The 56,071-nt window shown below is 67.5% G+C and carries 50 protein-coding genes (2 of these 50 only partly in view); 25 read left to right on the top strand and 25 right to left on the bottom strand.

Features of this window, described 5'->3' with window-relative positions; genetic code table 11:
- On the top strand, positions 1–750 hold the 3' portion of the coding sequence (locus FSV73_RS06510; protein WP_145005582.1) for a lactonase family protein. The gene continues 411 nt to the left of window position 1, outside the view; the window shows 750 of its 1,161 coding nt (coding positions 412–1,161); its start codon lies off the left edge, out of view; its stop codon occupies positions 748–750.
- Between the two features lie 80 nt (positions 751–830).
- Here the strand turns inward: FSV73_RS06510 and FSV73_RS06515 are convergent, their stop codons facing one another.
- The 4 genes from FSV73_RS06515 to FSV73_RS06530 are packed head-to-tail and all read right to left on the bottom strand — an operon-like array spanning position 831 to position 4,639.
- Entirely contained in the window at positions 831–1,862 is a 1,032-nt protein-coding gene (locus tag FSV73_RS06515) for an amidohydrolase family protein (RefSeq protein WP_145005586.1), read from the bottom strand.
- Positions 1,863–1,904: 42 nt separating this feature from the next.
- Positions 1,905–2,783: an ABC transporter permease gene (locus FSV73_RS06520; RefSeq protein WP_145005589.1), complete on the bottom strand. Its 879-nt coding sequence runs from the start codon at positions 2,781–2,783 to the stop codon at positions 1,905–1,907.
- The gene (locus FSV73_RS06525) at positions 2,776–3,594 is read right to left on the bottom strand and encodes an ABC transporter ATP-binding protein (protein ID WP_145005592.1); all 819 of its coding nucleotides are present in this window, start codon (positions 3,592–3,594) and stop codon (positions 2,776–2,778) included. The genes FSV73_RS06520 and FSV73_RS06525 overlap by 8 nt, the downstream gene beginning before the upstream one ends.
- A gap of 1 nt (position 3,595) precedes the next feature.
- Positions 3,596–4,639, bottom strand: a complete 1,044-nt coding sequence (locus FSV73_RS06530; protein ID WP_145005595.1) for an ABC transporter substrate-binding protein — start codon at positions 4,637–4,639, stop codon at positions 3,596–3,598.
- A 201-nt stretch (positions 4,640–4,840) separates the two neighbouring features.
- Here FSV73_RS06530 and FSV73_RS06535 point away from each other — a divergent pair, with 201 nt between their 5' ends.
- Both FSV73_RS06535 and FSV73_RS06540 read left to right on the top strand, forming a co-directional pair.
- A complete protein-coding gene (locus FSV73_RS06535) occupies positions 4,841–5,761 on the top strand; it encodes an SMP-30/gluconolactonase/LRE family protein (protein WP_145005598.1) in 921 nt (306 codons plus the stop codon).
- A gap of 53 nt (positions 5,762–5,814) precedes the next feature.
- Positions 5,815–7,158 (top strand): MFS transporter, encoded by a 1,344-nt coding sequence (locus FSV73_RS06540; RefSeq protein ID WP_145005601.1) that lies wholly within the window; start codon positions 5,815–5,817, stop codon positions 7,156–7,158.
- A gap of 340 nt (positions 7,159–7,498) precedes the next feature.
- On the opposite strand, the gene FSV73_RS06545 is transcribed toward FSV73_RS06540, so the two are convergent.
- Positions 7,499–8,173 (bottom strand): RraA family protein, encoded by a 675-nt coding sequence (locus FSV73_RS06545; RefSeq protein ID WP_145005603.1) that lies wholly within the window; start codon positions 8,171–8,173, stop codon positions 7,499–7,501.
- A 216-nt stretch (positions 8,174–8,389) separates the two neighbouring features.
- On the opposite strand from FSV73_RS06545, the gene FSV73_RS06550 reads away from it, so the two are divergent.
- The 3 genes from FSV73_RS06550 to FSV73_RS06560 all read left to right on the top strand — a co-directional run bounded on the left by FSV73_RS06550 (position 8,390) and on the right by FSV73_RS06560 (position 11,762).
- Entirely contained in the window at positions 8,390–9,367 is a 978-nt protein-coding gene (locus FSV73_RS06550) for a hydroxyacid dehydrogenase (RefSeq protein ID WP_145005606.1), read from the top strand.
- Between the two features lie 79 nt (positions 9,368–9,446).
- Complete coding sequence (locus FSV73_RS06555) at positions 9,447–10,778, top strand: MFS transporter (RefSeq protein WP_145005609.1); 1,332 nt, start codon at positions 9,447–9,449, stop codon at positions 10,776–10,778.
- 51 nt (positions 10,779–10,829) lie between these two features.
- A complete protein-coding gene (locus tag FSV73_RS06560) occupies positions 10,830–11,762 on the top strand; it encodes an amidohydrolase family protein (RefSeq protein ID WP_145005612.1) in 933 nt (310 codons plus the stop codon).
- Positions 11,763–12,175: 413 nt separating this feature from the next.
- On the opposite strand, the gene FSV73_RS06565 is transcribed toward FSV73_RS06560, so the two are convergent.
- The gene (locus FSV73_RS06565; RefSeq protein ID WP_145005615.1) at positions 12,176–12,640 is read right to left on the bottom strand and encodes a MarR family winged helix-turn-helix transcriptional regulator; all 465 of its coding nucleotides are present in this window, start codon (positions 12,638–12,640) and stop codon (positions 12,176–12,178) included.
- Positions 12,641–12,694: 54 nt separating this feature from the next.
- Positions 12,695–14,416, bottom strand: a complete 1,722-nt coding sequence (locus FSV73_RS06570) for a sigma-54-dependent Fis family transcriptional regulator (RefSeq protein ID WP_145005618.1) — start codon at positions 14,414–14,416, stop codon at positions 12,695–12,697.
- A gap of 225 nt (positions 14,417–14,641) precedes the next feature.
- On the opposite strand from FSV73_RS06570, the gene FSV73_RS06575 reads away from it, so the two are divergent.
- From FSV73_RS06575 to FSV73_RS06585, 3 genes are all read left to right on the top strand, one after another.
- Positions 14,642–16,114, top strand: coding sequence for a benzaldehyde dehydrogenase (locus FSV73_RS06575; protein WP_145005621.1), 1,473 nt, complete (start codon positions 14,642–14,644; stop codon positions 16,112–16,114).
- 38 nt (positions 16,115–16,152) lie between these two features.
- A complete protein-coding gene (locus tag FSV73_RS06580) occupies positions 16,153–16,920 on the top strand; it encodes a coniferyl-alcohol dehydrogenase (protein WP_145005624.1) in 768 nt (255 codons plus the stop codon).
- A 72-nt stretch (positions 16,921–16,992) separates the two neighbouring features.
- Positions 16,993–17,937: a SphA family protein gene (locus FSV73_RS06585; RefSeq protein WP_145005627.1), complete on the top strand. Its 945-nt coding sequence runs from the start codon at positions 16,993–16,995 to the stop codon at positions 17,935–17,937.
- A 159-nt stretch (positions 17,938–18,096) separates the two neighbouring features.
- Here the strand turns inward: FSV73_RS06585 and FSV73_RS06590 are convergent, their stop codons facing one another.
- Entirely contained in the window at positions 18,097–18,582 is a 486-nt protein-coding gene (locus FSV73_RS06590; RefSeq protein ID WP_145005629.1) for a DUF4124 domain-containing protein, read from the bottom strand.
- Between the two features lie 180 nt (positions 18,583–18,762).
- On the opposite strand from FSV73_RS06590, the gene lpxO reads away from it, so the two are divergent.
- The 4 genes from lpxO to FSV73_RS06610 all read left to right on the top strand — a co-directional run bounded on the left by lpxO (position 18,763) and on the right by FSV73_RS06610 (position 24,888).
- Positions 18,763–19,662, top strand: a complete 900-nt coding sequence (lpxO, locus tag FSV73_RS06595; RefSeq protein ID WP_145005631.1) for a lipid A hydroxylase LpxO — start codon at positions 18,763–18,765, stop codon at positions 19,660–19,662.
- A gap of 123 nt (positions 19,663–19,785) precedes the next feature.
- Complete coding sequence (gene imuA / locus FSV73_RS06600; RefSeq protein WP_145005634.1) at positions 19,786–20,400, top strand: translesion DNA synthesis-associated protein ImuA; 615 nt, start codon at positions 19,786–19,788, stop codon at positions 20,398–20,400.
- Between the two features lie 7 nt (positions 20,401–20,407).
- On the top strand, positions 20,408–21,817 hold the full coding sequence (locus FSV73_RS06605) for a Y-family DNA polymerase (RefSeq protein WP_145005636.1): 1,410 nt from the start codon (positions 20,408–20,410) through the stop codon (positions 21,815–21,817).
- Entirely contained in the window at positions 21,814–24,888 is a 3,075-nt protein-coding gene (locus FSV73_RS06610; protein ID WP_145006208.1) for an error-prone DNA polymerase, read from the top strand. The genes FSV73_RS06605 and FSV73_RS06610 overlap by 4 nt, the downstream gene beginning before the upstream one ends.
- 107 nt (positions 24,889–24,995) lie before the next feature.
- Here FSV73_RS06610 and FSV73_RS06615 read toward each other — a convergent pair whose 3' ends face one another.
- The 3 genes from FSV73_RS06615 to FSV73_RS06625 all read right to left on the bottom strand — a co-directional run bounded on the left by FSV73_RS06615 (position 24,996) and on the right by FSV73_RS06625 (position 26,908).
- On the bottom strand, positions 24,996–25,268 hold the full coding sequence (locus tag FSV73_RS06615) for an HU family DNA-binding protein (protein ID WP_007159052.1): 273 nt from the start codon (positions 25,266–25,268) through the stop codon (positions 24,996–24,998).
- 254 nt (positions 25,269–25,522) lie between these two features.
- Positions 25,523–25,894, bottom strand: a complete 372-nt coding sequence (locus tag FSV73_RS06620; RefSeq protein ID WP_145005639.1) for a YkgJ family cysteine cluster protein — start codon at positions 25,892–25,894, stop codon at positions 25,523–25,525.
- A 105-nt stretch (positions 25,895–25,999) separates the two neighbouring features.
- The gene (locus tag FSV73_RS06625) at positions 26,000–26,908 is read right to left on the bottom strand and encodes a LysR family transcriptional regulator (RefSeq protein ID WP_145005642.1); all 909 of its coding nucleotides are present in this window, start codon (positions 26,906–26,908) and stop codon (positions 26,000–26,002) included.
- Between the two features lie 99 nt (positions 26,909–27,007).
- Here FSV73_RS06625 and FSV73_RS06630 point away from each other — a divergent pair, with 99 nt between their 5' ends.
- Both FSV73_RS06630 and FSV73_RS06635 read left to right on the top strand, forming a co-directional pair.
- Positions 27,008–27,406: a DoxX family protein gene (locus FSV73_RS06630; protein WP_145005645.1), complete on the top strand. Its 399-nt coding sequence runs from the start codon at positions 27,008–27,010 to the stop codon at positions 27,404–27,406.
- A gap of 25 nt (positions 27,407–27,431) precedes the next feature.
- Complete coding sequence (locus tag FSV73_RS06635; RefSeq protein ID WP_145005648.1) at positions 27,432–28,208, top strand: DODA-type extradiol aromatic ring-opening family dioxygenase; 777 nt, start codon at positions 27,432–27,434, stop codon at positions 28,206–28,208.
- A gap of 90 nt (positions 28,209–28,298) precedes the next feature.
- Here FSV73_RS06635 and FSV73_RS06640 read toward each other — a convergent pair whose 3' ends face one another.
- Positions 28,299–28,892, bottom strand: a complete 594-nt coding sequence (locus tag FSV73_RS06640; protein WP_145005651.1) for a Yip1 family protein — start codon at positions 28,890–28,892, stop codon at positions 28,299–28,301.
- A gap of 291 nt (positions 28,893–29,183) precedes the next feature.
- Here FSV73_RS06640 and hpxO point away from each other — a divergent pair, with 291 nt between their 5' ends.
- The 3 genes from hpxO to FSV73_RS06655 all read left to right on the top strand — a co-directional run bounded on the left by hpxO (position 29,184) and on the right by FSV73_RS06655 (position 32,503).
- Positions 29,184–30,341 carry an FAD-dependent urate hydroxylase HpxO gene (gene hpxO, locus FSV73_RS06645; RefSeq protein ID WP_145005654.1) on the top strand — a complete coding sequence of 386 codons (1,158 nt, stop codon included), beginning with the start codon at positions 29,184–29,186 and terminating at the stop codon, positions 30,339–30,341.
- A 103-nt stretch (positions 30,342–30,444) separates the two neighbouring features.
- Complete coding sequence (locus FSV73_RS06650; protein WP_145005657.1) at positions 30,445–31,461, top strand: ABC transporter substrate-binding protein; 1,017 nt, start codon at positions 30,445–30,447, stop codon at positions 31,459–31,461.
- Between the two features lie 259 nt (positions 31,462–31,720).
- Entirely contained in the window at positions 31,721–32,503 is a 783-nt protein-coding gene (locus FSV73_RS06655) for a phosphate/phosphite/phosphonate ABC transporter substrate-binding protein (RefSeq protein WP_145005660.1), read from the top strand.
- Between the two features lie 722 nt (positions 32,504–33,225).
- Here FSV73_RS06655 and FSV73_RS06660 read toward each other — a convergent pair.
- Positions 33,226–34,080 carry an MBL fold metallo-hydrolase gene (locus FSV73_RS06660; RefSeq protein WP_145005663.1) on the bottom strand — a complete coding sequence of 285 codons (855 nt, stop codon included), beginning with the start codon at positions 34,078–34,080 and terminating at the stop codon, positions 33,226–33,228.
- A gap of 321 nt (positions 34,081–34,401) precedes the next feature.
- Between FSV73_RS06660 and FSV73_RS06665 the strand changes: the two genes are divergently transcribed.
- From FSV73_RS06665 to FSV73_RS06685, 5 genes are all read left to right on the top strand, one after another.
- Positions 34,402–35,361, top strand: a complete 960-nt coding sequence (locus tag FSV73_RS06665) for an ABC transporter substrate-binding protein (protein WP_145005666.1) — start codon at positions 34,402–34,404, stop codon at positions 35,359–35,361.
- Position 35,362: 1 nt separating this feature from the next.
- Positions 35,363–36,214 carry an ABC transporter permease gene (locus tag FSV73_RS06670; RefSeq protein ID WP_145005669.1) on the top strand — a complete coding sequence of 284 codons (852 nt, stop codon included), beginning with the start codon at positions 35,363–35,365 and terminating at the stop codon, positions 36,212–36,214.
- Positions 36,211–37,026 carry a quaternary amine ABC transporter ATP-binding protein gene (locus FSV73_RS06675; protein WP_145005672.1) on the top strand — a complete coding sequence of 272 codons (816 nt, stop codon included), beginning with the start codon at positions 36,211–36,213 and terminating at the stop codon, positions 37,024–37,026. Before FSV73_RS06670 ends, FSV73_RS06675 begins: the two co-directional genes overlap by 4 nt.
- A 113-nt stretch (positions 37,027–37,139) precedes the next feature.
- Positions 37,140–37,892 carry a TerC family protein gene (locus FSV73_RS06680; protein ID WP_145005675.1) on the top strand — a complete coding sequence of 251 codons (753 nt, stop codon included), beginning with the start codon at positions 37,140–37,142 and terminating at the stop codon, positions 37,890–37,892.
- A 119-nt stretch (positions 37,893–38,011) separates the two neighbouring features.
- Positions 38,012–38,236: a hypothetical protein gene (locus FSV73_RS06685; RefSeq protein ID WP_058761044.1), complete on the top strand. Its 225-nt coding sequence runs from the start codon at positions 38,012–38,014 to the stop codon at positions 38,234–38,236.
- Between the two features lie 56 nt (positions 38,237–38,292).
- On the opposite strand, the gene FSV73_RS06690 is transcribed toward FSV73_RS06685, so the two are convergent.
- The 8 genes from FSV73_RS06690 to FSV73_RS06725 form a co-directional block, all read right to left on the bottom strand.
- Complete coding sequence (locus FSV73_RS06690; protein ID WP_145005678.1) at positions 38,293–39,714, bottom strand: short-chain fatty acid transporter; 1,422 nt, start codon at positions 39,712–39,714, stop codon at positions 38,293–38,295.
- A 194-nt stretch (positions 39,715–39,908) separates the two neighbouring features.
- Positions 39,909–41,090 carry an acetyl-CoA C-acetyltransferase gene (locus FSV73_RS06695; protein ID WP_145005681.1) on the bottom strand — a complete coding sequence of 394 codons (1,182 nt, stop codon included), beginning with the start codon at positions 41,088–41,090 and terminating at the stop codon, positions 39,909–39,911.
- Between the two features lie 14 nt (positions 41,091–41,104).
- A complete protein-coding gene (locus FSV73_RS06700; RefSeq protein ID WP_145005684.1) occupies positions 41,105–41,731 on the bottom strand; it encodes a CoA transferase subunit B in 627 nt (208 codons plus the stop codon).
- 1 nt (position 41,732) lies between these two features.
- Entirely contained in the window at positions 41,733–42,434 is a 702-nt protein-coding gene (locus FSV73_RS06705) for a CoA transferase subunit A (protein WP_145005688.1), read from the bottom strand.
- A 19-nt stretch (positions 42,435–42,453) separates the two neighbouring features.
- Positions 42,454–43,206 (bottom strand): 3-hydroxybutyrate dehydrogenase, encoded by a 753-nt coding sequence (locus tag FSV73_RS06710; protein ID WP_145005691.1) that lies wholly within the window; start codon positions 43,204–43,206, stop codon positions 42,454–42,456.
- A gap of 11 nt (positions 43,207–43,217) precedes the next feature.
- Complete coding sequence (locus FSV73_RS06715) at positions 43,218–44,612, bottom strand: GntP family permease (RefSeq protein WP_145005695.1); 1,395 nt, start codon at positions 44,610–44,612, stop codon at positions 43,218–43,220.
- A gap of 359 nt (positions 44,613–44,971) precedes the next feature.
- Entirely contained in the window at positions 44,972–46,414 is a 1,443-nt protein-coding gene (locus FSV73_RS06720; protein WP_145005698.1) for a sigma-54 interaction domain-containing protein, read from the bottom strand.
- Positions 46,411–47,328 (bottom strand): 3-hydroxyacyl-CoA dehydrogenase family protein, encoded by a 918-nt coding sequence (locus tag FSV73_RS06725; RefSeq protein ID WP_145005700.1) that lies wholly within the window; start codon positions 47,326–47,328, stop codon positions 46,411–46,413. The genes FSV73_RS06720 and FSV73_RS06725 overlap by 4 nt, the downstream gene beginning before the upstream one ends.
- Positions 47,329–47,527: 199 nt before the next feature.
- Here FSV73_RS06725 and codB point away from each other — a divergent pair, with 199 nt between their 5' ends.
- Together codB and codA are read left to right on the top strand one after the other, a co-directional pair.
- Positions 47,528–48,790 carry a cytosine permease gene (gene codB / locus FSV73_RS06730; protein ID WP_145005703.1) on the top strand — a complete coding sequence of 421 codons (1,263 nt, stop codon included), beginning with the start codon at positions 47,528–47,530 and terminating at the stop codon, positions 48,788–48,790.
- 10 nt (positions 48,791–48,800) lie between these two features.
- A complete protein-coding gene (gene codA / locus FSV73_RS06735) occupies positions 48,801–50,042 on the top strand; it encodes a cytosine deaminase (protein ID WP_145005706.1) in 1,242 nt (413 codons plus the stop codon).
- A 613-nt stretch (positions 50,043–50,655) separates the two neighbouring features.
- Here the strand turns inward: codA and FSV73_RS06740 are convergent.
- The 4 genes from FSV73_RS06740 to FSV73_RS06755 all read right to left on the bottom strand — a co-directional run.
- A complete protein-coding gene (locus tag FSV73_RS06740) occupies positions 50,656–51,141 on the bottom strand; it encodes a GNAT family N-acetyltransferase (RefSeq protein ID WP_145005709.1) in 486 nt (161 codons plus the stop codon).
- A 35-nt stretch (positions 51,142–51,176) separates the two neighbouring features.
- On the bottom strand, positions 51,177–53,279 hold the full coding sequence (locus tag FSV73_RS06745) for an ATP-binding protein (RefSeq protein WP_145005712.1): 2,103 nt from the start codon (positions 53,277–53,279) through the stop codon (positions 51,177–51,179).
- Entirely contained in the window at positions 53,276–54,769 is a 1,494-nt protein-coding gene (locus tag FSV73_RS06750) for an ATPase domain-containing protein (RefSeq protein WP_145005715.1), read from the bottom strand. The genes FSV73_RS06745 and FSV73_RS06750 overlap by 4 nt, the downstream gene beginning before the upstream one ends.
- A 228-nt stretch (positions 54,770–54,997) precedes the next feature.
- A protein-coding gene (locus tag FSV73_RS06755) for a histidine kinase famiy protein (RefSeq protein WP_145006211.1) crosses the window boundary here: on the bottom strand, positions 54,998–56,071 show its 3' portion. Its footprint extends 531 nt past the window's final position; 1,074 of the gene's 1,605 nt are visible here — the last part of the coding sequence; its start codon lies beyond the right edge, outside the window; its stop codon occupies positions 54,998–55,000.

A 56,071-nucleotide genomic window follows, 5' to 3' on the forward strand; every position in this document is an offset into this window, starting at 1 on the left:
ATCGACGCCGACTGCAAGGTGACCCGGCCAGCGAGCCAGATCCTGCCGACGGGAAGGAATGCCCACGCTATCCAGACCGACCGCAGCAATCGCTTCGTCTTCGTTCCCAATCTGGGCGACGACCAGATCCTGCAATTCCGCTTCGATGCGGCGAGCGGACAGTTGACGCCGAACGATCCTCCGCTGATCAAAACCGCGGCAGGCGAGGGCCCGCGCCACTTCGTATTCTCGCCGGACAACCACTTCGTCTACGTGCTGCACGAATTGTCCGGGATGGTCACTCAGTATGAGCTCGACGCCAACAATGGCCGGCTGCAGCCCGTGATCTCGGTGGCCTCGGTGCCGGCGGATGCGGGACTGGTCCGTGGTGTCGTCCAGCCGCCCATCACCGCGGATAGGCTGGCCGCTCGCACGCAGGAGAAGCCCAGGAACGCGATTTCCGCAGCCGATATCAAGCTGACGCCCGATGGCCGCTATCTGTTCACCACCGAGCGCACGAGCAGCAAGCTCGCCCTGTTCCAGGTGGACGCACCCACTGGACGGCCCCGCTTCATCGAGAGTATCCCGACGGTCAACCAGCCACGCGGCATCGCTATCGATCCGCAAGGTCGCTTCCTGGTGGCATCCGGGGAGAAGTCCACAGAGGTAGCCGTCTACCGGATAGAGAGCAGCACGGGAAGGCTGACCGAGGTAAGTCGCGCTCCCGCTGGCAAGGGCGCCAACTGGGTGGAGATCGTGGAACTGCCCTGACCGCTTCCCAATGGGGCATGGAACCCGATCCTGCTACGCCAGATGCCTGCCGGCCTCGTGCCCGGCAGGCATCTGGCGGCTCAGGAAAGGCGGTAGGTGTCCATCGCCGTGCCACTGAACAGGGCTCCACGGTCGCTCTGACGCCAGCCCTGGGTCAGGCGCTTGAAGGCGTTCCAGAGCACCCCGTAGGAGAACATGCCCTTGTCCACGGGGAAGTTGCTTTCGAACAGGCAGCGTTCGGCGCCAAAGGCTTCCACGCAGGTCAGCACATAGGGTCGCCACAGTTCTGCCAACTCGGCCGAGGTGGGCGGCGTGGCCCTTTCATCGAAGGCGAAACCGCCGACCTTCATGCCCAGGCCGCCCAGCTTCAGGCGCAGGTTGCTGCAGCGGGACAGCGCCTGGATGGCCAGGGACCAGGTCTGGAACACCTCTTGGCGTTGGTGGGCATAGGGGCCGGCACCGAGAGGACCGCCGAGATGATCGAGCACCATGGGCTGGTCGGGGAATTTCCGGGCGAGGGCAAGCACCTCGTCGAGCTGGGTGTGGTACGCCCAGATATCCAGCACGAGATCATGCCGGGCGAGACAGGCCACGCCTTGGTGGAAGGCGTCGGCCCTAAGGATTCCCGCCGGCGGTGGTCGTGGATTGGACACCAGGCGTGGATCGGCATGCCAGGCGGTGGCGTTGCGGATGCCGCGCAGGCGCCCGCCGCTGCGTGCCTGCATCTCTTCCAGGACCGGCAGGATGCGCTCACCCTGGCAAAGATCGGCGCCGGCGACGATGGCGGCGCACAGCCGGCTCTCGCCATAGAGGCCACTGGCGCTCTGGGCCGCGATGCCGGCGGCGAATTCCACTTCGCCCACGGCATCGAAGGGCGCGGCCCTGTCCGCGCTGTACATCGACCGGCACTGCACATAGACCGAGGCCAGGATGCGATGACCACCGCTGGTATCCGCCAGGTACTCGGGCAGCAGGTAGCGCTGGCCCGGACGATCCCAGAGGTGGTGGTGGGCGTCGACGATGGGCAGCTCGGGTTCCAGGATCGGTTCCTGGACCTGGGCCAGCCAGGCCTCGCGGACCGGGGCATGGGGGGACGCCGTCGCCTCAGCCATGACGACGGCTCCGGGAGCTTCCCCTGGGCGCTGAGCGGCGGCTCAATTCTGCATGCCCCAGCGACGGACCGTGAGCACCTCGATGCTGCGGAACACCAGGCCTTCCACCACCAGGCCGATGATGATGACCATCAGCAGGCCGGCGAAGACGTTGGAGGTCTCCAGGGCGTTGCGGTGCTGGAAGACGTACCAGCCCAGGCCGCCCGAGTTGCCGGAGACGCCGAACACCAGCTCGGCGGCGATCAGGGTACGCCAGGCGAAGGCCCAGCCGATCTTCAGGCCGGCGAGGATCGAAGGCACCGCGGCCGGGATCAGCACCTTGGCCACCAGGCGGATGCCGCGCAGGCCGTAGTTGCGCCCGGCCATGCGCTGGGTCTGGCTGACCGAGAGGAAGCCCGAGTAGGTGTTGAGCGCCACCGCCCAGAGCACCGAGTGGACGATGACCAGCATCAGGCTCTGCACGCCGAGGCCGAACCAGAGCATGGCCAGCGGCAGGATGGCGATGGCCGGCAGCGGGTTGAACATGGCGGTGAGGGTGGCGAGGATGTCGGTGCCCACCCGGGTGGACACCGCCAGGGTGGTGAGCAGCATGGCCAGGGCGATGGCCAGGCCATAGCTCACCATCAGTACCTTGAGCGAGCTGAGCACCGCCAGCGGCAGGGCGCCATTGATCAGGTCGGTCCACAGCGCCACGACGGTGTCGCTGAAGGTCGGGAACATCAGGGGGTTGTCCAGGTAGCGGGCATAGACTTCCCAGATGACGGCCAGGGCGATCAGCACCAGGGTGCGGCGTACCCCTGCCTGGGCGAACAGCCGCTCGGCCAGGCCCAGGCGCCGGGCGATATCGCCGACCTGGCCGGGGGCGACCGGGGTGTACTCGTAGTCGGGGCGCGGCTGCAGAACGACGGCGGGCTTATTCATGGGCGGTCTCGCTGTGGCCGAACAGCATCTGGCTGATGCGGTGGTGGAAGGCGGTGAAGCCGGCCGCGCCCTGCTGGCGGAAGCCGTACTGGCTGGCATCGAGTTCGGCGCGGACCTGGCCGGGATGGGGGCTGAGCACCAGGATGCGCGAGCCGAGCAGGATGGCCTCCTCGATGGAGTGGGTGACGAACATCAGGGTGAAGGGCGACTGCTCCCAGAGCCCGAGCAACTCCTCCTGCATGCGCCGCCGGGTGAGGGCGTCGAGGGCGGCGAAGGGTTCGTCCATCAGCAGGATGGCCGGCTCCATGGCCAGGGCGCGGGCGATGGCCACGCGCTGCTTCATGCCGCCGGAGAGCTGGTGCGGGTAGGCGTCGACGAACTTCTCCAGGCCCACCTTGACCGCGGCGGCCCGGGCGCGGTCGCGCAATTCGGCCGCGGGGAAGCGCCGGGTTTCCTGGAGCGGAAAGAGAATGTTGCCCAGCACGGTCTTCCAGGGCATCAACTGGTCGAATTCCTGGAACACCATCATCCGATCCGGGCCGGGCTCGCGTACGTCCTGGCCATTGAGGCGGATATGGCCCGCCGCCGGTTCGAGAAAGCCGGCGACGCTCTTGAGCAGGCTGGATTTGCCGCAGCCCGAGGGGCCGAGCAGGATGAACCTGTCGTGCTCGCGAACCGCGAAGGAGACCTGGTGGGTCGCGGTGATCAGCTGCTCGCGGGTCTTGTATTGCAGGGTCACGTTGTCGACCTGCAGCAGGCAGGCAGCGGTGTCCGGTACGGCGGTGGGTGCGGAAGTCGGTACGGCATTCATCTCAGTTGCCCTCGCCGGTGGCCACGGGATCGAAGAAGACCTGCTGCCAGCGCTGCGGTGCTTCCTTGAGCGCACCGCTGCGGACCATGAAATTGGCCAGGGCCATGACGCCGATGGGCTGCACCGACCATTCGCCACTGACGCCGCGCAGCATTTCTTCCACCTGGTCGAGGCTCAGGCTGGAGGGCTCGGACTGCAGGAAGAGTTCGGCGGCCTTGCGCGGCTCGGCCTTGATGAAGTCCTGGGCCTGGCCGATGGCGGCGACCACCGCGGCGCTGAGCCCCGGGTTGCGCTTGACGAACTTGCCGGTGGTGGTCAGCACCCCGCTGGTCATGCGCATGTCGAGCTCCTTGGCGAAGTCGAACAGCTTGGTGACCTTGGCGTCCCGGGCCAGCAGGTAGCTGTAGGGGTTGGGGCCGATGTAGCCGGTGATCCCGGCCTTGTTGAGCAGGCTGGCGGTGGCATCGGGATGGGGCAGGGCCACCATCAGGTTGTCCAGCCGGTGGGCCTGGCCTGGACCGAAGGTGCGCTCCGCGGCCATCTGCAGTAGCAGGGCCTGCTGGCCGGTGGGGGAACTCACGGCGATCTTCTGGTCGGGTTTGAAGTCCTTGAGCGACTTGATCGAGGGGTCGTTGACGAACAGGGCGTTGTCACCGGCGACCAGGGCGCAGAGGGCGCGGATGTCGAGGGACTTCTGGGTCTTCTGCCAGGCCACCAGGGTGCCCGGCAGGGCGTAGCCGCCGATGTCGATATTGCCGCTGATCAAGGCGTCGTTGATGGCGGGCGAGCCGCTGATGCGCTTGATCTCGAACTGGGTGTCGGGCTGGCCGGCAGCCTTGGCCTGCTCACGGAAGAAGCCCAGCTTGTCGGCCAGGGTCACCGGCAGATAGGCATAGCCGTATTGGATGGCCAGGGTGACCTGGGTCTGTTCGGTCTGGGCCTGGGCGGGCAGGGCGGTCGCCAGACCGAGGCTGGCAGCCAAGCCCAGGGCGCGGGCGAATTGGCGCAGGGCGGGACGGGACGAGCGGCCGGACGGCTGCAACATGGCGTTCTCCTTGTTATTTTTGAAATGCCATTTCTTTTAGGAGTATTCAGAAAAGACAGGGCTGTCAAGCCACGCTTTCGATCGGCGAAACTTTCGCTTGCAATTGGCAGCGGCTGTTTTATTTTTGGAACGTCATTTCGTTAAAAATAATATTTCGGAGCCCTTCTTGCCGGGGGACTTCGCCTTCTCAGGTGCCTGTTCATGAGTTTTTTCGCTGCGCCGCCGACGATCCACACTACTGTCTTCACCCGCCTGCCTGACCGCTATCGCCAGCCGAAGCGCACGGCCTGGGCGGATGCCAATCGCCAGGGCAGGGCGATCGATTCCTTTCTGGAAGGCCCTTCCTTTGATCGCCAGGGCAATCTCTACGTCACCGACATTCCCAACGGACGCATCTTCCGCATCGATCCCCAGGGTGAGTGGGAGCTGGTCTGCGAATACGATGGCTGGCCCAATGGGCTGAAGATCCATCGTGATGGCCGGATCTTCATCGCCGACTACAAGCGCGGCATCCTGCTGCTCGATCCGCGGCGTGGCGAGGTGGAAACGCTGCTGGGCAGCGCCGGCTCGGAAGGCTTCAAGGGGGTAAACGACCTGGTGTTCTCACCGGCCGGTGACCTCTACTTCACCGACCAGGGCCAGACCGGTCTGCAGGATGCCAGCGGCCGGATCTATCGCCTGGGCGCCGACGGCCAGCTCAACTGTCTGTTGAACACGGTGCCCAGCCCCAACGGCATCGTCTTCGATCCGCGACTCAACCACCTGCTGATCGCGGTGACCCGGGCGCAGCAGATCTGGCGCATTCCGCTGGGCAACGGCTCGCTGATCGGCAAGGTCGGGGTCTTCGCCCAGCTGCATGGCGGGCTCGGTGGCCCGGATGGCCTGGCGCTGGACGAGGAGAGCAACCTCTATATCGCCCACACCGGCTTCGGCTCGGTCTGGCAGCTGTCGTCGGTGGCCGAGCCCCTGGCGCGGTTGCGTTCCTGCGCCGGTATCAGCAACACCAACCTGGCCTTCGGCGGTCCTGACGGCCGCAGCCTCTTCATCACCGAATCCGAGACCGGCAGCATCCTGCGGGTGGAGACCAGCGTACGGGGCTTACCCCTGTTCTCTCATCTATAAACGGCGCTTCGGCGCCCCTGTCAGCTCCACAATAATTACAACAGAGGTTATCCATGAGTCAGACCCCGCTGGGCGCCCAGGCGCCCTTGACCGACGCCGAAGGCGAACAGGTATTGCATCGCGCCCTGTGGCGCATCCTGCCATTCATCTTCGCCTGCTATGTGATCAGCTACCTGGATCGCACCAACGTCGGCTTCGCCGCCATCAGCATGAACAAGGACCTGGGCCTGACGGCGACCATGTTCGGCTGGGCGGCAGGGCTGTTCTTCTTTGGTTACTTCATCTTCGAGATTCCCAGCAACCTGCTCATGCAGCGCTTCGGCGCGCGGATCTGGATCGCCCGGATCATGATCACCTGGGGTCTGATCTCCATGGCCACGGCCTTCGCCACCGGTCCGGTCAGCTTCAGCATCCTGCGCTTCCTGCTGGGGGTGGCCGAGGCCGGCTTCACCCCGGGGGTCTATCTCTACTTCACCTACTGGTTCCCCGGGAAATGGCGGGCCAAGGCCACCGCCGCCTTCTTGCTGGGCATCCCGACCGCCAACATCATCGGTTCGCCGCTGTCGGGTTTCCTGCTGGACGTCCATGACTTCATGGGCCTGAAGAACTGGCAATTCCTGCTGGTGGTGGAAGCCCTGCCGGCGGTGCTGCTGGGTATCGTCTGCCTCTTCGTGCTGGTGGATTCGCCGGCCAAGGCCCGCTGGCTGTCGAGCCGCGAGCGCACCTGGCTGACCGAGCGACTGGCCCGCGAGCAACGGGAGATAGGCGCGGCCCACGGCTCCACGCTGCGTGATGCCCTGACCAATCCCAAGGTGTTCGTGCTGGCCGCCATCAACTTCTGCGGCATCGTCGGCTCCGTGGGTATCGGTATCTGGATGCCGCAGATCATCAAGAGCCTGGGTATGCAGAACAGCACCGTGGGCTTGGTGGCCACCATTCCCTATGTGGTCGGCGCCATCGCCATGACGCTTTGGGCGCGCCAGGCTAACAAGAGCAGTCACCGTTTACCCTATGTGGCGGGCGCCCTGGGATTGGCCGCCTGTGGTCTGGTGGGCGCCGCCCTCTCGGCCGACCCGCTGCTGCGCATGAGCTGCCTGAGCGTGACGGTGGCCAGCATCCTGTCCTTCCAGGCGACCTTCTGGGCGATTCCGTCCAGCTTCCTGACCGGTCGGGCCGCGGCCGGTGGCCTGGCGCTGATCGTCTCCATCGGCAACCTCGGCGGCTTCGTCGGGCCCTTCGCCATTGGCCTCGTCAAGGATGCGACCCAGAGCTACTCCGGCCCCTTCTACGTGGTGGCCTCGGTGATGGTGCTGGGTGTCGTGCTGATGCTCTGGCTGGGCGATCCGAGTCGGCGGGTATCGCTCAAGACTGGCGGCGAGGTACCGCTGCGCACCTGAGTCTGCTCGCGTAAAGCAGAAGGCGGCCAAGGGCCGCCTTCTGCTTTTGCGGGCCCCTCAGGGTGCTGGAGGGGACTTGGCCGGCGCCAGGCGCGACGGGAGGCGGACGTCACGGCAGCCGCCACGCAGAAGGGGGCGCCTTCGGTCGCTGAAGACGGCTGGCACGCGTCCCTGAACGCCCCGGCCAGGCGATCCAGGCAGTCGCTGATAGCCAAGGGCAGGGGGCTCGGAGTCGGGGCGCAGCGCCCGCACCTCCGGGCATTACCGGATCCTGAATGCAAAACGCCCGCTGCAGGCAGCGGGCGTTGCGGGGTCCAATGCGGATTGGACGGGAAGACGACTAGGGCAGGGCGCAGCCCTTCTTCTTCAGCGCGTCCAGCACCCAGCTACGATCGTTGGTGCCTTCGGCGATCTGCCGCATCTGCTTCTCTTCGGCCGCGTGCTTGGCGCTGGCGCGGTCGTAGACTTCGGCGACCTGGTCATAGGGCACGCAGAGCAGGCCGTCGTCGTCACCGATGATCAGGTCGCCCGGCTCGATGACCATGCCGTCGATGGCGATGGGGACATTGATCTCGCCCGGGCCATCCTTGTAGGGGCCGCGGTGGGAGATGCCGGCAGCGAACATCGGGAAGTCGCCTGCGCCAATGTTGGCGGCATCGCGGATGGCGCCGTTGATGACGATGCCAGCCACGCCGCGCTTGACCGCATAGGCGACCATCATCTCGCCGATCAGGGCATTGGTAAGGTCGCCGCCAGCGTCGACCACGACGACGTCGCCCGGCTCGGCGATGTCCAGGGCGTAGTGCAGCATCAGGTTGTCGCCTGGGCGCGCCTTCACGGTCAGCGCCGCGCCAGCCAGTACGCCCTGGCGGTGCATGGGGCGCAGGCGCGAGCCGCCGGCGGTCATGCGGTTCATGGAGTCGCTGACGTTGGCGACCGGAACCTCACGGTAACGCGCGACCCATTCGGCTGCGACCTTGCGTTGGGCATTGAGAACTCTGAATCCGATGGTCATGGGCATTTCTCTTGTGGGCTTTGTTGGATGCCGCTGAAGCGGGTGATGAATTTTCAGAATGGCATTTCTTTTTTAAACATTCAATGCCCGGATTGCCGGTGGGAAATTCCTCGTTACGTCTAGTATTGCAACGCTGTTCCATTATGCTAAGGTCAAAGCCTGCCTTCTTGGCTGTCCGCTCGCCGGACCTCGTCATAACAACAAGGGATTACCCACATGACCCGCACCCTGCTTCTCACCGGCCCCGAACTCGCACCCGACGCCATGGCCCTGGCCGCCGCCCATGGCATCCGCGTCGTGCCGACCCAGCCCTATATGCCCGCAGACGAACTGGTCGCGCTGATCCGCCAGGAGCAGCCCGACGCCATCATCGTCCGCCAGGGCAAGCTGACCCGCGAGATGATCGAGGCGTCGGCCAAGCTCCAAATCATCGCCAAGCACGGCGTCGGCTACGACACCATCGACCTGCAGGCCGCCGCCGACCGGGGGATTCCGGTCACCATCGCCCTGGGCGCCAACGCCCAGTCGGTGGCCGAGCACGCCTTCGCCCTGATGTTCAGCGTGGCCCGCCAGACGCCCTGGTTGAATGCGCGGATGCACGCCGGGCACTGGGACAAGGCCCAGTCCAATGGCACCGAGCTATTCGGCAAGACCCTCGGCCTGGTGGGCCTGGGTTCCATCGGCAGCGTGCTGATGGACCTGGTCGCACCACTGCGGATGCAGGTGCGGGTCTATGACCCTTATCTCCAGAACCTGCCGGTGCGTGACCACGTGCAGCGCGAGGAGAGCTTCGATAATCTGCTGGCCGAGTGCGACGTCATCAGCCTGCATTGCCCGCTGACGGAGGCCAACCGCCACCTGTTCGGCGCCGCCCAGTTCGCCCGGATGCGTCCCGGCAGCCTGCTGATCAACACCGCCCGTGGCGAGCTGATCGATGCCCAGGCGCTGGTGGCGGCGCTGCGCGACGGCCAGATCGCCGGTGCCGGTCTGGATACCTTCCACCCCGAGCCGCCGCCGGCCGATAGCCCCCTCTGGGGCCTGACCAACCTGGTGGCGACCCCGCACGTGGGCGCCAACACCACCGAGGCCCGTGACCGGGTCGGGCTGGTGGCGGTGCAGCAGGTGCTCGATCATTGGAACGGCAAGGCGGTGGAAACCCGTGCCGTGGTCAATCGGCACCTGATCGCCGCCTGATCGCGCTCCAAGGCGGGCGGCGCTGATTTCAGCGCCGCCCGCTGCGTTTATCTCCACAACAATAAGACGGAGAGCCTGAATGACCTCTTCCACGCCCGAGATCAGCGAACTGGAACGCAGCACCATGCGCCGCGTTGCCTGGCGCATCCTGCCGTTCCTGATCGTCTGCTACCTCATCGCCATCATCGACCGCGGCAACATCGGCATGGCCTCGCTGCAGATGAACCAGGATCTCGGCCTCACGCCGGCGATCTTCGGCTTCGCCAGCAGCCTGTTCTTCTTTTCCTATTTCCTGGTGGAGGTGCCGAGCAACCTGGCGCTGCAACGTTTTGGCGCGCGCATCTGGATCGCCCGGATCATGATCACCTGGGGCCTGATCTCGGCCGGCACCGCCTTCGTCCAGGGGGCCAACTCGCTGTACGTGATGCGCTTCCTGCTGGGCGCCGCGGAAGCCGGCTTCTTCCCCGGCGTGCTGCTGTACCTCACTTATTGGCTGCCCTCCAACTATAGAGCGCGCATGGTCGCGATCTTCATGGTGGCGATCCCGGGCGCCAACTTCCTCGGTTCACCGCTTTCGGGCCTGCTGCTGAGCCTGGACGGCTGGATGGGGATGCGTGGCTGGCATTGGCTGTTCATCCTGGAGGGCATCCCGGCGGTGCTGCTGGGCATCGCCTGCCTGTTCGTCCTCACCGACCGCCCGGAGCAGGCCAAGTGGCTGAGCGACGAGCAGCGCAGCTGGCTGACCCTCAAGCTGACCGAGGAGCGCGGGCGCAAGACCAGCATCGGCCATATTTCCCTGTGGCAACTGCTCAAGCACAAGGACATCTGGCTCATGGCGCTGATCTATTCGGGCGCCTCGGCGGCCGGTACGACCATGAGCGTCTGGGCGCCGCAATTGCTCAAAGGCTTCGGCCTGTCCAACCTGGAAGTCGGCCTGACCAATGCCATTCCCTATGGCCTGGCGTCCGTGGCGATGGTCCTCTGGGGCCGCAGCTCGGACCGGACTGGCGAGCGTCGCTGGCACACCTCGCTCACCATGCTGTTGATCGCCGTGGGCCTGTTGGCTGGCATGTTCACCTCGTCCCTGGCCTCCACGGTGATCCTGCTGAGCCTGGTGCTGATCGGGGCCTACTCGATGAAGGGGCCGTTCTGGGCACTGGCCTCCGGCTGGCTGTCGTCGTCCACCGCCGCCGCCGGCCTGGCCGCCATCGGCGCCCTGGCCAACCTCATCGGCGGCGGGGTGATGGTCAACGTCTATGGCGCCATCCACGGCGCGACCCACAGCCACGCCCTGGCGGTACTGCCGCTGGCCACCCTCTGCGCCATCAGTGGCCTGCTGGTGCTGGTCATGGGCCGCAAGGCCGCGCGGGCCAAGGCCGACGCCCAGACCGCAGCGACCAACGCCGGTTGATACCGATCGCTGCCGGCCCGTCCGGGCCGGCAGCCTTTCAAGGAATTCATCATGACCTTCAATCGTCGGCGCTTCCTGAAAGCGAGCGCCCAGGCAAGTGCCGCCCTGTGCCTGTTCGATGCCCTCGGCGTCCAGGCCGCCACCCCGTTCTCCAGTATCCAGATGGCACCGAAACTCAAGGCTCCAGCCGGCAGCGTCGACTGCCATATGCATCTCTACGATGACCGCTACCCGGCCGCCCCGGGGGCCAAGCTGCTCCCGCCCAATGCCTCCCTGGACGACTATCACCAGCTGCAGGCCCTGCTCGGGCTGCACCGAATGGTCATCGTCACGCCGTCCACCTACGGTACCGACAATCGCTGCATGCTCGACGGCCTGGCGCGCAGCCAGGGCCAGGCCCGTGGTGTAGCCGTCCTCGACCGGAGCATCACCGATGCCGAGTTGCAGGAGCTGCACAAGACCGGGGTGCGCGGGATCCGCTTCAACCTCAGCTTCGGCGGCGCCGACCTGGCCGACCTCGAACCCCTGGCCGCACGGGTCAATGAGCTGGGCTGGAATGTCCAGGTGGTCGCCACGGGTAATCAGCTGACGGAGCTGGAGAGCCGGCTGCAACGGCTGCCGGCGCGGTTGGTGATCGACCACATGGGCCATGTGCCTCAGCCGGAGGGGGTGAATTCAGCGACCTTCGCCGTCGTGGCCCGCCTGCTGGACGCCGAGCGTACTTGGGTGAAGCTGTCGGGCCCCTATATCAAATCGCGCAGCGGTGCGCCGGACTATGCGGACGTCGGCGCCGTGGCCAAGGAACTGGTGCGTCGCCACCCGGAACGGCTGCTGTGGGGCAGCGACTGGCCGCATCCCACGGTTGCGGTCGGCAACAAGCCGGACGACGGCCACATCTTCGACCTGCTGGCCGACTGGGCGCCCGATGAAAAAGTGCGCACCGCCATCCTGAGGGACAACCCGGTCAGTCTGTACGGGTTCTGAGGGTCGTAGCTCCGCGGCCGCCGCCGACCCTCACCCCAGCCCTCTCCCAGAAGGAGAGGGGACGTTTAGGCGGGACATTGAGTGGTAGCTGGCTGCGTAGGTTGGCGCTAAGCACAGCGAAGCCCAACGAGGGATGCTTCAGTGGCCGCCGGTTTCCCTCACCCCAACCCTCTCCCAGGGGGAGAGGGGGCGTTCAGGCAGGGCTGTGGGCTATGGTCACACTGTAGGTTGGCGCTGAGCGCAGCGAAGCCCAACGAGGGATGTTTCAGTGACTGCCGGTTTCCCTCACCCCAGCCCTCTCCCAGAGGGAGAGGGAGCGTTCAGGCAGGGCGTTGGATTGTGGTCACACCGTAGGTTGGCGCTGAGCGCAGCGAAGCCCAACGAAGCTGCAGCTCCCGTCTGACCAAACCGCGCTACCCCAACTCCCCGTTGAGCTTGCGCAGCAGACGCAGCAACTCGGCGCGTTCGGCCTCGTCCAGCAGGGCGGTGGCGGCGCGGTCGCTGGCGGCGGCGCGGGCCTTGAGTTCGCCGACCTGGGCGCGACCCTGAGCGGTGAGGTGCAGGGTGTAGGCGCGGCGATCCTGGGTATCCCGCACGCGTTCGGCCAGGCCCTGGCGTTCCAGCTTGTTCAGCAGCAGCACCAGTTGCGGTGGCTCGATGGCCAGGCGGCGCGCCAGGTCAGCCTGCATCAGGCCCGGCTCCTGTTCGAGGATCACCAGGGCGGTGAACTGGGCGGGGCGCAGGTCGTAGTCGGCCAGGCTGTCCACCAGGTGCTGGAACATCTTCATCTGGGCGCGGCGCAGGGCATAGCCTACGGCGGTGTCGAGCCAGGGGGTGGCGGCAGTGTCCAGGGGCGCGGCGTCGTTGGGCGAACTCATCGGCGGGAAGGGCTTCCGTCGGATAGGGCGGGAGGAGGGCGGTGAGCGCTCATTCTAGTCCAGATCCCGCTGCGCGCGCTGGTGGCGATAGGCGAACTGGGCGCGACTCAGGCCCAGTAACCGCGCGGCGGCGGCAACGTTACCCCGGCTGAGGGCTAGGGCTTCGTCGAGCAGCTCGGCTTCGAAGGCGCCCAGGTGCAGAGGGCGCTCGGCCGCCACGCCCAGGCGCTCCAGCCAGCCGGTCGCCTCCGGCGCGGGTTCGAGCAGGTCGGGCGGCAGCGGCTCGCCGCGGAACAGGTGGGAGAGGTCGATGAGTTCCCCCGGGTCGCTGGCGATCACCCCGCGCTCAACCAGATTCTGCAATTCCCGCACGTTGCCGGGAAAGTCGTAGCGCAGCAGCGCCTTGAGGGCGCGCATGGTCAGGCCTACCGGCGGGCGTTCGTAGGCCGCGCAGAAGCGGCGCAGGAAGAGGTCCACCAGCAGGGGCACGTCGTCACGGCGGTCGCGCAGCGGCGGGATGCCGATGGGATAGACGTTGAGGCGATAGAAGAGGTCTTCGCGGAAATCGCCGCGGCGCACGGCGTCACGCAGGTCCAGGTTGGTGGCGGCGATCACCCGCACGTCCACCCTGAGAGTGCGGCTGCCGCCGACCCGCTCGATCTCGCGCTCCTGCAGGGCGCGCAGCAGCTTGCCCTGGCCGGGCAGGCTCAGGCAGGCGATCTCGTCGAGGAACAGGGTACCGCCCTGGGCGCGTTCGAAGCGCCCGGCGCGGGACTGGTTGGCGCCGGTGAAGGCACCGCGCTCCACGCCGAACAATTCGGCCTCGATGAGATTTTCCGGAATGGCGGCGCAGTTCAGTGCGACGAAGGGACCATCGGCGCGCTTGCTCAGGCGGTGCAGGTGACTGGCGAACAATTCCTTGCCCACCCCGGATTCACCGGTGAGCAGCACCGTGGCCGGGGTCGGGGCGACCCTTTGCAGCGCCTGGAAGGCGCTGTTGAAGGCGGCCGAGGCGCCCACCAGCGGGCGCTGGCCGTCGACGGCATGGGGCAGGGGCGCGGGCAGGCGTTCCGCGGCGCCGGACTCGGCGGTGCCGTCGCTGGCGGTATTGAGGTAGCGCAGGTCTTCCGCCACATCGGGCCAGCGTTCGGCGTTGCGACCCTCGACCCGGCAGACGCCATGACCCATGGCGCGGCATTCCACCTCGCGGAAGATCACCAGCCGCCCGAACAGGCTGCTGACGTAGCCGATGGCATAGCCGATCTCCATCCAGCAGGCGGGATCGCTACCCTGGCCATGGGCGATCTGGTGCTCGTCGCATTCGGCCGAATGGTGCCAGAGGAATTCGCCGCCATAGCGCCCCTGGTCGACATCGAATTCGAAATGCAGCGGCTCGACCCGTACCAGGCCTTCCAGGCCGTGCAGGCGGGTGCCGGCGGCGAAGATGGCGGCGGCATCGGCCTGCGGCCAGCGCTTGCGTACCAGCTCGGCATCGCGCACCCCGGAGAGGTAGCCGACCCGCGTCAACAGGCCGCGGGCGCGTTCCTGGCCCAGGGCGCCGATCAGTTCGCGACGCAGGGCGCCAAAGGAGGAGGCATGCATCAGCAACATGCGCTGGTCGTTGAGCCAGATACGGCCGTCGCCGGGGGAGAAGAACAGGCACTCGGCCAGTTCCGCCTGGGTCGGGCTGGCACTGCCATCCCAGGCTCTGCTGTCGCCACTGTGCAAGCCAGGCGCGACCCGCTGCAGGTCATTGAGGGACAGGCGTTCGGCCATGGCAGGAGCTCCGGGAGAACTGCGCAAATGCGCAATTGGGAGGATGGTTATACCTCATAACTTTATCTGTTGAGCAAGGCTTTCGCCCGGCAGCCTTGCGGCCCTCTCCAGGCCGGTTCGCTAAGTCCATGACCAGGCTGGTCTTTCTCCCTCTCCACAGGATCGGGCACAGGCCTTGCTCCGCTCCAGTCGCCCTTGCGGCCCTACAACAACAAGGAGAAGGCTATGAGCGAACACCCGACGCCGTTCCTGGACGCTGCGCCCTGGCGCGAGCGACTCTTCGATGGCGACTGGATCGCCGCCGAGGGCGGCATCCTGGATATCACCGAACCCGCCACCGGACGGCTGCTGCATCGCACCGGGCTGGCCAACGCCGCCGACGTCGACCGGGCCTGCAACAAGGCGGCCCAGGCACAGCTGGCCTGGGCCGGCTGGACGGCGCGGCGGCGGGCGGCGCTGTTTCTCGCGGCCGCCGACCAGCTCGAACGGCATCGCGCCGAGCTGGCCCCTCTGATCGCCCGCGAGACCGGCGGCATCCTGCCCAAGGCCGAGCTGGAACTGCGCGAGGCCGGGGTCATCCTGCAGCAGGTCGCCGGCCAGCTGTTGCAGCCCCACGGCGTGGTGCTGCCCAGCGAGACGGGCGCCCTGTCCTATGCCCGCCGCCTGCCCCATGGCGTGGTGGGGGTGATCTCGCCCTTCAACTTTCCGCTGATCCTCTCGCTGCGTGCCGTGGCACCGGCCCTGGCCTGTGGCAACGCCGTGGTGCTCAAGCCGGATCACCAGACGCCGGTGAGCGGCGGGGTGCTCATCGCCCGGCTGTTCGAGGCGGTCGGCCTGCCCCGCGGGGTCTTGCAGCTGGTGCCGGGGCAAGCCGAGGCGGGCGCGGCGCTCTGCGCCCATCCCTGGGTACGGATGATCGCCTTCACCGGCTCGACCCAGACCGGGCGCCAGGTGGCCGAAACCGCGGGTCGGCATTTGAAGAAGGTGGCCCTGGAACTGGGCGGCAAGAATCCGCTGATCGTGCTCGACGACGCCGATCTCGACCGCGCCGTCGGCTGCGCCGCCTGGGGCAGCTTCCTGCACCAGGGCCAGATCTGCATGGCCACCGGCCTGATCCTGGTACAGCAGGAGATCGCCGCGGCCTTCATCGAGCGCCTGGCGATCCGCGCCGCGGGCCTGCGGCTGGGCGATCCGCTCAGCCCCACCACCCAGCTCGGCCCGCTGATCAATGCCCGGCAGTTGCAGCGGGTCACGGCCATCGTCGCGGACAGCCTGGCCGCCGGGGCGCGGCTGGAGCAGGGCGGCAGCCACGAGGGCCTGTTCTATGCCCCGACCGTGCTGAGCGGCGTGCGCCCCGGCATGCGCGCCTTCGACGAAGAGATCTTCGGGCCGGTGGCCAGCGTGGTGACCTTCGCCGACGAGGCCGAGGCCATCGCGCTGGCCAATCGCACGCCCTATGGCCTGGCCGCGGGCGTGCTGTCCGGCTCCCTGGCCCGCGCCCGGGCCCTGGGCGAGCGGCTGAACTGCGGAATGCTGCACCTCAACGACCAGACGGTGAACGACGAGGTGGTCAACCCCTTCGGCGGCCGCGGCCAGTCCGGCAACGGCGGCAGCGTCGGCGGCCTGTGCAACTGGGACGACTACAGCCAGTGGCAGTGGGTGACGGAGCACCAGGAGCCGCCGCGCTATCCCTTCTAGCCCGCTTCACCCCCCAATAACAACAAGAGGAAAATCCCATGACCCTGAATGGCAAGACCCTGGTGATCACCGGCGTGGCCTCCGGCATCGGCGCCGAACTGGCGCGCCTGGCGCGCTTCCAGGGCGCCACCGTGATCGGTGTCGACCGCAACCAACCCCAGCTCAGCCTGGATGAATTCCACCAGGCCGACCTGGGCGACCCGGACAGCATCGCCACCCTGGTGAGTCGGCTACCGGAACGCCTGGCTGGCCTCTGCAACATCGCCGGGGTACCGGGCACGGCACCGGCGGAGGTGGTGGCGCGGGTCAACTACCTCGGCCTGCGCCTGCTCAGCCAGCACCTGGTCGGACGGCTGGGGCAGGGCGGCGCCATCGTCAATGTCGCTTCCATCCTCGGCGCCGAATGGCCGCAGCGCCTGGAACAGCACCGCGAGCTGGCGCGGATCGCCGATTTCGCCGAGGCCCAGGCCTGGCTGGAGCGTCATCCGGTCACCCAGGCCAGCTGCTACCAGTACTTCAAGGAGGCGCTCATCGTCTGGAGCTTCGTGCAGTCCCAGACCTGGCTCCGTGAATTCGGCGTGCGCCTCAACTGCGTGGCGCCCGGGCCGGTGTTCACCCCCATCCTCGGCGACTTCGTCAGCATGCTCGGCGAGGAGCGGGTCGCCCGCGACAGCCAGCGCATGCTGCGCCCGGCCTTGGCCGACGAGGTGGCCGCGGTGATCGCCTTCCTCTGCAGCGATGCCTCGCGCTGGATCAACGGCGCCAACCTGCCGGTGGATGGTGGGCTGGCCGCCAGTTACGTCTGACCCTGTTCGCCGCGCCTGCCCGGCGCGGCGATCACGTTTTCCCACAACAAGAACAATTCCCAGGATGACGTCATGCGCAAGATCGCGAGTCTCGCTCTGCTGGCTGCGGCCAGCGGCTGTTCCAGCCTGGCCCAGGCCTACGACCTGCCCGGCCTGAACCTCGGCTCCACCAGTTTCTACGACGGCGCGCCTGCGCCGGACGGCCCCGGCTGGTACTGGGAGGAATATCTCCTCTACGGCAAGACCAGTCGCTTCAACGACCAGGATGGGCGCAAGCTGCCACTGCCCAAGCAGGACCTGACCACCTTCGCGCCGGTCAGTCAGCTGATTTATGTCGGCCAGCCGCTGGCCAACGGCGCCATGCCCGGCTTCACCGCCATCCTGCCCTGGCTGGCCCATGCCGAGGTCGACGACGGCCTCGGCGGCCAGGCCCTGAGTGCCCGCGAAGGGCTGGGGGACCTCACCCTGGGCGCCTTCCTGCAGCTGCCCACCACCACCAGGCCCGATGGCGGCCCGCGCTGGGCACAGCGCATCGAGGCCGAGATCGTCGCGCCCACCGGTCGCTACGACCGCGACCGGGCGATCAACCCGGGCAGCAACTTCTGGTCCTTCAACCCCTACTACGCCACCACCTATTGGCTGACCCCCCAGTGGTCGGTCACCGGACGCTTCTGGTACCTGTGGAACGGCAAGAACGACCAGCCGCTGCGCAGCTTCGGCGCCGTGTCCGACACCCAGGCCGGCCAGGCGGTGCATGCCAACTTCGCCACCCAATACGCGCTGAACGACCGGCTCAGCATCGGCCTGAGCGGCTACTGGCTCAAGCAGATCACCGATACCCAGGCGGATGGGCATGACGTCAGCGGACGCCGCGAGAAGGTCTGGGCCTGGGGGCCGGGTTTCACCTATGCCTTCTCCAGGCGGAACCTGATCACCTTCAACAGCTACTTCGAGCAGGATGCCGAGAACCGCACCGAGGGGCGCAAGTTCGTCGTCAACTTCCTGCACAAACTCTAGTGGGGTGGTGCAGACGTTCGCACAGGCATTGGCGAGTGGTCTCTTGGTCCTGAGTGAGCGCCACGCCGGGTCGTGGCAGGGCCATGGCGAGGAGTGGCGACGCCGCGAGGCGCGAAGAATTGCCGCCAGGATCGTCTGGATGACGTCTGAAACACCGCGCTAGCGATCGATCGGGATGCCCCGGTTCGGCGGCGGCGGAGGTGCCGGCGGCTGGGGCTGCGCGGCCTGGGGATGGGGCACCATGTGCCAGGTCTCGTCGCGTGGACGGCGCTCGATGTAGATCGGCACCGGCTGGTAGAGGATGCCGGAGCCGCGCACCTCGGTCTGCTGGCGCGAGCTGGAGGAGGACGACGAACCGCCGACTACGGTGATGTCGTCGACCGGACGCTGGCGGCTGGAGGCGGGCGCCGGCATCACGGTGACCTCGCGCGGCGCCGTGGCCGGAGCCGGCGTGGCGGGCCTGGGGGGCGGCGTGAAGCCGTTGCTGTCGGGCAGGCTCTGCAGCGGGATGGTGGTGATCTGGCTGGCGGAGGGGCAGGCACCCTGGGTATAGGTCGTCCGGCCTTGGTCGTCCACGCACTTGTAGACGTCCTGGGCGGCCACCACGCCGCTCGCGAGCAGCAGGCCATAGAGCAACGAACGCATGATGAGGCCCTCCGGGCACTCGAATTGTCACCTGCAGGATACAAGATGGCCGCCACGGCTCCCAGGGCCATGCGGCCTTACTTCGCCTGGCTTCAGCTAATGGTCAGACTGTAAAGACTAGGCCAGGCTGGACGTGAGGCGTATAACATCCTGATACATTCGAATTCAGGACAGCGACGCGTGAAGTGGTTCGTTATCGGCGGTTTTTTTCTCTGTGTCTTGTATGTGCATCTGCGTGGCCGGGTGCGCCATCGTTTCCTGCGTCAGCTGAGTGACCACTCGACCTTCCTGGCCCCGCTCAATACCTTCATGTTCCTGACCTCGCGGGTGCCCAACGAGCCCTACCACGAGGTGGAGCGCTTTCCCGAACTTCAGGTGCTGCAGGACAACTGGCAGCTTATCCGCGACGAGGCGCTGGCCCTGCTGCGCGCCGGCCAGATCAAGAAATCCGCCGAGCACAACGACGCCGGCTTCAACTCCTTCTTCAAGAGTGGCTGGAAGCGCTTCTACCTGAAGTGGTACGGCGACAGCCACCCCTCCGCCCTGCAGCTCTGCCCGCGCACCACCGAATTGCTGCGGGGCATCGGCACGGTCAAGGCGGCCATGTTCGCCGAACTGCCGCCGGGCTCGCGGCTGGTGCGCCATCGCGATCCCTACGGCGGCTCCCTGCGCTATCACCTGGGGCTGGCCACGCCCAACGATCCGCGCTGCTTCATCGAGGTGGACGGCCAGCGCTATCACTGGCGTGATGGCCAGGCGGTGGTGTTCGACGAAACCTTCATCCACTACGCCGAGAACACCACCGACCAGGATCGCATCATCCTGTTCTGCGACGTGGAGCGTCCGCTGCGCTATCGCTGGGCCGGGGCCTTCAATCGCTGGGTCAGCGGCACCCTGCTGGCCGCGGCGGCCTCGCCCAATGACGACAGCGACAAGATCGGTGGCCTCAACCGCGCCTTCAAGCATCTCTACCGCATCCGCCAGCGGGGCAAGGCGCTGAAGAAGCGCAATCGCTTCCGCTATTACCTCGAGCAGTGGCTGCTGCTGGCCGCCCTGGTCGGGGTGGTGATCTGGATCTAGCGGATCCTTTTCCGCCCCTGGGGTAGCGGTTCGACTTGACCGCAACGCGAATCGCCTCTAATACTGTATGCATATACAGACAGAGGCGATGGCCATGGACAACACCCCCGCAGGTTCGCCGGCATGAGCGGCAACGCCGGCCTGGCCCGGCTGTTCGAGGAGCGGCGTCTCTGGAAGGGGCAGGCCAGCCCCGAGGCCCGGCGCAGCCGCCAGCCCACCGGCGTCGCGGCGCTGGATGCCCATCTGCCCGGCGCGGGGTGGCCCGAGGCGGCCCTGACCGAGGTGCTGCTCGCCGGGCCCGGCCAGGGTGAGTTGCGCCTGCTCTGGCCGACCCTGGCGCGATTGAGTCAGGCCGCCGAACGCATCGCCCTCATCGGTCCCCCGCTGCTGCCCTATGCTCTGGCCTGGCAGGCGGCGGGCGTGGCGCTGGAGTCCCTGGTGGTGATCCGCGCCCAGGGCGCCGAGGTGCTCTGGGCGGCCGAGCAATGCCTGCGCTCGGGCTGTTTCGGGGCGGTGCTCTGCTGGCCCGAGCGGGCCGACGATCGTCAGTTGCGCCGTTTGCAGGTCGCCGCCGAAAGCGGCCGCACCCTGGCCTTCGCCCTGCGTCCGGCCGCTGCCCTGGGCAATCCGTCACCGGCCGCCTTGCGGCTGGAGCTCAAGGCGCCCCTCGAACGGCTGCACGTCCACAAGTGCCGGGGTGGTCAACCCGGCGTGCTCAGCCTGGCCGGCGGCGCTTGAGCTTGCCATGCGTTGGGCCTGCATCCTCTTTCCGCAGCTGGCGCTGGACGCCGTGCTGCGCCGCCATCCACAGCCGGAGCGGCCGCTGGTGCTGCTCTCCGGACCGCCCCAGCGCCGCCTGCTGCAGGCGGTCAATCCCGCCGCGCGGGCCCTGGGGCTGCGCCCCGGCCTGACGCTGGCCGCCGCCCAGGCGCTGACCCGCGACTTCGAGCAGCAGGAGCACGATCCGGCGCTCATCGAGACCGCCGAGGCGCTGCTGGCGGCCTGGGGGTATGGCTTCAGCTCCCAGGTCAGCCGCCACTATCCCCGGGCCCTGCTGCTGGAGGTGCAGTCCAGCCTGCCGCTGCTGGGTCCTTGGCCGCGGCTGGAGCGGCGCCTGCGCCAGGAGCTCGAGGCTCTGGGCTTTCGCCATCGCCTGGCGCTGGCGCCCAATCCGGTGGCGGCGCGGATGCTGACCAACGTGGCCGACGGCCTGGCCGCCTCCCTGGACGACCTGCCGGGTCTGCTCGACCGCCTGCCCGTGGAGCGGGCCGGGTTCGTCCCCCAGCAAGCCCAGGCGCTGGCCCGCATGGGCATTCGCCGGCTGGAGCAGTTGCAGGCGCTGCCGCGGGCCGCCCTGGCCCGGCGCTTCGCCCCGGAGCTGCTGCAACAGCTGGATCTGCTGCGTGGCAGTCGCAGCCTGGCACTGGAGTTCTACCGGCCGCCCGATCGTTTCGTGGCGCGGGTCGAACTCAATTTCGAGGTCGAGTCCCACCAGGCGCTGCTGTTCCCGCTGCGCCGCCTCACCGCCGACCTGGCCGCCTGGCTGGCCAGTCGCGACCGCGGCGTGCAGCGTTTCCTGCTGTGGCTGGAGCATCGCCAGGGCCCGGCCACGACGCTCACCATAGGGCTGCTGGCCCCCGAGCGCGATGCCGCTCTGCTGTTCGAATTCGCCCGCGGCCGGCTCGAACAGCTGCAGGTGGTGGCGCCGGTCCTGGCGCTGCGCCTGGAAAGCGAAGAGTTGCCGCTGTTCGTGCCCGAGCGCCATGGCCTGTTCGATGAACGACCGGCCCAGGCGGTGGGCTGGGAGGTGTTGCGCGAGCGGCTGCGCGCCCGGCTGGGCGAGGATGCCGTACTCGGCCTCGGCATCCAGGCGGATCATCGACCCGAGCGCGCCCTGGTCTGGCGCCACGCAGGCCGCCTGGACAGCAGGCTGCCCGGCTTGCGTCCGGGCTGGCTGCTGAGCGAACCGCGCTCGCTCGAGGGGCAACCGCGGCGGGTGCTCGCCGGTCCCGAACGTATCGAGAGCGGCTGGTGGGACGGCGGTGACCAGCGCCGTGACTACTATCGCATCGAGGTGGCCGATGGCCGCCAGGCCTGGGCCTTCCGACGTTACGGCGAAGAGGAGCCCTGGTGGATCCAGGGCTGGTTCGCATGAGCGGCTATGCCGAATTGCATTGCCTGTCGAACTTCAGCTTCCAGCGTGGCGCCTCCAGCGCCCTCGAGTTGTTCGAGCGGGCCAAGGCACTGGGCTACCAGGCACTGGCCATCACCGACGAATGCACCCTGAGCGGTATCGTCCGCGCCTGGCAGGCGGCGCGGCAGATCGGCTTGCCCCTGATCGTCGGCAGCGAGCTGATCCTCGACGACGACCTGCACCTGGTGCTGCTGGTAGCGGACCTGCAGGGCTACGAAAGCCTCTGCGCCCTGATCACCCGGGCGCGCCGCCGCGCGCCCAAGGGCCGCTACCAGTTGGGTCGCGCGGATCTGCAGCAGCCCTTGCCCGGATTGCTGGCGATCTGGCTACCCAGCGGCGAACCCGCGCCCGAGGAGGGCGCCTGGCTCAAGACGGTCTTCGCCGAACGCCTCTGGCTTGGCGTCGAATTGCTGCGCGGCGCCGACGACGCCGCCCGACTCAGGCAGCTGCAGGCGCTGGGCAGGCAACTGGGCGTGCCGCCAGTGGCCTGCGGCGATGTGCATATGCACACCCGCGGCCGCCGTGCCCTGCAGGATGTGCTCACCGGCATCCGCCATCACCTGCCGGTGGCCGAGGCCGGCTATCGCCTGCATCCCAACGGCGAGCGTCATCTGCGGTCACTGGCGATGCTCGAAGACCTCTATCCTGCGGCGCTGCGCGCCGAAACCCTGGCCATCGCCGCCCGCTGCCGCTTCGATCTCGGCGAGCTGCGCTACCACTATCCCCATGAGGTGGTACCGGCGGGCGAGACGGCGCGTTCCTGGCTCGCCGAGCTGACCCGCCGCGGCCTGGCCTGGCGCTGGCCGGCAGGGGTCCCCGACGAGGTCGCCGGCAAGGTGGTCGGGGAGCTGGCGCTGATCGCCGAGAAGGGCTACGAGAACTACTTTCTCACCGTGCACGACATCGTCGACTACGCCCGCCGCCAGCACATCCTCTGCCAGGGCCGGGGTTCGGCGGCCAATTCCATCGTCTGCTACGTCCTGGGCATCACCGAGTTGAATCCGCTCACCAGCAACCTGCTGTTCGAGCGCTTCATCTCCCGCGAGCGCGACGAGCCACCGGACATCGACGTCGATTTCGAGCACGAGCGGCGCGAAGAGGTCATCCAATACGTCTTTCGCCGCTATGGCCGGGAGCGGGCCGCGCTCACCGCGGTGGTCAGCACCTATCACGCCGCCGGTGCCCTGCGTGACGTCGGCAAGGCGCTGGGGCTGCCGGGCGATCAGCTCGATGCCCTGTCCGGTTGCGCCGGTCGCTGGACCGACGAGATCCCGGGGCCGCAGCGCCTGCGCGAAGCGGGATTCGCGCCGGACAGTCCGCTGTTGCAGCGGGTGCTGGTCCTCGCCGGCCAGTTGATCGGCTTTCCCCGGCATCTCTCCCAGCATCCCGGTGGCTTCGTCATCTCCGAGGCGCCCCTGGCCAGTCTGGTGCCGGTGGAAAACGCCGCCATGCCCGAGCGCACCCTGATCCAGTGGGACAAGGACGACCTCGATGCCGTGGGCCTGCTCAAGGTCGACGTCCTGGCCCTCGGCATGCTCAGTGCCCTGCGCCGCTGCTTCGACCTGGTCGCCGACTGGCGTGGCCAGCGCTGGACCCTGGCCAGCCTGCCCCAGGAAGATGCGCCCACCTACGCCATGATCTCGCGTGCCGATACCGTGGGGGTGTTCCAGATCGAGTCGCGCGCCCAGATGGCCATGCTGCCGCGGCTCAGGCCCAGGACCCTCTACGACCTGGTGATCGAGGTGGCCATCGTGCGGCCCGGTCCCATCCAGGGCGACATGGTGCATCCCTACCTGCGCCGCCGGAACGAGGAAGAGGTGGCGGACTATCCCCATGACGAATTGCGCCCGGCGCTGGAACGCACCCTGGGGGTGCCACTGTTCCAGGAGCAGGTGATGCAGATCGCCACCATCGCTGCCAAATACACTCCAGGTGAGGCCGACCAGTTGCGGCGCTCCATGGCCGCCTGGAAGCGCCATGGCGGCCTAGAGCCCCATCGCCAGCGGCTGCACAACGAGATGGTCGCGCGCGGCTATAAACCGGAATTCGCCGCGCGGCTCTTCGAGCAGATCAAGGGCTTCGGCAGCTACGGCTTTCCCGAGTCCCATGCCGCCAGCTTCGCCCTGCTGACCTATGCCAGTTCCTGGCTCAAGTGCCATGAGCCGGCCGCCTTCGCCTGCGCCCTGGTGAACAGTTGGCCCATGGGTTTCTACAGCCCGGACCAGGTGCTGCAGGATGCCCGCCGCCATGGTATCGAGGTGCGCGCGGTGAGCGTGCAGTCCAGCAACTGGGACTGCCGGCTGGAGGCGAGTACCGGCCCGCAGCCGGCGATCCGGCTCGGACTGCGCCTGGTGCAGGGCCTGGCGGAGCAGGCGGGGCGCCGGTTAGTGGCGGTGCGGGGCGTGCAGCCCTTTCGCGACGTCGAGGACCTTTGCCGACGGGCCGACCTGGACGCCCGGGCCCGCGGGCAACTGGCCGAGGCCGGCGCCCTGGCGGAGCTGGCCGGGGATCGCCACCAGGCGCGCTGGGCCATGGCCGGGGTGGAGCGCCAGTTACCCTTGTTCGAGACGGCGCCCAGCGTCGCGGAAGAGCGCCCGGCCTTGCCCGCGCCCAGCGTCGCCGAGGAGGTCCACGCCGACTATCGCATGCTGGGCACCACCCTCGGTCCGCATCCGCTGACCTTGCTGCGCGGCGAACTGCAGGCGCGGCGCTGCCGGGATTTCAGCCAGCTGGCAGAGGTCACGCCGGGAGCCCTGGTGCGGGTGGCGGGCCTGGTGCGCGGGCGGCAGCGACCGGGCACGGCCAGCGGGGTGATCTTCGTGACCCTGGAAGACGAGCACGGCATGCTCAACGTGGTGGTCTGGCGCGCGGTGGGCGAGCAGCAACGACGACCGCTATTGCAAGCACGGCTGCTACAGGTCGAGGGACATCTGGAGCGGGAGGCGGGAGTCCAGCACCTGATCGCCGGCCGGCTGACCGACCTGAGTCCACTGCTCGACGAATTACTGGTGTCGAGTCGGGATTTTCACTAGCAGGCAAGCTTGGAGCGGCGGGAGGAGGGGACGGGCAGGTGGAGCGGGGGGACTGTCTTCCGAAGCGCTCTGGAGCGCCCGGAAGACAAGAATCGACCAACGCAGTCTTAGCTGACGGCGTCTTTCAGGCCTTTGCCGGGCTTGAAGCCGGGCAGCTTGGCAGCGGCGATCTTGATGGTGGCACCGGTCTGCGGGTTACGGCCTTCGCGAGCAGCGCGCTCTTTCACTGCGAAAGTTCCGAAACCGACCAGGCTAACGCTGTCGCCTTGCTTCAGGGCGTCGGTCACCGCAGTGGTGAAGGCGTCCAGGGCTTTGGCAGCGGTGGCCTTGGGCAGGTCGGCAGACGCGGCAATGGCGTCGATCAGCTCAGCTTTATTCATGTAAAAACTCCATGTGTGAGTATTGGCCCGGCAGTATAGCGGCAGCTTTGCCTTGCGTAGAGCCTTTGTGAGCCTCTACGTGGCCGGTTGAAGCAGCCTTGTTGTTCGGCGCTACAGGATACGCATAGCGGACGAAAGAACGATAGGGTATTCGATCACGCAGGGGCGTGAAAACCTGATCCGCACTGCATTTTCCACGCTTCTCAGCCCAACCGTCGCCTTTTTGGGCAGCGCTGAGGGCCGTTTGGTTTCGTCTAGGCGACCCGGTTCGGTGAAAGATGAGGTTCCAGGGGTGGGGTCAGGGGCGGCAGCCCATAGGCGGCCCGGGCGGCGTCGCAGTGCGCGTTGGGCGCGCCATCTTCCCAGGCGGCGGTGAAGTCGCGGCAGGTACTCGAACGCTGCTCGTAGATGGTGCAGCGGGTACCGCAGCCCACCTCGCCCAGCAGCGCCGCGCAGCGTACCGGCTTCTGCTCGGTGCCCTGCATGGCCGCCAGGTGCGGACTCACCGCGACGGTCAGGTTATCCGGCACCAGGCCGCCTGCCGACTGGCATTCACCCCAATAGAAAGACACGCGGAAATGGGCGCAGCAGGCGCCGCAGCTGAGGCAAGGATTCTCGGTCGACATGCACCAACACCATCGCAGGAACCGGCCAGGCCGGCGGGATGAGCGCGGATTCTAGGCAAGCGCCCGCAGGCTGCGAAGCCCCGGCGATGACCGTTCGGCGGCGACCTACGGCAGTCTTCGGGCGTCCCCGGAGGTGACCAGATGTCGCTGCAGCCAGGCGATGAACAGCCGCACCTTGGCCGGTACCAGGCGCCGGTGTGGATAGAGCGCGTGGATGGCGATGGCCTGGGTGTGCCAGGGGACGAACAGCCGTTCCAGCCGACCGGCGGCGATGTCGTCGCCGACCAGGAAATCCGGCTGGCGCAGGATGCCGTGGCCGTCCAGCGCCGCCTGGTGCAGGACACTGCCATTGTTGGCGCGCAGCTGGCCGGTCACCCTGACCTGGACACGTTCCTCGCCGCGCTGGAATCCCCAGACATCCCCGTCGCTGGCATAGCTGTAGAGCAGGCAGCGATGCTGGGCGAGCGCGCTGGGATGGTCCGGCCGGCCGTGGCGCTGCAGGTAGCCGGGCGCCGCGCACACGAACAACTCCACCGCGCCCAGCGGCTGGGCGATGAGGCTGGAGTCACCCAGCTCACCGATGCGCACGGCCAGATCGAAGCCTTCCTCGACCAGCCGCACCTGCCGATCGCTGAGTTCCAGGTCGATGGCGACCTCCGGGTACTCGTGCAGGAAGCTGCTGACCAGGGGCGCCAGGTGCCGGACGCCGAAGGTGAGGGGCGCACTGACCCTGAGCCGTCCCCGCGGCCGTTCGTGACCTTCCTGCAGGCGCTGTTCCAGGGCGTCCAGGTCGCCCAGCAGCGGGACGATGCCTTCATGGAGGGTGCGGCCGGCCTCGGTCAGGCTCAGGGTGCGGGTGGTGCGCTGCAGCAGCCGGGTGCCGTAGTGCCGCTCCAGGGCCGCCAGGTGCTTGGTAAGCGCCGAGCGCGACAGCTCCAGGCGCTCGGCCGCGGCGGTCAGGCTGCCCAGTTCGACGATCTTGATGAAGGCCTGCAATGACTTGAGGGTATCCACGGATTGTTTCCATTTCGTGCGCAGTGCATGCCCAGATTGCCGGTTTATTGTTTTTCTGGAAACAGGAGAATGGCGTCATCCACCTCATCGAGAATCCTCATGACCGCCAACACCTCTCCCTATGCCGCCCTGTTGCTGCGCCTCGCCCTCGGCACCATGTTCCTCGCCCATGGCCTCACCAAGCTGCTGGTCTTCACCCTGCCTGGCACGGCGGGATTCTTCGCCTCGGTAGGCTTCCCCGGCTGGCTGGCCTATCCGGTCACCTTTTTCGAGCTGGGTGCCGGTATCCTGCTGATCCTGGGCGCCTGGGTACGCCCCGTCGCCGCCGTCGCCGCCGTCCAGCTGTTCGTCGCGGCTACCGTGCACTTCGGCAATGGCTGGTCCTTCACCAGTCCCCACGGCGGCTGGGAGTATCCGGTCTTCCTCGCCGTGACCGCTGCGGCCCTGGCCCTGCTGGGGGCGGGTCGGCCATCCTGGGATGCGCGCAAGCCTTCCTGATCATCATCCACCCGAGGGCATCGCCATGTCGCTTCCCACCTTGTTCGTTTCCCACGGTTCGCCCATGGAGGCCCTCGACGCTGGCGCGGCGGGGGACGCCTGGCGCACCCTGGGCCGGGCCCTGCCGACGCCGGCGGCCATCGTCGTGGTCTCGGCGCATTTCGATACCCGGGTGCCGCTGTTCGGCAGCGCCGCCCGGCCTGCCATCATCCATGACTTCTATGGCTTTCCCGAAGCCCTCTACCGCCTGGATTATCCCGCCCCGGGTGCGCCCGTGCTGGCCGAGCGCCTGGCCCAGGGGCTGCGCGAGCAAGGCTGGGAGGCCCAGACGGGCGAGCAGGGCCTGGACCACGGGGCCTGGGTACCGCTGCGCTATCTGTTTCCGGACGCGCAGATTCCGGTGATCCCGCTGTCGATGAGCGCGGCGCGGGGGCCGGAGTACCATTACGCCCTGGGCCAGGCCCTGGCCGCGGTGCTGCCCGCGGACACCTTGCTGATCGGCTCGGGCAGCCTGACCCACAACCTCGGCGATTTCCGCCGCGGAGGCGGGGCCTCGCCGGCCTACGTCGGGGACTTCCAGCAATGGATCCAGGCTCGCTTGCGCGAGCGCGACGTGGACGCCTTGCTGGACTACCGGCGCCAGGCACCCCAGGCCCGCCAGGCGCATCCCACCGACGAGCACCTGCTGCCGCTGTTCGTCGCCCTGGGCGCCGCGGATCCCGCCGGGACCTTCAGCATCCATCACGACGGCATCGCCCACCGCATCCTGGCGATGGACCTGTACGGCTTCTCCCGTCACTAGCCGAAGGCGCAAATAGAAAGCCCGGATCTCTTGGTGAGCCGGGCTTTCGGTCTTATCACGTCGCCATTGGCCGCTGGCGAACGCCTTTGATCAACCAAACAGCCCCGGCCCATAGCCCCACATCAGCACCGTGGTCGCCATCAGCACCTCCAGCACCAGCACCCCGATGGCCAGGGTGGAGCCGGACATGATGAAGCCTTCCCGCTCGTCGATGTTGAGGAACGACGGGATGCCGGTATAGAGCAGGTAGGCCGAATAGGCCAGGCCGACGATGGCGGCGATGGCGCACAGCCATACCAGCGGATAGAAGCCCACAAGGCCACTGATGAGCATGGGCGTGGCCACGTAGCCGGCGAAGAGAATGCACCGATTGGCACTGGGGCGATCCGGATAGCGCCGCGCCAGCCAGTGGATCACGTGCCCCATGGCCACCACCGCGGCCATGATCAGCGCATAGCTGATGACCGCCAGCACCACCGCCGTGGGCAGGTCCAGTACATGGGCCTCGCTACCGCCGAAGCGCCAACCGAAGGTAGTGGTGCCGACCAGCGACGCCACCACCGGAATCGCCGCCAGGAAGGCGACATGGTGGGCAAAGAAATGCCCGACGGTTTCCCCTTCGCGACGAATCTGTTGCCACTCGCGATCGGGATGGGCCAGCAGGCCCCAGACATGATTGATCATGATCCTGCTCCTCACCCGCTGTGGTCGCCGCACGCGGGCCTCTAGATGATGGCGAACGCTGGACTGACGCCTCTGGCGACTACCTTATGAGTATAGAAGGGCTCTGGAATGCGTCATGGCAGCCGACGAAGGGCAGCCTGCTCCGTAACGAAGCGACGAGAGGTCAGGAGGCACCAGCCTGGTGCGTGTTTTCATTGAATCCGCACCGGCGCCGCCCCGTTGGCCAATACCTGACCACTTGGACAGGTTTTTGCTTGTCCAGGGCATCTGTTACCGCCCGTGAGGCCTGCTATGCCATCTCTAGACATCATCATCGCCGGTGCCGGCATGGGCGGTCTTACCGCGGCCCTGGCACTCCAGCAGGCCGGTCACCGGGTGCGCCTGTTCGAGCGGGCGACCGACCTGGCCCCCATAGGCGCGGCCCTGTCCGTCTGGCCCAACGGCGTCAGGGTGCTGGAGCGCCTCGGCCTGGGATCGGCCATTGCCGCGGTGAGTGGCGACATGCGCGCCATGAGCTACCACGATCATCAGGGACAATTGCTCACGCGCTTCAGCCTGCTGCCGCTCTATGAAGCCGTCGGCCGCCCGGCGCGGCCCATTGCCCGAGCCCATCTGCAGCGCCTGTTGCTGGACGCGGTCGGGGCGCAGCAGGTGACGCTGGGCGTCGGCTGCGAGGGCTTCGAGCAGGATGCCGAGGGGGTGACCGTGCAACTCAGTGACGGTCGCCGTGAGCGGGCCGATCTGCTGATCGCCGCCGACGGCACCCACTCGCGACTGCGGGATCGGGTGGTCGGGCAGTCGATCACCCGCGATTACTGCGGCTACGTGAACTGGAACGGCCGGGTGAGGATCGCCCCGGACCTCGCCGCTGAGCACGAGTGGGCGCAGTTCGTGGGTCATCACCAGCGCGTCTCGCTGATGCCCATGGGCGGTGACGAATTCTATTTCTTCTTCGATGTGCCCCTGCCCAAGGGGACGCCCAACGACCGCAGTCGCTACCGGGAAGAGCTGGCCGAGCACTTCGCCGGCTGGGCACCTCCGGTGCAGCGCCTCATCGAACGGCTGGACCCCCAGGGCGTCGCCCGGGTGGAAATCCACGATACCCGGCCGCTGCCGACCCTGGTGCGCGGTCGCGTGGCGCTGCTCGGCGACTCGGCCCATGCCATGGCGCCGGATCTGGGGCAGGGGGGCTGCCAGGCCATGGAGGATGCCTGGGTGCTGGCGCGCTGCCTGGAGGCCGACACCGATCCGCTCGCCGCGCTCCAGGCCTATGAGCAGGCCCGCCTGGAGCGGGTGGCCGGGATCGTCGAGCGGGCCCGCAAGCGCTGCGAGATCACCCATGGGCATGACCCCGAGGCCACCCAGGCCTGGTACGCCGAACTGGCCGAGGAGACCGGCGAGACGGTGATCGCCGGACTGCGCAAGACCGCCGACGGCGGCCCGCTGTGACATAGCCTGCTTTGATATGGCCAGGCGGGTGGGACAAACGGTGGCGCCGAGGGTCGAAAGGCCCACGTCCGTCGTCGCCCAAGCCTTCGTTGGAGAACCGCCCATGCGCCTGCGTCTCGCCCTGACCCTTGCCAGTTCCTTCGCCCTGGCTCCGCTAGCCTTCGCCGCCGAGAGCGGCTGCCCCTATCCGCAGACGGTGAAATTCGCCGGACCCAACTGGGAAAGCGGCATGTTCACCACCGAGGTGCTGCGCCTGCTGGTGGAAAAGGGCTACGGCTGCCAGACCGACGCCGTGCCGGGTAACACCGTGACCCTGGAGAACGCCCTGGCGCAGAACGACATCCAGGTCACCGGCGAGCAGTGGGCCGGTCGCAGCCCGGCCTGGCGCGCGGCGGAAAAGGCCGGCAAGGTCATCGCCGTCGGCGAGACGGTCAAGGGCGCCACCGAAGGCTGGTGGGTACCGGAGTACCTGGTCAAGGGCGATCCGGCCCGGGGCATCGAGGCCAAGGCACCGGACCTCAAGAGCGTGGCCGACCTGCCGCGCTACAAGGAGCTGTTCCGTGACCCGGAAGAGCCGGGCAAGGGACGCTTCCTCAATTGCCCCACCGGCTGGACCTGCGAGATCGTCAACACCCAGAAGCTCAAGGCCTACAAGCTCACCGACAGCTACACCAACTTCCGTACCGGCACCGGTCCGGCACTGGACGCCGCCATCGCTACGGCCATGCGCCGCGGTGAGCCAGTACTCTTCTACTATTGGTCGCCGACGCCGCTGATGGGCCGCTACAAGCTGGTCCAGCTGGAGGAACCGCCCTTCAGCGAGAAGGCCTGGGAGACGCTCTCGGATCCGAAGAACCCCAATCCGCTGCCGTCGCGCTCGCTGGCGCCCAAGATCACCATCGGCGTCTCCCGCGACCTGCACGACAAGGCCCCGGCGCTGGTGGGACTGTTCGAGAAGGTCGAATTCCCCCTCGACCAGTTCAACGGCATCCTCGCCGACATGGCCGAGAAGCACGAAGACGCCCAGGTGGTGGCCAAGCGCTTCCTCAAGGAGCATCCCGAGGTCTGGACGTCCTGGCTGCCGGCGGAAAACGCCGCGCGGGTGAAGGCGGCGCTCTAGGAGCCTGTTCAAAATCTCGCGAGCTAGCGCCAACCAAGGCCTAGGCGACCCCACGAAAACGCCTGAGGTAGCGGATCGAACCCGCACTCGGGCTTACGAGTGGTACAGGAGTAGTGCGCCGGGGCCGCCTAGGCGGAGCTGGCCCTCAGGGCGTTTTCAGCGTAGCTCGGCCGACGCGCAGCAGATTATGAACAGGCTCTGAGGGCCCGCCCGGGCGGTTGATGGGCGATAATGGCGGTTTCCTCTGCTGGAGCCGCCCATGGCCATCGCCGCCCTCACCATGTACGTCGAACCCGCCGAGGTAAGCGACGCCTATCGTCAACTGGCCGCTGCCGTGGCGCGCCGGCTGGGCCTTCAGCTCGAGCCCGCCCCCGAGGAGCTGCCAGCGCTCTGGAGTCATCCCGACCTGCTGCTGGCCCAGACCTGCGGCTATCCCTGGGCGACCCGCCTGCGCGGCCAGGTCCGGTTGGTGGCGGCGCCGCGCTATACCTTCGAAGGTTGCGCGGGAGCCGAGCACTGCTCCTTCATCCTGGTGCCGGAGACGCTGGAGGCCGAGACCCTGGCCGATCTGCGCGGCAAGCGGGTGGCCCTCAATGGCCTGGACTCCAACACCGGCATGAACCTGCTGCGCCACGCCGTGGCGCCCCTGGCCGAGCGTGGGCGCTTTTTCGGCGAGGTGATCGTCAGCGAAGGCCACGCCAAGAGCCTGGCCCTGTTGCAGCAGGGACATGCCGACGTGGCTGCGGTGGATGCCGTGACCTACGGCTACCTGCAGCGCGCCCAACCGGAGCGCGTCGCCGGCCTGCATCTGTTGCAGCGCACCCGCCCCAGTCCGACGCTGCCCTTCATCACCGCGGCCAGTCGTTCGGATGCGGAAGTGGAAGCCCTGCGCGCCGCCCTGAACGACAGCCTGGCCGCCGATCCTGCGCTGGCCGAAATCCTGGCCCTCGAGGGTGTCACGGCGGTGGATGAGAGCACCTACCTGCCGCTGCTGGACTGGCGGCGAGAGGCCGTGGAAAAGGGTTATCCGGTGATTGCATAAGACCTATCGCAGCCATGGCGGTCCGCCGATGCGGCCGTTTCTACGGACATCGGAACGCCGGCTGACCGCGATCCTGCTGGGGCCAATGGCGATGAACGTCTGCACGGATGGCTCCCTCTACCCTTGGGAGAGGGGTGGGGTGAGGGCGCCTCTCGCCACGAAGTCCCCAGCGGAAAAGGCTGCGCCGTTTTCCACGCTACGCCTCTACAGGGCGTAGGTTGGGTTGAGACGGCTCCCCCGTCGAAGCTCAACATCAGGGCTGAGCCTCGGATTGTTGGGCTTCGCTGTGCTCAGCCCAACCTACGGGTGCCGGCTCTTGGTGTAGGTTGGGTTGAGACGGCTTCACCGTCGAAGCCCAACATCAAGGCTGGGCCTCGGATTGTTGGGCTTCGCTGTGCTCAGCACAACCTACGGGTGCCTGCTTTAGGCGTAGGTTGGGTTGAGACGGCTCCACCGTCGAAGCCCAACATCAAGGCTGGGCCTCGGATTGTTGGGCTTCGCTGTGCTCAGCCCAACCTACGGGTGCCGGCCCTGGGTGTAGGTTGGGTTGAGGCGGCTCCACCGTCGAAGCCCAACATCAAGGCTGAGCCTCGGGTTGTTGGGCTTCGCTGTGCTCAGCCCAACCTACGGGTGCCGGCTCTTGGTGTAGGTTGGGTTGAGACGGCTCCACCGTCGAAGCCCAACATCAGGGCTGAGCCTCGGATTGTTGGGCTTCGCTGTGCTCAGCCCAACCTACGGCCGTCCTCCTCCTGCAACCGCCGCAATTCCACCAGGTCATGGCTACAGAACAGCGTCAGTCCCAGATCCTGGCGCAGGGACAATTCCCGTAGCCGAGCCTGGTTGTCCAGGCGGCTGGCGCGATCGGCTTCCATCAGCCGCTGGTAGAACCTCAGGCCAGGGGTGCAGCGGCGTTCGGGGCGGCCCATCTCGTCGCGGTAGAAGTAGGCGTCGCCCGCGTGCAGCAACCAACCCCCGTCGTGCTGGATGGCGATGCCGGCGTGACCCGGCGTGTGGCCGGGCAGGGGGATCATCAGGATCTCCGGCGGCAGGCCGGGCAGGCCGGGCAGGTCGCGCACGCTGGCGAAGCCGTGCCAGGCCTCGCCCCGGGGTTCATGGAACTGCCAATGGCGAATGCCTTGCCACTGCGCCGGACTGTAGCGACGGCGACCGATGAAGCCCTGGCGTTGCCGCTGGGCGTCCCATTCGCGCTGCAGCACATGGACCTGGGCCTGGGGAAAGTCGTCCAGTCCGCCGGCATGGTCGAAATCCAGGTGGGTCAGCACGATATGACGCACATCGCCCGGGCGGAAGCCGAGCCGGCGGATCTGCGCCAGAGCGCTGAGCTCGGGGTCGTACTGGATGCGATTCATCAGCCGGAAGAAGGGACTCAGCCGCCGCCCACGCTCCTTGAGATCGGCTTCGCCGAAGCCGGTGTCCACCAGCACCAGCCCGGCGCTGTCGGTCTCCAGCAGCAGGCAATGGCAGGCCAGGTGGGCGGCGAGGCCGCGGCTGAAACCGTCGTACAGCGACCCGCCCAGGGGGCACATGCAGCCGCAGTTGAGGTGATGGATACGCATGGCGGGCTCCGCGAGGATGACCTGCGGTAGAAGAAGCCAGGGCCGGCAAAGTTCGAGCGTAGCGGCGGTTGCCTCGCACGCTATCTAGGCCTGGTTCGACACAGGGGCTCGTGCCAGAGCGGCGGTCCGACGGAGCAGGAGGCCAGGCTTCCAGCCAGGGAGCGGACGCTGCCCAGGCGCAGCCGGAGCTTGACCCAGTGCGGATTTGCACCGGGCTGCGCCGCCAGCGGCTGAACCCAGGGCCTTCCGCGCTGACCAAGCTAGGATCGCCAGCGGACCGGCTCTGCCGCCCTGGCCCGCCCAGCGCAGACGGAGCCTTCCATGCCCATAGCCTTTCCCCGCCGTTCCCTCCTGGCCACCGGCCTGTCCCTTGGCCTGCTCGCCGCCGGTTCCGCCCAGGCGGCCGACTGGTGCGCCAGCAAGCCGGTGAAGTTCGCCGGGGTGAACTGGGAGAGTGGCATGCTGCTCACCGAGCTGATGGGCTTCGTCCTGCAGCATGGCTACGGCTGCACCATCGACAGCATTCCCGGCAACTCCATCACCCTGGAGCAGGCCCTGGGCAACGATGACATCCAGGTATTCGCCGAGGAGTGGATCGGCCGCAGCGAGGCCTGGAACAAGGCCGCCGCCGCCGGCAAGGTGGTCGGCGTGGGTGCGCCCATCGAGGGGGCCACCGAAGGCTGGTATGTGCCGCGCTACCTGGTGGAAGGCGAGGGCGCCAAGGCGCCCAAGCTGAAGAGCATCGCCGACCTGGGCCAGTACGCCGAGCTGTTCCGCGATCCGGAAGAGCCGGGCAAGGGCCGCTTCTACAACTGTCCGGCCGGCTGGACCTGCGAGCTGGAAAACACCCAGATGCTGCAGAGCTACGGCTTGACCGACAAGTACACCAACTTCCGCCCCGGCACCGGGCCGGCGCTGGATGCGGCTATCGTCTCGGCCACCAAGCGCAAGCAGCCGATCCTCACCTACTACTGGTCGCCGACACCGCTGCTGGGGCGGGTCGACATGGTCCAGCTCAAGCCGCGCGACGGCGAAGCCAAGCGCATCCAGGTGCAGGCCGGGCTGTCCAAGCCCTTCCACGATGGCGCCCCCGAACTGGTCGCCGTGTTGAGCCGAGTCAACGTGCCCATCGAGCTGCTCAACCGTACCCTGGCCGAGCAGGCCGAAGCCAAGCAGGACGCGCCCGCCGCCGCCAAGGCGCTGCTCAAGGCCCACCCCGAACTCTGGCAGGCCTGGGTGACCGACGCGGCGGCGCGCAGCAAGATCCAGGCGGCGCTCTAGGATGTTTCCCGAGAGCCTGACCTTTTCCTTCGCCGATGCGGTGAACCGTGGCGTCGACTGGCTGGTGACCCGCTACGGCGATGTCTTCCGCGCCATCTCCGACACCCTGCTGCAGGCCATCGTCTGGCTCGAAGGCCTGCTGCGCGGCACGCCCTGGTGGGCCATCCTGCTGATCGTCGCGGCCCTGGCCGGCCACGCGACCCGCCGGGTAGTACCGACGCTGGCGATCACCGGCCTGCTGTTCCTGGTGGGCGCCCTGGGGCTGTGGGACAAGCTGATGCAGACCCTGGCCTTGGTGCTGGTGGCCACCGCCATCGCCGTGGTCATCGGCGTGCCCCTGGGAATCCTTTGCGCCCGTAGTCCGCGGTTGCGGCTGGTGCTGATGCCGCTGCTGGACATCATGCAGACCATGCCCAGCTTTGTGTACCTGATCCCGGTGCTGATGCTGTTCGGCCTGGGCAAGGTACCGGCGATCTTCGCCACGGTGATCTATGCCGCGCCGCCCTTGATTCGCCTCACCGACCTGGGCATCCGCCAGGTCGACCGCGAGGTGATGGAAGCGGTCAACGCCTTCGGCGCCAGTCGCTGGCAGCAGCTGTTCGGCGTACAGCTGCCACTGGCGCTGCCGAGCATCATGGCCGGCATCAACCAGACCACCATGATGGCGCTGTCGATGGTGGTGATCGCCTCCATGATCGGCGCCCGCGGCCTCGGCGAAGAGGTGCTGGTGGGCATCCAGACCCTGGACGTGGGCAAGGGCCTGCAGGCGGGCCTGGCCATCGTCATCCTCGCCGTGGTCATCGACCGCATCACCCAGGCCTATGGTCGCCAGCGCCACGAGGTGGAGCGATGAAGATCGTCGTCGAGCGGGTCTCCAAGATCTTCGGCAAGCGCGAACAGGCGGCCCTGGCGCTGCTGCGCGAGGGGCACGACAAGACCGAGATCCTCGCCCGCACCGGTTGCGTGGTGGGGGTGGACGATCTCTCCCTGGAGATCGCCGAGGGCGAGATCTTCGTCATCATGGGCCTCTCCGGGTCCGGCAAGTCGACCCTGGTGCGCCACCTCAACCGGCTGATCGACCCGAGCAGCGGGCGCATCCTCATCGACGGCCAGGACATCCTCCAGCTGCCGCTGCCGGCGCTGCGCGAGCTGCGCCGCCAACGCATCAGCATGGTGTTCCAGAGCTTCGGCCTGTTGCCGCACCGCCGGGTGCTCGATAACGTCGCCTACGGCCTCAAGGTCCGGGGCGAGCCCAAGGCGGTCTGTCGCGAGCACGCGCTGCACTGGCTGGAGGTGGTTGGCCTGAGTGGCTATGAGCGCAAGTGGCCGCACCAGCTCTCCGGGGGCATGCGCCAGCGCGTCGGCCTGGCGCGGGCCCTGGCGGCGGATACCGAGATCATCCTGATGGACGAGGCCTTTTCCGCCCTCGATCCGCTGATTCGCGCCGAGATGCAGGAGCAACTGTTGGAGTTGCAACAGCGCCTGCACAAGACCATCGTCTTCATCACCCACGACCTGGACGAGGCGCTGCGCCTGGGCAATCGCATCGCCATCCTGCGCGACGGGCGCCTGGTGCAGGTGGGCACGCCGGCGGACATCCTCGGCCAGCCGGCCGACGACTACGTGGCGCGCTTCGTCCAGCGGCGGAACGTTGCGACAGTTTGAAACAATTGCGGCAGGGCCCTTCACGAGCATTTCACGGGGCCAAGGCTCTGATGCTGAGACCCCTGGCCTGACCTCGCATCGGGCCTTTTCCCTCCTACCGGAACCGCGCCGCAATGGACTATCTGCTACAACTCGCCGCCGACCCCACCGTCTGGATCGCCCTGGCCACCCTGATCGTGATGGAAGTGGTGCTCGGCATCGACAACCTGATCTTCATCTCCATCCTCACCAACAAGCTGCCCGCCCAGCAACAGCAGAAGGCCCGCCGCATCGGCATCGGCCTGGCACTGATCATGCGCCTGGGTCTGCTCGGCACCGTGGCCTGGATCGTCCAGCTCACCGAACCCGTCATCGAGGTGTTCGGCCAGAGCTTTTCCTGGAAGGACCTGATCCTCATCGCCGGTGGCCTGTTCCTGCTGTGGAAGGCGACCAAGGAGATCCATCACAACGTCGACCCCGAGCCGGATAGCGCCCTGAGCAAGGGCGGCGAGGTGGCGACCCTGGGCTTCGGTTCGGCCATCGTGCAGATCCTGCTGCTGGACCTGGTGTTCTCGGTGGACAGCATCATCACCGCGGTGGGCATGACCGAACACCTGCCGGTGATGGTGATCGCCGTGGTGGTGGCGGTGACCGTCATGTTGCTGGCGGCGGATCCCCTGGCCAGGTTCATCAACGACAACCCCACCGTCGTGATGCTGGCGCTGGGCTTCCTGATCATGATCGGCATGACCCTGATCGCCGAAGGCTTCGGCGCCCACGTGCCCAAGGGCTACATCTATGCGGCCATGGCCTTCTCCGCACTGATCGAGGGCTTGAACATGCTGTCGCGACGCGCCAAGCGTCGCCAGCAGGCGGCCGGCAAGTGAGCGCAGGCGTGCCAGAAGGCTTTGTTACATTCCGGCACGCCTATTGCTAAAGAAATTAGGCACTATCCCGTTATCTATCTGTCATAGCAGCGTCACACGTGAGGTCTACAACCTAAGACATGAACATTCAAACCCAAGCGCAAAACGCCATGCATGCCCTCAGCGCCGCCTTCGCGCCGATGAGCTGCGTCATCGACGCTCCCAGCAAGCGTGGTTTCTCCTTCATCGTCGTCAACGAGCATGGCGTGGCCAAGCACACCCGCCGGATCTACCGCGACGAATACAGCAACCCGAGCCGCCTGCAGGCCATCATCGACAGCACCCGCCTGGCCATCGCCGGCTGAGATTCAGCCGGCTCCCGCTTTACCCCTCCCGCTTCAGCGTCTGCGCCCCACCCGAGCTACGGGTGTACCGGCGGCAGATAGGCCAACGTTCCCCCCAACAGCCACAGCAGCACCAGCACCAGGGGTGCATGGACCAGCAGCTGCACGAAGGAAAAGCCGACCAGGTCGCGCGCCTTCAGCCCCAGCACGCCCAGCAGCGGCAGCATGTAGAACGGATTGATCAGATTCGGCAGCGCCTCGGCGGCGTTGTAGATCTGCACCGCCCAGCCCAGGTGATACTGCAGGTCGTTGGCCACCTGCATCACGTAGGGCGCCTCGATGATCCATTTGCCCCCGCCCGAGGGGATGAAGAAGCCCAGCAGCGCCGAATAGACCCCCATCAGCAGGGCGAAGGTGTCGTGGGTGGCGATCTGGGTGAAGAATGCCGCGATATGGTGCGCCAGCGTCTGGCCGTCGGCGCCAGTGACCTTGGTCAGGATGGCGGCGATGGAGCCGTACAGCGGAAACTGGATCAGCACTCCGGTGGTGGCCGGCACGGCGCGGGCCACGGCGTCGAGGAAGTGCCGCGGTCGCCAGTGCAGCAGGGCGCCCAGGGTGATGAACAGCAGGTTGTAGGTGTTCAGCCCGGAGATGGCCTCGATGGCCGGTTTGCTGGCGAATTCCTGCACCAGCCATCCGGCGGCGAGCAGCACCAGCAGGATGATCAGCACCGGGCTGTATTCCAGCCATTCCCCCGGACGGGTCGGCTTCGCGGCCGGCTTGGGCGCCGGGGTGACGTCGACGCCGCAGGCGCGGGCGTCACGGGCGCTGTCCGGCCCCGGTGCCGTGACATAGGCGATCACCGCCGAGACCACCAGCAGCACCAGCAGCAGGGCGCCGGATTGCCAGAGGAACAGCGTCTGGCTGAAGGGAATCACCCCGGTGATGGCCAGGATCGATGGCGGCAGGCTGGCCGGATTGGCCTGCAACTGCGCCGCCGAGGACGACAGCCCCAGCGCCCAGACCGCGCCCAGGCCCAGGTAGGCGGCGGCACCGGCGGCGCGGTAGTCCATCTTGAGTTCTTCGCGGCGCGCCAGGGCGCGCACCAGCAGGCCGCCGAACACCAGGCTCAGGCCCCAGTTGAGCAGGGAGGCGAGCATGGCCACCAGGGCCACCCAGCACACCGCGCCACGTCCGGTACGGGGCACCCGCGCCAGGCGCTCGATCAGCCGCGCCGCCGGCCCGGAGCTGGCTACCACGTAGCCGCCGATGACCACGAAGGCCATCTGCATGGTGAAGGGAATCAGACTCCAGAAGCCGTCGCCGAAGGCCTTGGCGGTCTTGGCCGCCGGCGCGCCCATGCCGAGGGCGGCCAGGGCCACCACGGCCACGGCGAGCACGGCGAACACCCAGGAATCGGGAAACCAGCGCTCGGCCCAGTTGGAACAGGCCAGGGCGAAGCGCGCGCTGCGCGAATCGCGGGAAGGGGTTGAGCTCATGGTGGATCCTTTTGTTGTTGTTCTTTAGGGGATAAACAAACGTAGGGTGGAAAACGGCGCAGCCTTTTCCACGCGTTGGGACTTTGCGCATCGAGACGTAGGTTGGGTTGAGACAGCTCCATCGTCGAAGCCCAACATGAGGGGCTAGGTCGGGATCGTTGGGCTTCGCTGTGCTCAGCCCAACCTACGGGTGGCTACCGCCGCTCCACCGCCAGGGCCACACCCTGACCACCGCCGATGCACAGGGTCGCCAGACCCCGGCGTCCCTCGCGGCGGCGTAATTCGTGGAGCAGGGTCACCAGTACGCGGCAACCCGAGGCACCGATAGGATGGCCCAGGGCGATGGCGCCGCCGTTGACGTTGACCCTGTCATCATCCCAACCTAGCTCCTGGCCCACGGCCAGGGCCTGGGCGGCGAAGGCTTCGTTGGCCTCGATTAGGTCCAGGTCAGCCAGCTGCCAGCCGGCTTTCTCCAGCGTCTTGCGGGTCGCCGAGACCGGGCCGATGCCCATGATCGCCGGGTCCACCCCGGCGCTGGCATAGGCGGCGATATGGGCCAGCGGCGTCAGGCCCAGGGCGGCGGCCTTGGCCGCGCTCATCACCAGCACCGCGGCAGCGCCGTCGTTGAGGCTGGAGGCGTTGCCGGCGGTGACGCTGCCGTCCTTGGCGAAGGCCGGCCGCAGCCGGGCCAGGCCTTCGGCGGTGGTGTCGGCGCGGATGCCTTCGTCGGTGGCGAACGCCAGGGGCTCGCCCTTGCGCTGGGGGATGAGCACCGGGGTGATCTCCTCGCGGAAACGCCCGGATTCCACCGCCGCCGCCGCGCGCTGCTGGGAGCGGGCGGCGAAGGCGTCCTGGGCCTCGCGGCTGATCTGGTACTTCTCCACCAGGTTCTCCGCGGTCTGGCCCATGTGGTAGTCGTTGAAGGCATCCCACAGCCCATCGCTGATCATGGAATCGACCAGCTCGGCATGGCCCAGGCGCAGGCCGCTGCGCACCTTGGGCAAGACATAGGGCGCCAGGCTCATGTTCTCCATGCCACCGGCGATGACGATCTCGGCGTCGCCGCAGCGGATCGCCTGGACCGCCAGCTGCACCGCCTTGAGCCCGGAGCCGCAGACCTTGTTCAGGGTCAGGGCCGGTACCTCGTGGGGCAGGCCAGCCTTGACCGCCGCCTGGCGGGCGGGATTCTGGCCGGCGCCGGCGGTGAGCACCTGGCCGAGGATGACCTCATCCACCTGCGCCGGAGCCACGCCGGTCTGCTCCAGCAGGGCGCGGATGACGGTGGCGCCCAGTTCCACCGCAGGGACATTGGCCAGGGAGCCCTGGAAGCTGCCGACCGCGGTACGGGTGGCGGCGACGATGACGACGTCTTGCATGACTAGGTCTCCCTTCAGGCCTGGATGGGGGCGCCGGTGGCGGCGCGCAGTTCATCGAGGCTGACGCCTTCGGCCAGCTCCACCAGCTGGAGGCCGCCCTCAGCGACCTCCAGCACGGCCAGGTCGGTGATGATCAGGTCGACCACGCCGACGCCGGTCAGCGGCAGGTCGCAGGCCGGCAGGATCTTGTGGGCGCCCTTGGCGGTGTGCTCCATCAGCACCACCACGCGCTGCACGCCGGCCACCAGGTCCATGGCGCCGCCCATGCCCTTGACCATCTTGCCGGGGATCATCCAGTTGGCCAGGTCGCCTTTTTCCGACACCTGCATGGCGCCGAGGATGGCCAGGTTCACATGGCCGCCGCGGATCATGCCGAAGCTGGCGGCGCTGTCGAAATAGCTGCTGCCGGGCAGGGCGGTGACGGTCTGCTTGCCGGCGTTGATCAGGTCCGGATCGACCGTCTCGGCGGTGGGGAAGGGACCGATGCCGAGCAGGCCGTTTTCCGATTGCAGCCAGACGTCCATGCCGGCGGGGATGTAGTTGGCGACGAGGGTCGGCAAGCCGATGCCGAGGTTGACGTAGAAGCCGTCCTGCAGCTCCCGGGCGGCGCGTTGCGCCATCTGTTCGCGGGTCCAGGCCATCTTACTTCTCCTCGCTCAGGGTGCGTTTTTCGATGCGTTTCTCGGGGGTAGCGTTGACCACCAGGCGCTGTACGAAGATGCCGGGCAGGTGGATCTGGTCCGGATCCAGCTCGCCCACTTCCACCAGCTCTTCCACCTCGGCCACGCAGACCCGACCGGCCATGGCGCACAGCGGATTGAAGTTGCGCGCGGTCTTGTTGAAGACCAGGTTGCCGGCCTTGTCGGCGCGCTGCGCCTTGACCAGGGCCACGTCGGCGGTCAGCGCCAGCTCCATCACATGGGGCTGGCCATTGAAGTCGCGTACCTCCTTGCCCTCGGCCACCAGGGTGCCGTAGCCGGTGCGGGTATAGAACGCCGGGATGCCCGCGCCACCAGCGCGCAGCTTCTCGGCCAGGGTGCCCTGGGGGGTGAATTCCAGTTCCAGTTCGCCGGCCAGGTACTGGCGCTCGAATTCCTTGTTCTCGCCCACGTAGGAGGAAATCATCTTGCGGATCTGCCGGGTCTCCAGCAGCTGGCCGAGGCCGAAGCCGTCCACCCCGGCGTTGTTGCTGATGGCGGTCAGCTCGCGGGCGCCGGTGTCGCGCAGCGCGGCGATCAGTGCCTCGGGGATGCCGCAGAGGCCGAAGCCACCCACGGCCAGGGTGATGCCGTCGCGCACCAGCCCGTCGAGGGCGGCCGCGGCGTTGGGATAGAGCTTGTTCATGGGTAGATCCTCGGGTCGATTATTGGGCGGTCCAGCCGCCGTCCATGGTCCAGGCGGCGCCGCGCACCTGGGCAGCGGCATCGCTGCACAGGAACAGCGCCAGTTCGCCCAGTTGCGCGGTGGTGACGAATTCCTGCGATGGCTGCTTCTCGCTGAGCAGGTTGCGACGGGCCTGGTCCGGGTCGCTGCCCCGGCTGTCCAACTGCTGCTGGATCAGTGGGGTGAGCACGAAGCCCGGGCAGAGCGCGTTACAGGTGATGCCGGTACGGGCGGTCTCCAGGGCGGTGACCTTGGTCAGGCCCACCACCCCATGTTTGGCGGCCACGTAGGCGGCCTTGCCGGTGGAGGCCACCAGGCCATGCACCGAGGAGATGTTGACGATACGGCCCCAGTCGCGCTCGCGCATGCCCGGCAGCGACAGGCGGGTGGTGTGGAACACCGCCGAAAGATTGAGGGCGATCACCGCGTCCCAACGCTCCACGGGGAAGTCCTCCACCGGCGCCACGTACTGGATGCCGGCGTTGTTGACCAGGATGTCCACGCCGCCGAAGTCGCGCTGGGCGTAGGCGAACAGGTCTTCGATCTCCTCCGGCTGGGACAGATCGGCGCCGTGGAAGCCGCTGCGGCCGGGCAGGCTCGCCTGGGCTGGCGCGGGATCGCCGAAGCCGTTGAGGATGAGGGTGGCGCCGGCGGCGGCCAGGCGCTGGGCGATACCCAGGCCGATACCGCTGGTGGAGCCGGTGACCAGGGCGGTCTTGCCGGTGAGGTCCATGGGCTGTCTCCTTAGACGAGTCCGGTCAGGTAGTAGAGGCCGATGACGAAGAACACCGCCACGGTCTTGATCAGGGTGATCTTGAACACGCCACCGTAGGCTTCGCGGTGGGTGAGGCCGGTCACTGCCAGCAGGGTGATGACCGCGCCGTTGTGCGGCAGGGTGTCCATGCCGCCGCTGGCCATGGCCGCCACCCGGTGCAGCACCTCCAGGGGGATGCCGGCGGCATTGGCGGCGGCGATGAAGGTGTCGCTCATGGCGGCCAGGGCGATGCTCATGCCACCGGACGCCGAGCCGGTGATGCCGGCCAGCAGGGTCACGCTCACTGCCTCGTTGATCAGCGGATCGGGAATGGCCTTGAGCCCCTGGGCGAACAGCACGAAGCCGGGCAGGGCGGCGATCACCGCGCCGAAGCCGTATTCGGAGGCCGTGTTCATCCCGGCCAGCAGGGCGCCGGACACCGCGGTCTTGCTGCCCTCGGCCAGGCGGCCGCGGATGGCGCCGAAGCCGGTGACCAGCACCAGCAGGATGCCCGCCAGCAGCGCCCCTTCCACCGCCCAGATGCCGGTCAGCTTGGCGACCTCCTGGGTGATGGGCTTGGCCATGCCGGGCAATGCCAGGGTGCTGGTGGCACCGTACCAGTCGGGAATCCAGCGGGTGAGCAGCCCGTTGAGCACGCCCACCAGCACCAGCGGCGCCAGGGCCAGCCAGGCATTGGGCAGCGGCAGGTCGGCGGCGGTCTCGGGTTCGTTGCGCAGTGGTACGCTGGCATAGCCTTCCTGGTCGCGCCGGGCCTGGCGCCGGGCGCGCTCCAGGTAGGTCAGGCCCACGGCGATGACGAACAGCGAGCCGGCCAGGCCCAGCCAGGGTGCGGCCCAGGCCGTGGTCTGGAAGAAGCTGGTGGGGATGATGTTCTGGATCTGCGGCGTGCCGGGCAGGGCGTCCATGGTGAAGGAGAAGGCGCCCAGGGCGATGGTCGCCGGGATCAGCCGCTTGGGGATGTCGCTCTGGCGAAACATCTCGGCGGCGAAGGGATAGACGGCGAAGACCACCACGAACAGCGAGACACCACCATAGGTGAGCAGGGCGCAGACCGCGACGATCACCGGGATGGCCCGCTCGCGTCCGAGCAGGCGGATGGCCGCGGCGACGATGGCGCGGGAAAAGCCCGACAACTCGATCAACTTGCCGAACAGGGCGCCGAGCATGAAGACCGGGAAGTACAGCTTGAGAAAGCCCACCATCTTGTCCATGAACACCCCGGTAAAAGCGGGCGCCACGGCGGAAGGGTCGGTGAGCAGGACGGCGCCGAGGGCGGCGAGGGGGGCGAAGAGGATGACACTGAAACCCCGGTAGGCGGCGAACATCAGCAGCGCCAGGGCGGCGAGTGCGATCAGGACACTCATGGCTTCTCCTAGAGCTTCGCCAGGCGAAGCGGTTCTTGTTGTTATAGGGGCGATGCATGAATCGCCCAAACACAGGAGCCAGAACCGTGCCAGATTATTAAGTTATTGTTTTTTATGATTTTTTATTTTGACCGTTGCCATTTGCCGACAAGTTGTCTCAAAAGCTGGACCCCGTAGGTTGGGTTGAGCGCGGCGAAGCCCAACATCAGCCCAAGTTCGGCAGTGTTGGGCTTCGACGATAGAGCCGTCTCAACCCAACCTACGGTCAGGATTTTGTAGGAGCGGCCCATGGCCGCGATAGATCGCCAATCGCGGCCATGGGCCGCTCTTACAGTTAAGTCTCTATCTATAGACTTGTCTCAATTGAGAGACGTCAGCCCCAGCGCCACCAGCTTCTTGTACAACGTCGACCGCCCCAACCCCAGGCGGCGGGCGGCTTCGTCCACCTTGCCACCACAGGCGGCCAGCGTTGACTGGAGCAGTTCGCGGTCGAAGCGCTGGCGCGCGGCGGCATAGGTTTCTCCGCTAGGATGGCTGACCGCTTCGGGCGTCGTCGGTGTAGCCGGGGCGACGCCCAGGGCCTCCGCCAGCGCCGTGGCATCTAACTGGCTGTCGTCACCCAGCAGCACGGCGCGTTCCAGCACGTTGCGCAATTCACGCACGTTGCCGGGCCAGGGCTGGCGCTGCAGCAGGGCCAGGCCGTCGGCGGTGAGTTCGGCAGCGGCCTGCCCGGCCACGGCGGGCAGGCCATCGAGGATGGCTTCGGCCAGTACCGCCAGGTCGTCCAGGCGCTCGCGCAGCGGCGGGATGCGGATCGGCAGGACGTTGAGCCGGTAGTAGAGGTCGGCGCGAAAACGCCCCTCGGCCACCGCGGCCTCCAGGTCGCGCGAGGTGGCGGCGATCATCCGCACGTCGCACGCCAGCACCTCGTTGGAGCCCAGCGGTTCGTATTCCTTTTCCTGCAGCACCCGCAGCAGCTTGGCCTGCAGGGCCAGCGGCATGTCACCGATCTCGTCGAGAAACAGGGTGCCGCCCTGGGCGATCTGCAGCTTGCCCGGGCGGGCGCGTCGCTCGGCACCGGTGAAGGCACCCGGCGCGGTGCCGAAGAATTCCGCTTCCAGCAGGCTCTCGGGGATGGCCGCGGCATTGATGCTGACGAAGGGCCGCCCGGCCCGCGGCGAGGCGCCGTGGATGGCATGGGCCAGCAGCTCCTTGCCGGTGCCGGTCTCGCCCAGCAACAGCACCGCGGCAGCACTGGCGGCGGCGCGGCGGGCACGGCGCTTGACCTCCAGGCTGGCCGGACCGCTGCCGACGAAGTGGCCGAAGCCGTACTTGGCGGTGCGCGCGTGCTGCAGCGAGCGGCGGGTGGTGGCCAGCTCTTCCTGGATGCGCAGGTAGCGGGTCACCAGCGGCGCCAGTTGCTGCAACTGGTCGAACAGGGCGAAGCCGATGGCGCCGATCAACTCGCCCTCGTCGGTATGGATCGGCAGGCGCATCACCACCAGGGGGCCGCTGCGAGTCTCCAGCATGTCCAGCAGGATCGGCTGGCCGTTGCGCGCCACCTCGCGCAGCAGGCTGTGGGGGATGATCTGTTCCACCGGCTGGCCGATGGCGGCAGCGGCATCCGGCAGGCCGAAGTGCTGGGCGTATCTCTGGTTGATCCAGACGATGCGCGCCTCGCGGTCGACGATCACCGTACCATTGCTGGTTTGCTCGATGATCTCGAACAGCGAGCGGATCGCCCGCTGGCGGATGCCGGCATAGTCGTCCAGGCCCGGCAGGCCGGGTGGCGTGGCGCTCATGGCTTCAGCGCATGGCGCAGCTGGTGCAGGCGCCGCTGGACGATACGTTCGCGGCGCGCCGCGTCCCAGTCGTAGAAGCCCGCGCCGCTGCGCAGCCCGGTACGGCCGGCTGCTACCTGGTCTTCTAGGACCTGTAATGGGGATTCATCCCGCGCCAGGGTCGGCCAGAGGTGGCGGGCGATGTCGCGGAAGGTATCCAGCCCACCCATGTCCGCGGCTTCCAAGGGACCGACCATGGCGTAGCGGCGCCCCAGGGAGGCACGCATCACCCGGTCGACCGTGTCGGCATCCGCCGCGCCACTCTGCACGATGTGCAGGGCTTCGCGCAGCAGGGCGAATTGCAGGCGATTGCCGACGAAACCGGGAATGGCCCGCTGCAACACCACGGCTTCCAGGTCGGCGGCTTCCAGTAGCAGGCGCACGGCGTCCAGGTGGGCGGGCAGGGTGGCCGTGCCGGGCACCAGCTCCACCAGGGGGATGAAGTGCGGCGGATTCCAGAAGTGCGCGATCAGCAGCCGCTCGGGATGGCGCAGCGGGGCGGCCAGCTCGTCCGGCGGCAGGCCGCTGGTATTGCTGGCGATCAGGGCATCGGGCCGCAGCACGTCCTCGAGCTGGGCGTAGAGGCGGTGCTTGAGCTCCAGGCGTTCGGGCACGGCTTCGAACAGCAGGTCGCAGTCGGCGAGCTCCGCCAGCTCGGTCGTGGTGGTGAGACGGCCAATGACCGCCTCGGTGTCCACCGCGATGTCGGCTTCCTCCAGCTCGGCGAGCAGGGTGCGCGCGGTGGCGGCTACCTCGGCGAGGCGGGCGGGGTCGACGTCCTGCAGGCGCACGGCATGGCCATGGCGCGCGAGGTGCACGGCGATACCGATGCCCATGAGACCGGAACCCAGGACGGCGAGGCGAGGCGTGGTCATGATTCTTATCCTTGAGAGACAGCCGCGGCAACCGTCTCACACTTGACCGCCCCCGGCCAAGGCACAGGGGCCGGCCTTGCACCATGGGCGGGCCCTGGCGCCTGGGCCACGGCCGAACGAAAGGCTCTGCCATGCCCCTCGGCGACGCCTGGCACGGGCACTGCTACAGGACAGCCACGCCCATCCCGAGGAGTCCGTCATGAGCAATGCCGCCGGCAACGACTATCCCCTGAGCGAAGTCCCGCCCCACGCCCGCAAGGGCCTGGCCTCCCTGGCCATGGTGCTGCTGGGGTTCACCTTCTTCACCGCCACCATGTTCGCTGGCGGCAAGCTGGGCGTGGCTTTCGGCTTCGCCGACCTGTTGCTGGTGATCGCCCTCGGCAACCTGCTGCTGGGTCTCTATGCCGCCGCCCTCGGCCATATCGCCTGCCGGAGCGGTCTCAACTCGGTGCTCATGGGGCGTTTCGCCTTCGGCGAGCGCGGCAGCAAGCTCTGCGACCTCATCCTCGGCTTCACCCAGATCGGTTGGTACGCCTGGGGTACCGCCACCGCCGCGGTGGTGCTGGGCAAGTACTTCGGCCTGGAGGAGGGCGCGGTGCTGGCGCTGATGGCCGTGTTCGGCCTGGGCTTCTGCGCCACCGCCTATGTCGGCTACCGCGGTCTGGAAATCTTCTCCTGGATCGCCGTGCCGGCCATGGCCGTGCTGCTGATCCTGTCGATGAGCGTGACGACCCTCAAGGCCGGCGGCCTGGACGGCCTGCTGGCGATCCAGCCCAGCGCCAGCCTTGACCTGTCCACCGCCATCACCCTGGTGTTCGGTACCTTCGTCAGTGGCGCCACCCAGGCCACCAACTGGACCCGCTTCGCCCGCTCCACGCGGGTGGCGGTACTGGCCAGCCTGATCGGCTTCTTCATCGGCAACGGCCTGATGGTGCTGATCGGCGCCTATGGCGCCATCGTCTACCAGCAACCCGACGTGGTGGAGGTGCTGATGCTGCAGGGCTTCGCCACCGCCGCCTTGGCCATGTTGCTGCTCAACATCTGGAGCACCCAGGACAACACCATCTACAACTTCGCCGTGGCCGGCTGCAACCTGGTGCGCACCGACCGCCGCAAGACGGTGACCCTGGCCGGTGCCCTGATCGGCACCGCCCTGGCGCTGCTGGGCATGTACGACCTGCTGGTGCCCTACCTGGTACTGCTCGGCACCGTGATCCCACCCATCGGTGGGGTGATCGTCGCCGACTACTGGCTGCGTCATCGCGGCCGCTATCCGCTGCTCGCCGAGGCCCGCCTGCCGCATTACCACTGGCCAGGCCTGGCCGCCTATGGCCTGGGCACCGTGGCCGCCTTCGGCTCGCCCTGGGTGGCGCCCCTGGTGGGCATCGGGGTGGCGGCGCTGAGCTATGGGGTGTTCAATGGACTGACTCGTGGTCGCGCGACCGCAACCGCCTCGCTCTAGGAGATCGACCATGCGCATCCTCAATGCCCGCCTGCGTGACCGCGAAGGCCTGTACGACATCCGCCTCGAAGGGGGGCGCATCGCCGCCATCGCCGAACAGCTGATGCCGCCGGCGGTAGGGCCCGACGATATCGACGCCGCCGGCAATCTGGTGGTGCCGCCCTTCGTCGAACCACACATCCACCTCGACGCCACCCTCACCGCCGGCGAGCCGCGCTGGAACATGAGCGGCACCCTGTTCGAAGGCATCGAATGTTGGGGCGAGCGCAAGGCCACCATCACCCAGGAAGACACCAAGACCCGCGCCACGCGCACCATCCGCGCCCTGGCCGCCCATGGCATCCAGCACGTGCGCACCCACGTGGACGTCACCGATCCGTCCCTCGCCGCGCTCAAGGCCATGCTGGAGGTGCGCGAGGAGACCCGCCACCTGATCGACCTGCAGATCGTCGCCTTTCCCCAGGAGGGCATCGAGTCCTTCAAGAACGGGCGCGAGCTGATGGAGGAATCCATCCGCCTGGGCGCCGATGTGGTCGGTGGCATCCCGCACTTCGAGTACACCCGCGACCAGGGCGTGAGCTCGGTGAAATTCCTCATGGACCTGGCCGAACGCACTGGTTGCCTGGTGGACGTCCATTGCGACGAGACCGACGATCCCCACTCGCGCTTCCTGGAGGTGCTGGCCGAGGAGGCGCGTAGCCGCGGCATGGGTTCGCGGGTCACCGCCAGCCACACTACGGCCATGGGCTCCTACGACAACGCCTACTGCGCCAAGCTGTTCCGCCTGCTGACCCACGCGGGCATCAACTTCATCTCCTGCCCGACCGAGAGCATCCACCTGCAGGGCCGCTTCGACAGCTTCCCCAAGCGCCGCGGGGTGACCCGGGTCAACGAGTTGCTGGAGGCCGGCCTCAACGTCTGCTTCGCCCAGGATTCCATCGTCGATCCCTGGTATCCGCTGGGCAACGGCAACATCCTGCGGGTGCTGGAGGCGGGGCTGCACATCTGCCATATGCTCGGCTACCGCAACCTGCAATCGGCGCTGGACCTGGTCACGGTCAACAGCGCCAAGGCCCTATGCCTAGGCGATCGCTACGGCCTGGAAGAGGGGCGGCCGGCCAACCTGCTGGTGCTCTCGGCCGACAGTGACTACGAGATGGTCCGCAGCCAGGGCCTGCCGCTGTATTCCATCCGCCACGGCAAGGTGCTGATGCAGCGCCGGCCGGCGCAGGTGGAGTTGGCCGACGCGTAACGGTTCGCGGTCATGCCGGTGCACCGTAGCGACCGCTGCTACTGGTATGGGTTGCGATGGTCGAAGGCGATGTTGCAGGACCGCCAACCAGCCCGCTACTCGCTCGGATAACCCCCTCTCCCTCCGGGAGAGGGCTGGGGTGAGGGCGCGCCCCATGCCTAAGTCCATCAGTGGAAAAGGCTACGCCATATTCCACGCTACGACTCCTGTTCGGACAGCCCCCTCTCCCTCCGGGAGAGGGTTGGGGTGAGGGCGCGCCTCGCCACGAAGTCCATCAGCGGAAAAGGCTGCGCCGTTTTCCACGCTACTGCCGGCATGGCCCCGATCCGCGTAGGTTGGGTTGAGACGGCTTCATCGTCGAAGCCCAACATGGCCGGTGCCAGAGGCAATGTTGGGCTTCGCTGCGCTCAACCCAACCTACGGCGGTACCTGGAGCAACTGCCTGATCGCGGCCATGGGCCGCTCCTACAGGGGAGTCGGAATCTGTAGGAGCGGCCCATGGCCGCGATTGGCGTCCCCTGGCAGCAGCGGATCGCCACAACCGCTGCTGCCATTACCTATGCCGCATCCCACCCCGTTGGGCTTCGCTGCGCTCAACCCAACCTACCAGCGCCTACCGGCCGCTTTCGGCGAAATCCCGCAGCGCCGCGCCATCCAGGCGATAGCGTACCCATTCGCTCTGGGCCTCGGCGCCCAGGCTTTCGTAGAAGTCGATGGCGGGGGTGTTCCAGTCCAGCACGCTCCATTCCAGGCGGCCGCAGTCGTTGGCCACCGCCTCGCGGGCCAGTTCGCGCAGCAGGCCCTTGCCCAGGCCGGTGCCGCGGGCGCTGGGGCTCACATAGAGGTCTTCCAAGTAGATGCCGTTGCGGCCCAGCCAGGTGGAATAGCTGTAGAAATATACGGCGTAGCCCACCACCACGCCTTCGTGCTCGGCGACCAGGGCGCGGGTCGGCGTATCGGCGGCGAACAGCGTCGCCTCGATCTGCGCGGGACTGGCCAGCACTTCATGAACGGCGTTCTCGTAGTCCGCCAGTTCGACGATGAGGGCATGGATACGGGCCGCGTCTGCGCGACGGGCGGGGCGGATCTGGGCAGTCATAGGGTCCTTGCTGAGTCGAAGGTGCGCGGACGACGTCAGGAAGGCGCCGGCGTCCGCTGGGCTGACCCGGACAGCATGGCGGCCACCTGCGCGGCCAGCTGGTCCAGGGTGAAGGGCTTGGTCATGAGCTCCATGTTACCACCCAGGAAGGCCGTCCTACTCAGGGCGCCCTCGGCATAGCCGGTCAGGAACAGCACCGGCAGCCGCGGCCTGAGTTGCTGGATCACCTCGGCCAACTGGCGACCATTCAGGCCCGGCAGGCCGACATCGGTCACCAGCAAGTCCAGTTGGGGGATCTGCTCCAGCAGGCGCAGCGCCGCCTTGGCTTCGGCCGCGCTCCAGACCCGATAGCCGAGCGCTTCCAGCGCCTCCTGGTTGACTAGGCGCACGGCATCGTCGTCTTCCACCAGCAGGATGGTCTCCCCGGCACCCGGGGTGAATTCGCTAGGTGCGGTTCGTGGCGACTCGCGTCGCTGCTCCGCCGTTGGCAGGTAGACGCCGATCCGCGTCCCCGTCGCATCGCTGGCGAGGGTCAGGCGGCCGTTGCTCTGCCGGGCGAAGCCATAGACCATCGACAGGCCCAGGCCCGTCCCCTGGCCCTGGGGCTTGGTGGTGAAGAAGGGTTCGAGCACCTTGTCCAGCAAGCGCTCCGGGATGCCGGTCCCGGTGTCCCGGACCTCGATGCAGACATAGTCGCCCGGGGCCAGGGCGTCGTCCTCGGGCCCCTGTTCGCTGCAGGTCACCAGGGAGGTCGCCAGGGTGATGGTGCCGCCATCCGGCATGGCATCGCGGGCATTGATCACCAGGTTGAGCAGGGCGTTCTCCAGCTGGTTGGCATCGGCCAGGATCCAGGGCAGGTCGACGCCCAATTCCAGCGTCACCGCGATCTGCTCGCTGACGGTGCGTTGCAGCAGGTCGTGCAGCGCCAGGATCAGTTCGTTGGCGGACATCGGCCGCGATTCCAGCGACTGCCGGCGCGAGAAGGCCAGCAGGCGCTGGGTGAGGGCCGCCGCCCGGTGCGCCGACTGCTGGGCCGCCTCCATGTAGCGCTCCAGGCCCGCCAGCTGGCCCTTGCCCTTGATCCTCATCAGGTCCAGGGCGCCCAGCACCCCGGTCAGCATGTTGTTGAAGTCGTGGGCGATCCCCCCGGTGAGCTGACCGACCGCTTCCATCTTCAGCGACTGGCGCAGCTGCTCCTCGGCGCGACTGCGCTCGGCGCTTTCCCGTTGCAGCTCGCTGAGCGTGAGCGCCAGGGCCCGGGTGCGCTCCTGCACCTGGGACTCGAGCTCTTCGTTGAAGCGGCGCAAGGCCAGTTCCGCGCGCTTCTCGTCGCTGATGTCGGCGATCACCGTGGTCGCTCCGATGATCTGCTGGGCGTCGTCATGCAGGGGCACCGCGCTCACCCGCAGCCAGGATTCCGCGCCGTCGGCCGTGGTGTGGTAGAAGTCCTGGCCCCTGACCCGCTCACCCCGCAAGGCCCGCGCGCCTGGGAACTGATCGGGTGGCAGCAGCTGTCCGGCACTGTCGAGCGCTGCCCAGCGCGCCGCTTCCCGGGGTTGTCGGGAGGGGATGCGCTGGCCGGGTACATGCTGTTCGTAGAAGGGGTTGCTGACCAGGGTGCGGCCCTCGCCGTCCATGAAGCACACCCCGACCGGCAGGTTCTCCAGCAGCGTCTGCATACGCTCGCGCTCCTGGGCGAGTTCGCTGAGGCGATCACGCATCTCGAACTGGCGCAGCCGCGAACGCCAGGCGGCGGCGACGCTGCTGAGCAGGGACGCGCCGCTCAGGGGGCGTTCCAGGATGACCACGTTGGTCGCCGCCGCGGGCAACTGCCGGCGCAGCAAATGGTTGCCCCGGCCCGAGCGTTTGGCGTCGGAGGCCAGCAGCACCAGCGGGATGTCCGACCAGGTCGGCTGCCGCTCCAGCGCCCCGCTCAGGGCGCCCATGTTCTGCCGCAGGGCTTCCTCGGTGAACACGATGATCCCGGTCTCGTCGCCCAGGGCGGCCGCCACCTCGTCGAGGCTGGCCAGGTAGCGGGTGTGGTAACCCTGGGTGAACAGCCGTTGCAGGCTGGCTGCGTCACCCCGTAGCGGGGCGCAGATGATGAGCTCGCAGGACGGCGCAGCTGTGTCGGTCAATCGCGCTGTTCCATCAGGGGTTGCGTGGCACCGAAGTATTCCGGCGTACCGGTCAGGACGCCGCGGAATTCCACCAGGGGTTGGCCCACTCGGATTCCGCGGGTGTCGATGCGCAATTCCCGGATCGCATCCTCGTGCCCGCCACCGCGGTGCTTGAGGATGGAAATCGCCTTGCGCAGGCGCCCGTGGGCTTCGAAGAAGCGGATCAGCACCACGGTGTCGGCGATGTAGGAAATATCGAGATTGGTAGTCATCGACCCGACCAGGCCATGCTGGGGATTGAGGAGAAAGGTCACCACCCCTGATTGGCTCAGGTAGGAGAGCAGCTCGTGCATCTGCAGGATCAGCTGCTGTTCCTGCGGCATGGCGGCCAGGTAGCCGTTGAGGCTGTCCAGTACCAGCATGCGGCAGTCGTTTTCCTCGACGTCCCGCCGCACGCGCCAGGCGAATTCGCCGGGAGAGAGCTCGGCGGGATCGATCTGGTGGACCACCAGCAGGCCCTCCTCGATATGGCGCAGCAGCGGCATCCCCATGCTTTCCGCCCGCTTCAGCAGGGTGCCTATGCGCTCGTCGAATTCATAGATGACGCAGCGCTCGCCCCGGGCGCAGGCGGCTACCACGTACTGCAGGGCGAGGGTGGTCTTGCCGGTACCGGCGGGACCGGTGATCAGGGTACTGGTGCCACGCAGGGGCCCGCCATGCAGCAGCGCGTCCAGGTCGGGAATGTCGCTGGCTACGGGTTCGCCGGCGAAGTCCTGGTGGCGTCCCGCCGCTATCATGCGCGGATAGACTTCCAGGCCGCCACGCTGGATGGTGAAATCGTGATAGCCGGCGATGAAGTCCACGCCGCGCAGCTTCTGCACCTGCAGGCGCCGGCGCGCGGCGCCGAAGTCCAGGGTCAGGCGTTCCAGGGTCAGGACCCCATGGCAGAGGCTGTGCAGGTGATTGTCGCGCTCGCCGCCATTGGTGGTCAGGTCATCCACCAACAGCACGGTGAGGCCACGCCCGGCGAAGAAATGCTTGAGCGCCAGCACCTGGCGCCGATAGCGCAGCGGATCCTGCGCCAGCAGGCGCATCTCGGACAGGCTGTCGAACACCAGGCGGCTGGGCTTGAGCTCGTCCACCCGCGCCTGGATCAGCTCGATGGTGTCGCCCAGTTCCGACTCCCAGGGGTGCAGGATGGTCTGCTCCTGCGCGCCGCCAAGGACCGCATCGGCGGCGGACAACTCGAACAGGTGCACGCCCTCCAGGCTCCAGCCGTGGGACTCGGCCACGCTCTGCAATTCTTCGCTGGTTTCCGAGAGGGTGATGTAGAGCACCGACTCGCCCTGGCGGACCCCTTCGAAGAGGAACTGCAGGCCCAGGGTGGTCTTGCCCGAGCCTGGGGTGCCTTCCAGCAGGTAGAGGCGATCTTTCGGCAGGCCACCGCGCAGGACCCCGTCCAGACCGGCATTGCCGGTCGCGATAATTGCCTGGCTGGGGGAATTCATGGGTGACCGGACCTCACGGCGTCGATGACGAAAAGGGTAGCTGATACCTGCCGTCGGGGCCCGTCGCCTGGAGGTGCAAGGGGCGACGACGGGCAGCAAGCGATGGAGCCAGGCCGGAGGATGGGGCGGGGCAAGTGGAGTGCACGACTCGCTCCACATTAATCGTCAGTCTAATACCGTCGCGGGCGCCAGGCCACCCTGGCGTAGCGGCTCGCGTCGTCGCCGTCTTCAGGCGATGCCGTTCGGGCCGTCCAGCACCCGGCGTACCTTGCGTGCCAGATCGTTGGGGATATAGGGCTTGGAGATGACATCGAATTCCGAGCCGCCGATGTCGGTTCGCTCCAGGGAATTCTCGGCATAGCCCGTGGTGAGCAGGATCTTGGTCTGCGGGTGCAGGCGCTTCACCTCCCGCGCCAGCATCACGCCGTTCATGCCACCGGGCATGATCAGGTCGGTGAACACCAGATCGAAGGCCTGCTCGGTTTCCCGCAGGATGCGCAGCGCCTCGCTGGCGTTGAAGGCGATCCGGGCGGTGTAGCCATAGTCCTCCAGCACCAGCTTGGCCAGCTCGGCGACGTCCGGGCGATCTTCCACCACCAGGATGCGTTCCGTGCCGCTGCGGCGTTCCGAGCGCTGTTCCGCCTGCTGGTGGATGATATGGCTGTCGTCCACCGGGAAGTACAGCCGGATGGTGGTGCCGACATCCTCTTCCGAATAGATGCGCACCGTGCCGCCGGACTGCTTGGCGAAGCCATAGACCATCGACAGCCCCAGCCCCGAGCCCTTGCCTTCTTCCTTGGTGGTGAAGAAGGGGTCCATTACCCGGTCGCGGATACTGGCGGGCATGCCCTGGCCATTGTCGGTGATCGCCAGGCTGACGTAGCGCCCGGGCATGAGGCCGTCATAGGACATGTTGGCCAGCTCGCGCACCTCGACGTTGCGCGTCTCGATGCCCACGCTGGGCTGCGGTCGGTCCGCCAGGGCATCCCGGGCATTGATCAGGATATTGAGCAGCGCCACCTCGGCCTGGGTCGGATCGATGCGGCAATTCCACAATCCGGCGTCCAGCTGGGTACGGATCTCCACGTCGCCCAGGGTCCGCTCGGCCAGCTCGTGGGAGGTGCGGATCAGGTTGTTCAGATTGAGCACCCGGCCTTCGAGCTTCTGCTTGCGCGAGAAGGCCAGCAGTTGCTGGGTGAGGGTACTGGCGCGCTCGGCCGCCGACTTGGCGTGGGTCGCGCTGCGGACGATGCGCTCCTGGTCGAAGCTGGGTTTTTCCGCGGTGCGCTGGATGATGTCGAT

This window comes from Pseudomonas oryzihabitans (assembly GCF_007665395.1).
GTDB classification, from domain to species: domain Bacteria; phylum Pseudomonadota; class Gammaproteobacteria; order Pseudomonadales; family Pseudomonadaceae; genus Chryseomonas; species Chryseomonas psychrotolerans_C.

Coding starts and splice junctions, on each gene's coding strand:
- FSV73_RS06620 (WP_145005639.1), bottom strand. CDS start 25,894: ATGTCGACCGAGAATCCTTGCCTCAGCTGCGGCGCCTGCTGCGCCCAT.
- FSV73_RS06615 (WP_007159052.1), bottom strand. CDS start 25,268: ATGAATAAAGCTGAGCTGATCGACGCCATTGCCGCGTCTGCCGACCTG.
- FSV73_RS06675 (WP_145005672.1), top strand. CDS start 36,211: ATGAAGATCGTCGTCGAGCGGGTCTCCAAGATCTTCGGCAAGCGCGAA.
- FSV73_RS06635 (WP_145005648.1), top strand. CDS start 27,432: ATGTCGCTTCCCACCTTGTTCGTTTCCCACGGTTCGCCCATGGAGGCC.
- FSV73_RS06640 (WP_145005651.1), bottom strand. CDS start 28,892: ATGATCAATCATGTCTGGGGCCTGCTGGCCCATCCCGATCGCGAGTGG.
- FSV73_RS06570 (WP_145005618.1), bottom strand. CDS start 14,416: ATGGCCGAACGCCTGTCCCTCAATGACCTGCAGCGGGTCGCGCCTGGC.
- FSV73_RS06660 (WP_145005663.1), bottom strand. CDS start 34,080: ATGCGTATCCATCACCTCAACTGCGGCTGCATGTGCCCCCTGGGCGGG.
- FSV73_RS06580 (WP_145005624.1), top strand. CDS start 16,153: ATGACCCTGAATGGCAAGACCCTGGTGATCACCGGCGTGGCCTCCGGC.
- FSV73_RS06525 (WP_145005592.1), bottom strand. CDS start 3,594: ATGAATGCCGTACCGACTTCCGCACCCACCGCCGTACCGGACACCGCT.
- FSV73_RS06630 (WP_145005645.1), top strand. CDS start 27,008: ATGACCGCCAACACCTCTCCCTATGCCGCCCTGTTGCTGCGCCTCGCC.
- hpxO (WP_145005654.1), top strand. CDS start 29,184: ATGCCATCTCTAGACATCATCATCGCCGGTGCCGGCATGGGCGGTCTT.
- FSV73_RS06740 (WP_145005709.1), bottom strand. CDS start 51,141: ATGACTGCCCAGATCCGCCCCGCCCGTCGCGCAGACGCGGCCCGTATC.
- FSV73_RS06550 (WP_145005606.1), top strand. CDS start 8,390: ATGACCCGCACCCTGCTTCTCACCGGCCCCGAACTCGCACCCGACGCC.
- FSV73_RS06590 (WP_145005629.1), bottom strand. CDS start 18,582: ATGCGTTCGTTGCTCTATGGCCTGCTGCTCGCGAGCGGCGTGGTGGCC.
- FSV73_RS06705 (WP_145005688.1), bottom strand. CDS start 42,434: ATGAACAAGCTCTATCCCAACGCCGCGGCCGCCCTCGACGGGCTGGTG.
- FSV73_RS06685 (WP_058761044.1), top strand. CDS start 38,012: ATGAACATTCAAACCCAAGCGCAAAACGCCATGCATGCCCTCAGCGCC.
- FSV73_RS06530 (WP_145005595.1), bottom strand. CDS start 4,639: ATGTTGCAGCCGTCCGGCCGCTCGTCCCGTCCCGCCCTGCGCCAATTC.
- FSV73_RS06610 (WP_145006208.1), top strand. CDS start 21,814: ATGAGCGGCTATGCCGAATTGCATTGCCTGTCGAACTTCAGCTTCCAG.
- imuA (WP_145005634.1), top strand. CDS start 19,786: ATGAGCGGCAACGCCGGCCTGGCCCGGCTGTTCGAGGAGCGGCGTCTC.
- FSV73_RS06585 (WP_145005627.1), top strand. CDS start 16,993: ATGCGCAAGATCGCGAGTCTCGCTCTGCTGGCTGCGGCCAGCGGCTGT.
- FSV73_RS06700 (WP_145005684.1), bottom strand. CDS start 41,731: ATGGCCTGGACCCGCGAACAGATGGCGCAACGCGCCGCCCGGGAGCTG.
- FSV73_RS06725 (WP_145005700.1), bottom strand. CDS start 47,328: ATGACCACGCCTCGCCTCGCCGTCCTGGGTTCCGGTCTCATGGGCATC.
- FSV73_RS06695 (WP_145005681.1), bottom strand. CDS start 41,090: ATGCAAGACGTCGTCATCGTCGCCGCCACCCGTACCGCGGTCGGCAGC.
- FSV73_RS06690 (WP_145005678.1), bottom strand. CDS start 39,714: ATGAGCTCAACCCCTTCCCGCGATTCGCGCAGCGCGCGCTTCGCCCTG.
- FSV73_RS06560 (WP_145005612.1), top strand. CDS start 10,830: ATGACCTTCAATCGTCGGCGCTTCCTGAAAGCGAGCGCCCAGGCAAGT.
- FSV73_RS06720 (WP_145005698.1), bottom strand. CDS start 46,414: ATGAGCGCCACGCCACCCGGCCTGCCGGGCCTGGACGACTATGCCGGC.
- FSV73_RS06545 (WP_145005603.1), bottom strand. CDS start 8,173: ATGACCATCGGATTCAGAGTTCTCAATGCCCAACGCAAGGTCGCAGCC.
- FSV73_RS06670 (WP_145005669.1), top strand. CDS start 35,363: ATGTTTCCCGAGAGCCTGACCTTTTCCTTCGCCGATGCGGTGAACCGT.
- FSV73_RS06710 (WP_145005691.1), bottom strand. CDS start 43,206: ATGGACCTCACCGGCAAGACCGCCCTGGTCACCGGCTCCACCAGCGGT.
- FSV73_RS06565 (WP_145005615.1), bottom strand. CDS start 12,640: ATGAGTTCGCCCAACGACGCCGCGCCCCTGGACACTGCCGCCACCCCC.
- FSV73_RS06540 (WP_145005601.1), top strand. CDS start 5,815: ATGAGTCAGACCCCGCTGGGCGCCCAGGCGCCCTTGACCGACGCCGAA.
- FSV73_RS06515 (WP_145005586.1), bottom strand. CDS start 1,862: ATGGCTGAGGCGACGGCGTCCCCCCATGCCCCGGTCCGCGAGGCCTGG.
- FSV73_RS06605 (WP_145005636.1), top strand. CDS start 20,408: ATGCGTTGGGCCTGCATCCTCTTTCCGCAGCTGGCGCTGGACGCCGTG.
- FSV73_RS06750 (WP_145005715.1), bottom strand. CDS start 54,769: ATGAATTCCCCCAGCCAGGCAATTATCGCGACCGGCAATGCCGGTCTG.
- FSV73_RS06715 (WP_145005695.1), bottom strand. CDS start 44,612: ATGAGTGTCCTGATCGCACTCGCCGCCCTGGCGCTGCTGATGTTCGCC.
- codB (WP_145005703.1), top strand. CDS start 47,528: ATGAGCAATGCCGCCGGCAACGACTATCCCCTGAGCGAAGTCCCGCCC.
- FSV73_RS06680 (WP_145005675.1), top strand. CDS start 37,140: ATGGACTATCTGCTACAACTCGCCGCCGACCCCACCGTCTGGATCGCC.
- FSV73_RS06520 (WP_145005589.1), bottom strand. CDS start 2,783: ATGAATAAGCCCGCCGTCGTTCTGCAGCCGCGCCCCGACTACGAGTAC.
- FSV73_RS06575 (WP_145005621.1), top strand. CDS start 14,642: ATGAGCGAACACCCGACGCCGTTCCTGGACGCTGCGCCCTGGCGCGAG.
- codA (WP_145005706.1), top strand. CDS start 48,801: ATGCGCATCCTCAATGCCCGCCTGCGTGACCGCGAAGGCCTGTACGAC.
- FSV73_RS06655 (WP_145005660.1), top strand. CDS start 31,721: ATGGCCATCGCCGCCCTCACCATGTACGTCGAACCCGCCGAGGTAAGC.
- FSV73_RS06535 (WP_145005598.1), top strand. CDS start 4,841: ATGAGTTTTTTCGCTGCGCCGCCGACGATCCACACTACTGTCTTCACC.
- FSV73_RS06555 (WP_145005609.1), top strand. CDS start 9,447: ATGACCTCTTCCACGCCCGAGATCAGCGAACTGGAACGCAGCACCATG.
- FSV73_RS06665 (WP_145005666.1), top strand. CDS start 34,402: ATGCCCATAGCCTTTCCCCGCCGTTCCCTCCTGGCCACCGGCCTGTCC.
- FSV73_RS06650 (WP_145005657.1), top strand. CDS start 30,445: ATGCGCCTGCGTCTCGCCCTGACCCTTGCCAGTTCCTTCGCCCTGGCT.